General features: G+C 71.4%; 55 protein-coding genes and 3 pseudogenes (2 of these 58 running past the window's edge). 34 read left to right on the top strand and 24 right to left on the bottom strand.

Going from position 1 to position 56,100, the window contains the following annotated elements; genetic code table 11:
- On the top strand, window positions 1-509 hold the 3' portion of the coding sequence (locus FM051_RS34780; protein WP_158850914.1) for a hypothetical protein. 256 nt of this gene lie to the left of the window's left edge; only the last 509 of its 765 coding nucleotides appear in the window; the start codon falls outside the window, past its left edge; it ends in the stop codon at window positions 507-509.
- A 14-nt stretch (window positions 510-523) separates the two neighbouring features.
- The gene (locus tag FM051_RS34775; RefSeq protein ID WP_158850912.1) at window positions 524-1,312 is read left to right on the top strand and encodes a barstar family protein; all 789 of its coding nucleotides are present in this window, start codon (window positions 524-526) and stop codon (window positions 1,310-1,312) included.
- Here the strand turns inward: FM051_RS34775 and FM051_RS34770 are convergent.
- Window positions 1,276-2,628 carry a serine hydrolase domain-containing protein gene (locus tag FM051_RS34770; protein WP_158850910.1) on the bottom strand — a complete coding sequence of 451 codons (1,353 nt, stop codon included), beginning with the start codon at window positions 2,626-2,628 and terminating at the stop codon, window positions 1,276-1,278. The two genes, FM051_RS34775 and FM051_RS34770, sit on opposite strands and share 37 nt — an antisense overlap.
- Before the next feature lie 124 nt (window positions 2,629-2,752).
- On the opposite strand from FM051_RS34770, the gene FM051_RS34765 reads away from it, so the two are divergent.
- The gene (locus FM051_RS34765; RefSeq protein WP_158850908.1) at window positions 2,753-3,475 is read left to right on the top strand and encodes a TetR/AcrR family transcriptional regulator; all 723 of its coding nucleotides are present in this window, start codon (window positions 2,753-2,755) and stop codon (window positions 3,473-3,475) included.
- On the opposite strand, the gene FM051_RS34760 is transcribed toward FM051_RS34765, so the two are convergent.
- Window positions 3,472-4,074: an acetoacetate decarboxylase family protein gene (locus FM051_RS34760; protein WP_158850906.1), complete on the bottom strand. Its 603-nt coding sequence runs from the start codon at window positions 4,072-4,074 to the stop codon at window positions 3,472-3,474. The genes FM051_RS34765 and FM051_RS34760 overlap by 4 nt on opposite strands.
- A 70-nt stretch (window positions 4,075-4,144) precedes the next feature.
- On the opposite strand from FM051_RS34760, the gene FM051_RS50860 reads away from it, so the two are divergent.
- The 11 genes from FM051_RS50860 (at window position 4,145) to FM051_RS34705 (ending at window position 14,875) form a co-directional block, all read left to right on the top strand.
- Window positions 4,145-4,708 carry an acyltransferase family protein gene (locus FM051_RS50860; RefSeq protein WP_202919173.1) on the top strand — a complete coding sequence of 188 codons (564 nt, stop codon included), beginning with the start codon at window positions 4,145-4,147 and terminating at the stop codon, window positions 4,706-4,708.
- 333 nt (window positions 4,709-5,041) lie between these two features.
- The gene (locus FM051_RS34750; RefSeq protein ID WP_158850904.1) at window positions 5,042-6,304 is read left to right on the top strand and encodes an APC family permease; all 1,263 of its coding nucleotides are present in this window, start codon (window positions 5,042-5,044) and stop codon (window positions 6,302-6,304) included.
- Window positions 6,305-6,410: 106 nt separating this feature from the next.
- On the top strand, window positions 6,411-6,590 hold the full coding sequence (locus FM051_RS34745; protein WP_158850902.1) for a lysine biosynthesis protein LysW: 180 nt from the start codon (window positions 6,411-6,413) through the stop codon (window positions 6,588-6,590).
- Complete coding sequence (locus FM051_RS34740; RefSeq protein ID WP_202919172.1) at window positions 6,587-7,459, top strand: RimK family alpha-L-glutamate ligase; 873 nt, start codon at window positions 6,587-6,589, stop codon at window positions 7,457-7,459. The genes FM051_RS34745 and FM051_RS34740 overlap by 4 nt, the downstream gene beginning before the upstream one ends.
- Before the next feature lie 66 nt (window positions 7,460-7,525).
- On the top strand, window positions 7,526-8,134 hold the full coding sequence (locus FM051_RS34735; RefSeq protein WP_158850900.1) for a DegT/DnrJ/EryC1/StrS family aminotransferase: 609 nt from the start codon (window positions 7,526-7,528) through the stop codon (window positions 8,132-8,134).
- Entirely contained in the window at window positions 8,131-9,450 is a 1,320-nt protein-coding gene (locus tag FM051_RS34730; protein WP_158850898.1) for an aminotransferase class I/II-fold pyridoxal phosphate-dependent enzyme, read from the top strand. The genes FM051_RS34735 and FM051_RS34730 overlap by 4 nt, the downstream gene beginning before the upstream one ends.
- A gap of 76 nt (window positions 9,451-9,526) precedes the next feature.
- The gene (argC, locus tag FM051_RS34725; RefSeq protein ID WP_158850896.1) at window positions 9,527-10,528 is read left to right on the top strand and encodes an N-acetyl-gamma-glutamyl-phosphate reductase; all 1,002 of its coding nucleotides are present in this window, start codon (window positions 9,527-9,529) and stop codon (window positions 10,526-10,528) included.
- Window positions 10,525-12,402, top strand: coding sequence for a M20/M25/M40 family metallo-hydrolase (locus tag FM051_RS34720; protein ID WP_158850894.1), 1,878 nt, complete (start codon window positions 10,525-10,527; stop codon window positions 12,400-12,402). Before argC ends, FM051_RS34720 begins: the two co-directional genes overlap by 4 nt.
- Window positions 12,399-13,196, top strand: coding sequence for a 1-deoxy-D-xylulose-5-phosphate synthase N-terminal domain-containing protein (locus FM051_RS34715; protein ID WP_158850892.1), 798 nt, complete (start codon window positions 12,399-12,401; stop codon window positions 13,194-13,196). Before FM051_RS34720 ends, FM051_RS34715 begins: the two co-directional genes overlap by 4 nt.
- Complete coding sequence (locus FM051_RS34710) at window positions 13,175-14,095, top strand: transketolase family protein (RefSeq protein ID WP_202919171.1); 921 nt, start codon at window positions 13,175-13,177, stop codon at window positions 14,093-14,095. The genes FM051_RS34715 and FM051_RS34710 overlap by 22 nt, the downstream gene beginning before the upstream one ends.
- 9 nt (window positions 14,096-14,104) lie before the next feature.
- Window positions 14,105-14,875 (top strand): SDR family NAD(P)-dependent oxidoreductase, encoded by a 771-nt coding sequence (locus FM051_RS34705; protein WP_202919170.1) that lies wholly within the window; start codon window positions 14,105-14,107, stop codon window positions 14,873-14,875.
- Between the two features lie 126 nt (window positions 14,876-15,001).
- Here the strand turns inward: FM051_RS34705 and FM051_RS34700 are convergent, their stop codons facing one another.
- The gene (locus tag FM051_RS34700) at window positions 15,002-18,559 is read right to left on the bottom strand and encodes a DEAD/DEAH box helicase (RefSeq protein ID WP_158850890.1); all 3,558 of its coding nucleotides are present in this window, start codon (window positions 18,557-18,559) and stop codon (window positions 15,002-15,004) included.
- Window positions 18,560-18,667: 108 nt separating this feature from the next.
- Window positions 18,668-19,804 carry an alkaline phosphatase family protein gene (locus FM051_RS34695; RefSeq protein ID WP_158850888.1) on the bottom strand — a complete coding sequence of 379 codons (1,137 nt, stop codon included), beginning with the start codon at window positions 19,802-19,804 and terminating at the stop codon, window positions 18,668-18,670.
- 31 nt (window positions 19,805-19,835) lie between these two features.
- Between FM051_RS34695 and FM051_RS34690 the strand changes: the two are divergent.
- The 3 genes and pseudogenes from FM051_RS34690 to FM051_RS34680 form a co-directional block, all read left to right on the top strand.
- Window positions 19,836-20,060 (top strand): annotated as a pseudogene (locus tag FM051_RS34690) (mycothiol transferase); the annotation flags it as partial.
- A gap of 396 nt (window positions 20,061-20,456) precedes the next feature.
- The gene (locus tag FM051_RS34685) at window positions 20,457-22,790 is read left to right on the top strand and encodes a phosphoketolase family protein (protein WP_158850886.1); all 2,334 of its coding nucleotides are present in this window, start codon (window positions 20,457-20,459) and stop codon (window positions 22,788-22,790) included.
- A gap of 1 nt (window position 22,791) precedes the next feature.
- Window positions 22,792-23,862, top strand: coding sequence for an acetate/propionate family kinase (locus tag FM051_RS34680; RefSeq protein WP_158850884.1), 1,071 nt, complete (start codon window positions 22,792-22,794; stop codon window positions 23,860-23,862).
- Here the strand turns inward: FM051_RS34680 and FM051_RS34675 are convergent.
- The gene (locus FM051_RS34675) at window positions 23,852-24,514 is read right to left on the bottom strand and encodes a hypothetical protein (protein ID WP_158850882.1); all 663 of its coding nucleotides are present in this window, start codon (window positions 24,512-24,514) and stop codon (window positions 23,852-23,854) included. The two genes, FM051_RS34680 and FM051_RS34675, sit on opposite strands and share 11 nt — an antisense overlap.
- 93 nt (window positions 24,515-24,607) lie before the next feature.
- Between FM051_RS34675 and FM051_RS34670 the strand changes: the two genes are divergently transcribed.
- Window positions 24,608-25,375, top strand: coding sequence for a F0F1 ATP synthase subunit A (locus FM051_RS34670; RefSeq protein WP_158850880.1), 768 nt, complete (start codon window positions 24,608-24,610; stop codon window positions 25,373-25,375).
- Between the two features lie 41 nt (window positions 25,376-25,416).
- On the top strand, window positions 25,417-25,578 hold the full coding sequence (locus FM051_RS34665) for a hypothetical protein (RefSeq protein ID WP_158850878.1): 162 nt from the start codon (window positions 25,417-25,419) through the stop codon (window positions 25,576-25,578).
- 346 nt (window positions 25,579-25,924) lie between these two features.
- Here the strand turns inward: FM051_RS34665 and FM051_RS34660 are convergent, their stop codons facing one another.
- From FM051_RS34660 to FM051_RS34650, 3 genes are read right to left on the bottom strand one after another with little or no spacing between them, the layout of a single operon-like run.
- A complete protein-coding gene (locus FM051_RS34660; protein WP_158850876.1) occupies window positions 25,925-26,545 on the bottom strand; it encodes a TetR/AcrR family transcriptional regulator in 621 nt (206 codons plus the stop codon).
- Window positions 26,514-27,215, bottom strand: coding sequence for a saccharopine dehydrogenase NADP-binding domain-containing protein (locus FM051_RS34655; RefSeq protein WP_158850874.1), 702 nt, complete (start codon window positions 27,213-27,215; stop codon window positions 26,514-26,516). Before FM051_RS34655 ends, FM051_RS34660 begins: the two co-directional genes overlap by 32 nt.
- 2 nt (window positions 27,216-27,217) lie before the next feature.
- The gene (locus tag FM051_RS34650) at window positions 27,218-28,027 is read right to left on the bottom strand and encodes a class I SAM-dependent methyltransferase (protein ID WP_158850872.1); all 810 of its coding nucleotides are present in this window, start codon (window positions 28,025-28,027) and stop codon (window positions 27,218-27,220) included.
- Window positions 28,028-28,126: 99 nt separating this feature from the next.
- On the opposite strand from FM051_RS34650, the gene FM051_RS34645 reads away from it, so the two are divergent.
- Together FM051_RS34645 and FM051_RS34640 are read left to right on the top strand one after the other, a co-directional pair.
- Window positions 28,127-28,459, top strand: coding sequence for a YnfA family protein (locus tag FM051_RS34645; RefSeq protein WP_158850870.1), 333 nt, complete (start codon window positions 28,127-28,129; stop codon window positions 28,457-28,459).
- Window positions 28,456-29,370: an aminoglycoside phosphotransferase family protein gene (locus FM051_RS34640; RefSeq protein ID WP_158850868.1), complete on the top strand. Its 915-nt coding sequence runs from the start codon at window positions 28,456-28,458 to the stop codon at window positions 29,368-29,370. Before FM051_RS34645 ends, FM051_RS34640 begins: the two co-directional genes overlap by 4 nt.
- A gap of 113 nt (window positions 29,371-29,483) precedes the next feature.
- Here FM051_RS34640 and FM051_RS34635 read toward each other — a convergent pair whose 3' ends face one another.
- Together FM051_RS34635 and FM051_RS34630 are read right to left on the bottom strand one after the other, a co-directional pair.
- Complete coding sequence (locus FM051_RS34635) at window positions 29,484-30,455, bottom strand: pirin family protein (RefSeq protein ID WP_158850866.1); 972 nt, start codon at window positions 30,453-30,455, stop codon at window positions 29,484-29,486.
- An 88-nt stretch (window positions 30,456-30,543) separates the two neighbouring features.
- Entirely contained in the window at window positions 30,544-31,494 is a 951-nt protein-coding gene (locus FM051_RS34630; protein ID WP_158850864.1) for a LysR family transcriptional regulator, read from the bottom strand.
- Between the two features lie 69 nt (window positions 31,495-31,563).
- On the opposite strand from FM051_RS34630, the gene FM051_RS34625 reads away from it, so the two are divergent.
- The gene (locus FM051_RS34625) at window positions 31,564-32,475 is read left to right on the top strand and encodes an EamA family transporter (protein WP_238412869.1); all 912 of its coding nucleotides are present in this window, start codon (window positions 31,564-31,566) and stop codon (window positions 32,473-32,475) included.
- A 75-nt stretch (window positions 32,476-32,550) separates the two neighbouring features.
- Here FM051_RS34625 and FM051_RS34620 read toward each other — a convergent pair whose 3' ends face one another.
- Both FM051_RS34620 and FM051_RS34615 read right to left on the bottom strand, forming a co-directional pair.
- A complete protein-coding gene (locus FM051_RS34620; protein WP_158851081.1) occupies window positions 32,551-33,390 on the bottom strand; it encodes a peptidoglycan-binding domain-containing protein in 840 nt (279 codons plus the stop codon).
- A gap of 122 nt (window positions 33,391-33,512) precedes the next feature.
- Window positions 33,513-33,740, bottom strand: a complete 228-nt coding sequence (locus FM051_RS34615) for a hypothetical protein (protein WP_158850862.1) — start codon at window positions 33,738-33,740, stop codon at window positions 33,513-33,515.
- 319 nt (window positions 33,741-34,059) lie between these two features.
- On the opposite strand from FM051_RS34615, the gene FM051_RS34610 reads away from it, so the two are divergent.
- Both FM051_RS34610 and FM051_RS34605 read left to right on the top strand, forming a co-directional pair.
- Complete coding sequence (locus tag FM051_RS34610) at window positions 34,060-34,332, top strand: hypothetical protein (protein WP_158850860.1); 273 nt, start codon at window positions 34,060-34,062, stop codon at window positions 34,330-34,332.
- Window positions 34,329-34,532 (top strand): cold-shock protein, encoded by a 204-nt coding sequence (locus FM051_RS34605; protein ID WP_158850858.1) that lies wholly within the window; start codon window positions 34,329-34,331, stop codon window positions 34,530-34,532. The genes FM051_RS34610 and FM051_RS34605 overlap by 4 nt, the downstream gene beginning before the upstream one ends.
- 346 nt (window positions 34,533-34,878) lie before the next feature.
- Here FM051_RS34605 and FM051_RS54130 read toward each other — a convergent pair.
- Window positions 34,879-34,992 (bottom strand): annotated as a pseudogene (locus tag FM051_RS54130) (asparagine synthase-related protein); the annotation flags it as partial.
- 539 nt (window positions 34,993-35,531) lie between these two features.
- On the opposite strand from FM051_RS54130, the gene FM051_RS34595 reads away from it, so the two are divergent.
- Window positions 35,532-35,732 (top strand): antitoxin, encoded by a 201-nt coding sequence (locus tag FM051_RS34595; protein ID WP_158850856.1) that lies wholly within the window; start codon window positions 35,532-35,534, stop codon window positions 35,730-35,732.
- Window positions 35,733-35,802: 70 nt separating this feature from the next.
- Here FM051_RS34595 and FM051_RS34590 read toward each other — a convergent pair whose 3' ends face one another.
- On the bottom strand, window positions 35,803-36,030 hold the full coding sequence (locus FM051_RS34590) for a hypothetical protein (protein WP_158850854.1): 228 nt from the start codon (window positions 36,028-36,030) through the stop codon (window positions 35,803-35,805).
- Between the two features lie 128 nt (window positions 36,031-36,158).
- Window positions 36,159-36,545: an ATP-binding protein gene (locus tag FM051_RS34585; RefSeq protein ID WP_158850852.1), complete on the bottom strand. Its 387-nt coding sequence runs from the start codon at window positions 36,543-36,545 to the stop codon at window positions 36,159-36,161.
- A gap of 214 nt (window positions 36,546-36,759) precedes the next feature.
- Here FM051_RS34585 and FM051_RS34580 point away from each other — a divergent pair, with 214 nt between their 5' ends.
- Together FM051_RS34580 and FM051_RS34575 are read left to right on the top strand one after the other, a co-directional pair.
- A complete protein-coding gene (locus FM051_RS34580) occupies window positions 36,760-37,092 on the top strand; it encodes an STAS domain-containing protein (protein ID WP_158850850.1) in 333 nt (110 codons plus the stop codon).
- Window positions 37,089-37,658, top strand: a complete 570-nt coding sequence (locus tag FM051_RS34575; RefSeq protein ID WP_158850848.1) for an aminoglycoside phosphotransferase family protein — start codon at window positions 37,089-37,091, stop codon at window positions 37,656-37,658. The genes FM051_RS34580 and FM051_RS34575 overlap by 4 nt, the downstream gene beginning before the upstream one ends.
- Window positions 37,659-37,733: 75 nt before the next feature.
- On the opposite strand, the gene FM051_RS34570 is transcribed toward FM051_RS34575, so the two are convergent.
- Window positions 37,734-42,182, bottom strand: coding sequence for a HAMP domain-containing protein (locus FM051_RS34570; RefSeq protein ID WP_158850846.1), 4,449 nt, complete (start codon window positions 42,180-42,182; stop codon window positions 37,734-37,736).
- A gap of 95 nt (window positions 42,183-42,277) precedes the next feature.
- Here FM051_RS34570 and FM051_RS34565 point away from each other — a divergent pair, with 95 nt between their 5' ends.
- Window positions 42,278-43,672 carry a PP2C family protein-serine/threonine phosphatase gene (locus tag FM051_RS34565; RefSeq protein ID WP_158850844.1) on the top strand — a complete coding sequence of 465 codons (1,395 nt, stop codon included), beginning with the start codon at window positions 42,278-42,280 and terminating at the stop codon, window positions 43,670-43,672.
- Between the two features lie 24 nt (window positions 43,673-43,696).
- On the opposite strand, the gene sigJ is transcribed toward FM051_RS34565, so the two are convergent.
- The 5 genes from sigJ to FM051_RS34540 form a co-directional block, all read right to left on the bottom strand.
- Window positions 43,697-44,635 carry an RNA polymerase sigma factor SigJ gene (gene sigJ / locus FM051_RS34560; protein ID WP_158850842.1) on the bottom strand — a complete coding sequence of 313 codons (939 nt, stop codon included), beginning with the start codon at window positions 44,633-44,635 and terminating at the stop codon, window positions 43,697-43,699.
- 10 nt (window positions 44,636-44,645) lie between these two features.
- A complete protein-coding gene (locus tag FM051_RS34555) occupies window positions 44,646-45,836 on the bottom strand; it encodes an NAD(P)/FAD-dependent oxidoreductase (RefSeq protein WP_158850840.1) in 1,191 nt (396 codons plus the stop codon).
- A gap of 230 nt (window positions 45,837-46,066) precedes the next feature.
- The gene (locus tag FM051_RS34550) at window positions 46,067-46,663 is read right to left on the bottom strand and encodes a septum formation family protein (protein WP_476655324.1); all 597 of its coding nucleotides are present in this window, start codon (window positions 46,661-46,663) and stop codon (window positions 46,067-46,069) included.
- 356 nt (window positions 46,664-47,019) lie between these two features.
- Window positions 47,020-47,511, bottom strand: coding sequence for a hypothetical protein (locus tag FM051_RS34545; protein ID WP_158850839.1), 492 nt, complete (start codon window positions 47,509-47,511; stop codon window positions 47,020-47,022).
- Window positions 47,495-47,776 (bottom strand): HC3 family zinc finger protein, encoded by a 282-nt coding sequence (locus FM051_RS34540; protein WP_158851077.1) that lies wholly within the window; start codon window positions 47,774-47,776, stop codon window positions 47,495-47,497. Before FM051_RS34540 ends, FM051_RS34545 begins: the two co-directional genes overlap by 17 nt.
- Before the next feature lie 245 nt (window positions 47,777-48,021).
- Here FM051_RS34540 and FM051_RS34535 point away from each other — a divergent pair, with 245 nt between their 5' ends.
- The 6 genes and pseudogenes from FM051_RS34535 to FM051_RS50855 form a co-directional block, all read left to right on the top strand.
- A complete protein-coding gene (locus tag FM051_RS34535; RefSeq protein WP_158850838.1) occupies window positions 48,022-48,885 on the top strand; it encodes a helix-turn-helix domain-containing protein in 864 nt (287 codons plus the stop codon).
- The gene (locus FM051_RS34530; RefSeq protein WP_158850837.1) at window positions 48,882-49,073 is read left to right on the top strand and encodes a DUF397 domain-containing protein; all 192 of its coding nucleotides are present in this window, start codon (window positions 48,882-48,884) and stop codon (window positions 49,071-49,073) included. The genes FM051_RS34535 and FM051_RS34530 overlap by 4 nt, the downstream gene beginning before the upstream one ends.
- Window positions 49,074-49,284: 211 nt before the next feature.
- The gene (locus FM051_RS34525) at window positions 49,285-49,659 is read left to right on the top strand and encodes a VOC family protein (protein ID WP_158850836.1); all 375 of its coding nucleotides are present in this window, start codon (window positions 49,285-49,287) and stop codon (window positions 49,657-49,659) included.
- Between the two features lie 178 nt (window positions 49,660-49,837).
- The gene (locus tag FM051_RS34520) at window positions 49,838-50,404 is read left to right on the top strand and encodes a DUF4956 domain-containing protein (protein WP_158850835.1); all 567 of its coding nucleotides are present in this window, start codon (window positions 49,838-49,840) and stop codon (window positions 50,402-50,404) included.
- Window positions 50,401-52,017 (top strand): carbohydrate-binding domain-containing protein, encoded by a 1,617-nt coding sequence (locus FM051_RS34515; RefSeq protein WP_158850834.1) that lies wholly within the window; start codon window positions 50,401-50,403, stop codon window positions 52,015-52,017. Before FM051_RS34520 ends, FM051_RS34515 begins: the two co-directional genes overlap by 4 nt.
- A 112-nt stretch (window positions 52,018-52,129) precedes the next feature.
- Window positions 52,130-52,519 (top strand): annotated as a pseudogene (locus FM051_RS50855) (maleylpyruvate isomerase N-terminal domain-containing protein); the annotation flags it as partial.
- Here the strand turns inward: FM051_RS50855 and FM051_RS52265 are convergent.
- The 3 genes from FM051_RS52265 to FM051_RS34495 form a co-directional block, all read right to left on the bottom strand.
- Entirely contained in the window at window positions 52,408-53,874 is a 1,467-nt protein-coding gene (locus FM051_RS52265) for a nickel/cobalt transporter (protein WP_238412866.1), read from the bottom strand. The pseudogene FM051_RS50855 and the gene FM051_RS52265 overlap by 112 nt on opposite strands.
- Entirely contained in the window at window positions 53,871-55,130 is a 1,260-nt protein-coding gene (locus tag FM051_RS34500; RefSeq protein ID WP_158850833.1) for a tetratricopeptide repeat protein, read from the bottom strand. The genes FM051_RS52265 and FM051_RS34500 overlap by 4 nt, the downstream gene beginning before the upstream one ends.
- 73 nt (window positions 55,131-55,203) lie before the next feature.
- On the bottom strand, window positions 55,204-56,100 hold the 3' portion of the coding sequence (locus tag FM051_RS34495; RefSeq protein WP_158850832.1) for a DUF4331 domain-containing protein. Its footprint extends 678 nt past the window's final position; 897 of the gene's 1,575 nt are visible here — the last part of the coding sequence; its start codon lies off the right edge, out of view — the gene reads right to left on this strand; it ends in the stop codon at window positions 55,204-55,206.

Genomic DNA, 56,100 nt, shown 5'->3' with positions numbered 1-56,100 from the left:
AAGGCGAAGGCGGACCGAACTTCGTCGACAACGCGATCCTGGGTCCCTTGGCCAGCAAGCGGACCGCCGCGTTGGACCGCATGGCGATAGCGATCGGCCGCGTCGACGAGAAGCCGGAGGGGTTGGAGCAGTTCGCGAAGTGCGCGCTGGGTGAGGCCGGTGAGGTCGCCGAAGTGACCACGGCCCCGCCCGCGGCCGCGCCTGCCGAAGGTGAGCAGGTGATCGAGTGCCCGTCGCCCCTCGACGCGTTGGCTCAGGTGGAGGTGCCGGCCTCGGCCGAGGCCGAGGTCGAGCGGGAACTCGCGAACCTCGACAAGCAGATCCAGGAGGCGAACGACCGTCTGGTGAGCACGAAGGGTCAGGGTGGGCCGAACTTCGTGGACAACGCGATCCTGGGTCCGTTGGCCGACAAGCGGACGGCCGCGCTGAACCGGATCGAGACCGCGATCGGCCGCGTCGCCGAGAAGCCGGAAGGGTTGGAGCAGTTCGCCGAGTGCGGATTGGAGTAAGCGGATCCACTCGCGTGGAGAGGCCGGTCCGGGCGTGTGCCCGGACCGGCCTCCGGCGTTTGGAGGGCGTCTTCCGGCGTCGGACGGCCTGGCCGCGCCGTCCGGTCACGTTGATCGGCTTCGAGCCGCGTGGCCCCCTGGTCGCCGCGTTCCGGGTCGGGCGGGAGCCCGCGCCGCTCGACGTGGCGCAGCTGCGGCCGGGCGGGGGTTCCGGCAACGGGTGGTGCCTGGACCTCGACATCACCGGGATCCGGCCGTCCGGGCTGGGTGAAGGGCTGTTCGACGTGGATGTCCGCAACGGTGTCCCGCGCCCGTCGTCGCCGGACGTCAAGCCCGTCTGGGATTTGTGGTACGCGGGCGGCCCGGACGTGCCGAACCTCTGGGCGTCCTACTCGACCGGGATCCGCTGGGAGTGGGTGGACGTGGCCATGAGCCACCACGACCCCGCTCCTCCGCCCGCCTCGCCCCCCGGCCACGTGGTGCACCTCGACGGTCGGTACGTCACCGACCTGGCGGGTTTCCACTGCGCGATCGGGGAGGCGGTGAACGGCCCGGCGGCTACTACGGTGGCGAACTCGACGGGATGCCCGGGATGCTCCGCGGGTTCGGTGCGGTCGCGCCGTTCACCCTGGTCTGGCACGACCACGACGTGGCGCGCCGACACCTCCCGCTGGAGGGCGAGCGGGAGGTGTCCGGGCGCGACCGGTTCGTCGAGATCCTCGATGTGCCGCGGGAGAACGGGGTCGAGGTCCGGCTGGAGTGAGGCTCACGCGACCTTCGGTGCGGCCCGCATCCCGATGTAGCAGCACTTCCGGCCGTCCGTGAGGGTGGAGAACACGACCGGCATGTAGGCGTCGCTGAACGACGGTCCGGCGCCCGAGGCGGCGAACACGGTGTCGCTGACCGGCAGCAGGTCCATGTCCATCGACGGGTAGTCCTTCATGCCGTCCACGAACTCGTAGCGCAGGTGCGGCGCGCCGTCGCGGGTGTCGACCGTGATCACCACGCCTTCACGGCGGTAGGTGCCGAGGTGCGGCGTGATGTCGACGACCGCCTCGGTGGGGCCGAAGGGTTCGGGCACGGGGACGCCGGCGGTCGCCGCGAGCAGTTCGCCGAGCAGTGCCGTGGCCAACGGCCGCGCGCCGCCGCCGTTGGTGAGCAGGGCGACGGCGACTCCCGCGCCGGGCACCACGCGGAGGTAGGCGTACTGGCCGGTGGCCGCGCCGTCGTGGCCGAATCCGGGGGTGCCCTCCCAGTCGTAGAGGGTCCAGCCCAGGCCCCAGCCGTCGGCGCTGACCGTCCACTTGTCCGGCACGTCGACCTGCCGCTCCTGCATCGCCGCGACGCCGTCCGGGGTGAGCACGGACGCCCCGCCGTCGAGGTGCGCCTTGGCCAGCCGGACCACGCCGGCGGCACTGGCGCAGACGATCGCGCCGGGACCGAACCCGCGCGGCATCATCTCCCACACCGGGGCGACGTCCGGGGCCCGGCCCGGCGCGCCGAGGTGGCCCATGGCGGAGCGGAAGCGCAGCAGGTCTTCCGGCAGCATCATCGTGTGGTCCAGGCCCAGCGGCGCGAGGACCCGCTCCCGCAACGCCCGGTCCCACGTCATACCGGTCAGCACCTCCACGATGCGGCCGAGCACCACGTAACCCGAGCCGCTGTAGGACACCGTGGTGCCGGGCGGGCAGTCCTGGGCGAGGTCGGCGCAACCCTCGACGTAGCGGGCGATGCAGTCGTCGCCGCGTCCGGTGTCGAGGTGGAAGTCGCCGCTGAGGCCGCTGGTGTGGGACAGCAGTTGGCGCGGGGTGACGGTCCGGCTCGCCTCGTCGTCGGCGACCTCGAAGTCCGGCAGCACGGCGCGGACCGGCGCGTCGAGGTCGAGCAGGCCGGTTTCGACCAGCTGCATCACCAGGGTGGCGGTGTAGATCTTGGCGACCGAGCCGAGCTGGAACACCGAGTCGGTGGTCGTGGTCACGCCGGTGTTCCGGTTCAGCACGCCGGTCGCGAACTCGTGGATCTCGCCGTCCACCAGCACGGCCAGGGTCGCGCCGGGCACGTGGTTCGCGGCGCTCAGCTCGTCCAGCCGGGCCTGCCAGTGATCGCGCTGGAAAGTCATGGGTTCCTCCTCGGCCGAGCGTCTTGCGAACGCTGTTCTCGTCTTGCGCACACTGTACGCAGCGGGACGGTTGTGCGCAAATGCGCACGTCGTGCGCTAGGTTGGGCGGTGAGAGGAGGCCCCCATGCCAGAACCGACCGTCCCGTCCGTGTGGGCCCGTCAACGCCGTGCGCGTGAGCAGCCCGCGTTGAGCCAGGACCGGATCGTGTCCGAGGCCGTGCGGCTGTTGGACGCGGAAGGTGTCGAGGCGCTGAGCATGCGTGCCCTCGGTGCCCGGCTCGGTGCCGGCGCGACGTCGCTGTACCGGCACGTGGCCAACAAGGACGAGCTGATCGAGCTGGTCGTGGACGAGGTCTACGGCGAGATGCTGGTGCGTGACGCCGACGACCCGGTCGGCTGGCGGACGTCGGTCGCCGAGTGCGCGCACAGCCTGCGCGCGATGGTGCTGCGCCACCCGTGGGTCGCCTCGGTGTTCGGGCAGGTCGGGTTGGCGCAGCTGGGGCCGAACCTGATGGCGCGGTCCGAGCGGCTGCTGGCGCTGTTCCGGGCGGCGGGTTTCCCGCCGGGCGAGGCGGACCAGGCGATGAGCACGCTGATCGCGTACGTCGTCGGCATGACCACCAGTGAGGCCGCGTACCTGTCGCTGCTCGCCCGCAGCGGCCAGACCGAGCAGGAGTGGGCGGACAGCGTGCGGTCGACCGCCGAACAGGCCGTCCGCGACCACCCGCGGCTGCGTGACGAGTACGCGGCGCGGCGGGGCGACGACCCGGCGAAGCTGCGCGACGACAACTTCACCTACGGCCTCGACCGGGTGCTGGACGGTCTCGCGGCCAGGGTGTCCGGCTAACGCCGGCGCGGTCCGAACTTCATCGACATGCCCCGGATGTCGACGCTGAGCAGCGGGCGGTGGGGGAGGAGCCAGGACAGCGGCCCGGCCGGGTCGATGTCCCAGCTCGTCCGCAGCGCGGTCACGAATCCCTTGGCGCGCAACGGTGTCCGGGCCAAACCGCTGCTGAACGCCTGCCACGTCGACGTCGCCACCGGCAGCCATACGCCGATCCGCGACTGCCTGCCGCGCACCGAGGCGATCGTGCCGCTCACGTCACGGGCGGACGCGGTGAGACCCCGTTCCCACTCGAACTCCGCCAGCTCCTTGGGGATGCCCCACAGCTCACGCCCACCCGCGCGGGACGCCGGGCTGTCCACCCAGACGCGCGTGATCGACACACCGAACCGCAGCCCCTGTCGCACCAGCACCGCCGCCACCAACTCGTGGTAGGCCATGCCGGGCGGCTGGTAGTGCACGAACGCCGTGCCCACCACGGCCCGCCCGAGCACCGTCACCGGACGCACCGGCAACGGCGGTAGTGCCGTCGCCCTGACCAGCCACACGGACACGCACGCTCGGCCGTTCAGCTCCCACGGTTCGGGCGGATAACTCGCCATCGCGGCCCCTCGCTTCGGCGGTAGGCACAACTGTGCATCATTGTTGGGCCACAACGGCATTGCGCGCTCGATGAGCGAGAGCACGCGGGCGTCGGCGTTCCGCACCGATGTCCAGGCCCTGCTGCCCGCCGCGTTGCTGGTGCTGGGCGTCAGCCTCGTCGCCGCCTACCTCCTGCTGCCCTACCCGCGCTGGGAGGCGACCGCGGCGGAGGCGTTCGCGAGCGCGTCGTACTGGGAGAACCGGCTGCTCGCGGCCAAGTCGGTGGACTACTCGGCGGCCAACGCGGCGGCGAGCCCGGTCCAGCACTACTGGTCGCTGTCGGTGGAAGAGCAGTTCTACCTGTGCTGGCCGTTGCTGCTGGTGGTGCTGTTCAAGATCCGGCGACGGCGGGCACAGGTCGTCGGCATCGCCGTGGTGGGCGCGGCGTCGTTCTGCGACGAGCGGCGGTGTCACGGGGTGGTCGGCAACGTCGCCGTGTACTACGACCCGGACCACCTCAACGCGGCGTTCAGCCGGAGCCTCGCCCCGATGCTCGACCAGGTGCTGAACCCCCCCGGTAGCCCTCTGGCGGACGCACGCGTGACCCGAGTGGGCTACTCGGCGTGGGGCGACTTGCGACTCCGCGTTTCGTGATTCCGAAGGCATCCGCCGCGCGAGCGGAGGTTATCCATTTCCGGGAAAGCGCCGCCCCGGTGGCCGTCGAACCGGGTCGGACGCACCGCGGTCGGCTTCACGAATGTCCAGCACCGCCAGGTCGGGGCAGGTCCGGCGGCGGTCCGGAAAACGTCCACCCGGGCCGTGTCGGGAAATTGGGTCAGCCCCCGACATTCATATCCGGGGAATACATCGGAACGCGACCATCTCTCTGTTCCGACATTCGCCACCTTGCTAACCTCCGGTGAACTCGGACGGCGCCGCGCGCCGCCCGGGGGTGCAACCGGCCCGGGGGAAGGCGAACGCGCAGACATGAGTGCTCACCGCATCGGATTGGCGCAGGGCACGGCCATCTACGTCGGAGCCATCCTCGGCGCGGGCATCCTCGCGCTGCCCGCGCTCGCCGCGGCCGAGGCCGGACCCGCCGCGGTGATCGCCTGGATGAGCCTGGTGCTGTTCTGCATCCCGGTGGCGCTGAGCTTCGCCGCGATGGGCTCGGAGTACCCGGACGGCGGCGGCATCGCCACGTTCGTGGCCAAGGCCTGGGGGCCGCGCGCCTCGGGCGCGGTCGGCTACTGGTTCTACTTCGCGCTGCCCGCCGGCGCGCCCGCGACCGCGTTCGTCGGCGGCCAGTACGTCGCGCACGCCCTGGGCGGCGGCGACCGGCAGGCGCTGGCGGTCGCCGCGGTCCTGCTGGTGGCGGCGTTCGGCATCAACGCCGTCGGCCTCAGGGTCTCCGGACGCGTGCAGCTCGGCCTGGTCAGCCTGCTGGCGGTGCTGCTGCTGGTCGCCGTGATCACCGCGCTGCCGCAGTCCGACACCGACAACCTCACCCCGTTCGCGCCGAACGGCTGGCTGTCCGTCGGGCACGCGGCCAGCCTGCTGTTCTTCACCTTCGCGGGCTGGGAGGCGGTCACCCACCTGTCCGGCGAGTTCCGCGACCCGCGCCGCGACCTGCGCCGCACCGCGATCCTCACGCTGATCGTGGTCGCGGTGCTGTACCTGGGTCTCGCCCTGGCCTGCACCCTGGTCCTCGGCCCCGAACTGGCCGGGTCGAGCGCGCCGCTGACCCTGCTGCTGGAACGCGGTATCGGCCCGGCCGCGGGCCCGGTGACGGCCGGCCTGGCGATCGTGCTGACCTTCGGCACCATGACCGCCTACCTGGCGGGCGCGTCCCGGCTCGGCGCGGCGCTGGCCCGTGACGGCGCGCTGCCCGGGTGGCTGAGCCGCGGCCACGCGGCGGGCGAGGTGCCCCGCCGCAGCCTGGGCCTGCTGTTCGTGCTGAGCCTCGCGCTGTCCGCGGCGGCCCTCGGCTTCGGCCTCGAACTGGGCGACGTGATGCTGGCCGCGTCGACGTGCTTCATCGCGGTGACGGTGGCCGGGCTCGCGGCGGGCCTCCGGTTGCTGCCCCGGCGTTCACCCGTCTGGTGGGGCACGGTCGTCGCACTGGTCGTGATGAGCGTCGTGCTCGTCTTCTCGGGTTACTTCCTGTTGGTGCCCGCGGTGCTCGCGGGAATCGCGGTCACCTACTCCGGGCGGTCGCAGGCGGCCGTTCCGGAAGCTGTCGAGAGTTAATCCATAGCACAACCGAATAGCCCGATCGGAATTGTCGACCGTCACCGGGCGGGTTTTGCCGTGCCGGTACGTGGTCGCCACCGGAGCAACCAAACGGAGCAGAGAAATGATCGCAACCGTCAGCTGCCTCGTCTGCGACACCGCGCTGGAGGTGGCGGAGGCCACCGAAAAGGGCGAGATCGTCGAATGCGGGTCCTGCGGCCAGGAGCACGAGGTCGTCGGGGCGGCCGACGGTCGCTTCACGGTCGAGTTCGCGCCGGAGGTCGAAGAGGACTGGGGCGAGTGACCGGGCGACCGGACGTCCTGCTGTCGGTGACGATGGTGCGGCCCGACGAACGGCTGCTGCTCGACTCGCTGCGCGCGGCGGGCATCAGCGTCGAGACCGCCCTCGTCGCCGACATCGGCAACGTGCTCAACGGGTCGGCGCCGCCGCCCGCCGTCGCGTTGCTGCGCAACCTGTCCCACCGCGAGGCGGCGGGCATCGCGCACCGGCTCGGCCACCTCGGCGTGCCGACCCTGAACACCGGCACGGCGATCGACATCTGCCACGACAAGGGCACGCAGGCGCTGCTGTTCGGGCGGCACGGCGTCCCGCACCCGAAGTCGCTGCACGCGTTCGGCCACGACCAGGTGCGGGACATCGCGTTGTCGCTGGGCTGGCCCGTCGTGGTCAAACCGCTCAGCGGCTCCTGGGGACGCGGTGTGGTCCGGTTGACCGACCTGGCGTGCCTGGAGGCGTGGACGGGTGGCCGGGAGTCCGCCGACGCGGCGGGCAAGCTGTTCCCCGTCCTCGTGCAGGAGTACGTCGAGAAACCCGGCCACGACCTGCGCGTGGTGGTCGTCGGCACCGAGCCGGTGGTGGCCATCGAGCGCCGCTCGGCGGACTGGCGCACCAACACCCACCTCGGCGCGACCGTGCGGCGGACCGAGGTCACACCGGTGATCCGGGACCTGTGCGACCGCGTGGTGGCGCTGCTCGGCCCCGGCTTCTACGGCGTCGACCTGCTGGAGGACGTCCGGACCGGCGAACTCAAGGTGTTGGAGGTCAACGCCAACCCGGAGTTCGCCAAGTCGTCCGCGCAGCACGGCGTGGACATCGCCGCGCACCTCGCCACCTTCCTGGCCGACCGCGTCCGCCACCTCGCCGCCGCCTGAACCACTGGGCTGGGCTCAATCTTTTTGGGCTCATCTCTTCGGGCTACCTCTCTGGGGGAGAGCACGATGGACCACTTCGACACCGCGGTAGTGCTCAGCCGAGTGCTGACCTCCGGTGTGATCATGAGCATCGAGCGCAACGACCGCGAGCTGCCCGCGCTGGAACGCCTGCTGCGCAAGGTCGGCGGACGGCCGCACGTGACGCTGGTCAACAGCGTCACGGCGGGGCTGCACTCGGCGTTGGCGGGGCGGCGGCTCGGCCACGGCGACGACGTCGTGGTGCCCGCCCTGGACGACGCCCACCGCCGGTTCCTGGCCTGGCTCGGCGTCCGGGCACGCGAGGACGGCACGCCCGCGTTCGCCTACCTGTCCGCCGGTCCGGCCGACGTCGGCCGGCTCGGCCCGCTGCTCGCCACCACCGCCGGTGCGCCCGCGGTGGTGCTGAACCTGACCGGGCTCGGTTTCGGCCCGGCCGCGGCGGTGCTGTTCGACGACGAGGACGCGTGGCGGCGCGCGGAGCGGCTGAAGATCTTCGGCACGTTCGACCTGCGCACCATGTGGACCCAGACCGAGGCCGACGACGGTGTCGGCGGCGTGCAGTTCAACTACCGGCTGAGCCCCTTGGTCGCCGCCTGTGTCCGGATGGCCCTCACCACGCAAGGAGCGCGGGCGTGAACACCGACTTCCCGAAAGCGCCGCTGCCGCTGCCGCGCGCCGAGGACGTGACCGACGAGCTGGCCGCGCTGGACGGCCCGTCGATCATCCCCGCCGGCCTGCGCCGCACCGTCTTCCCGGTCATCACCAAGGAAGACGTGTTCAAGATGCTGCTGTCCACCCGCATCGACCCGGCCAAGGTCGTCGCGGACTTCACCGAGGCCTACCGCGAGTACGTGGGCGCGGCGCACGCCATCCCGACCGCCAGCGGCACGTCCAGCCTGCACCTGGCGCTGGTCGGCGCGGGCGTGCGGCCGGGTGACGAGGTGGTCGTGCCCGCGTTCACGTTCATCGCCACCGCGCAGGCGGTCGTCGCGGCGGGCGCCGTCCCGGTGTTCGCCGACATCGAGCCGGACACCTACTGCCTCGACCCGGCCGCCGCCGAACGCGCCGTCACCGACCGGACCAGGGCGATCATGCCGGTGCACGTCCACGGCCTGCCGGCGGACCTGACCGCGTTGCGCGCGGTGGCCGACCGGCACGGCCTGGCGCTGGTAGAGGACGCCTCGCACGCGCACTCGGCCCGGTTCGACGGGCGGGTCGCGGGCTCCATCGGCGACGCCGCCGGGCAGAGCCTGATGGCGGACAAGAACTTCCCGGTCGGCGGCGAGGGCGGTATCGCGTTCTTCGCCTCGGCCGACGCGCACGCCCGCGCGGTCGAGTACGTGGAGCGGCACGGCATCGACTACGGCATGTCGTGGATCGTGGCGTCGTTCGGCGCGAGCCAGCTGGAACGGCTGCCGTACTACGACGAGATCCGCGCCCGCAACGCCGCGCGGCTGGCCGAAGTCCTCGGTGAGACCGGTCTGTTCAGCGCGCCGCACGTGCCCGAGGGGCGCACGCACGCGTACAACATGTACCGGATCGGGTTGCACCCTGACGCGGTCGGCCTCGGTGACCTGCCCGTGCACGCGGTGAAGGAGGTCGTGCACGAACTGCTGGTCGCGGAAGGGGTTCCGGCGCGCGAGTGGCAGAACACGCCGATCCCGTGCCACATCCCGTTCCGGCGGCGCGAGGGGTTCGGCGGCGGCTACCCGTTCAGCCTGAACCCGGCGGCGGCCCGGGACTACGCGCCCGAGGACTTCCCGGTCACCCTGGACATGCTCGGCAGCACCCTGGTGCTGTGCCGGGAGCTGCGGTCGCCCGTCGAGTACGAGCGGCTGGAGCGGTACGGGCACGCGTTCGCCAAGGTGGCGCGCCGGCCGGACGCGATCCGCAAGCTGGTCGGCGGCCGGGAGTTCCCGCTGCCGCACGAGAAGGCGGCCCGCCTTGGCTGAGTCGGTCGAGCAGGCTGAGGGAGGCGGTCCGGCTCAGCCGGCTGGGCAGGCGGAGCGCGCTGGGCGGGCTGAGCGGGTGCGGGTCGCGGTGGTCGGGGCCAGCGGGTACACCGGGGCGGAGCTGGTCCGGCTGCTGCTCGACCACCCGCACGCGGAGTTGGCGTTCCTGTCGTCGGAGCGCAGCGCGGGCAAGCCGGTGGACCGGGTGCTGCCCGCCGTGCGCAACCACCCGGCGGTCGCTGGGGTGAAGCTGCGGCCGTTGGCCGAACTGTCCGATGTGGACATCGCGTTCGGCTGCCTGCCGGGCGGTGAGCTTCCCGGCCGGATGCCGTTGTTGGCCGAACGGGCCAAGCACGTGGTCAACCTGGCCGGTGACTTCCGGCTCACCGATCCGGTCGCGGCGGCCAGGCACTACCCGGAGTCGGCGTCGTGGACCGAGCCGTTCGCCTACCACGTGCCGGAGTTCGCCGCGCCCGGCGAGAGGTTCCTGAACCTGCCCGGGTGCATGGCCGTCACGTCGATCTACGCGCTGTACCCGCTGCTGGCCGAGGGGTTGATCGAGCCGGACCCGGTGGTGGACGCCAAGACCGGGTCCAGCGGCGGCGGCCGGACGTCGTCGGAGCACCCGGCCGACCGGTTCGGCAACTTCCGGGCGCACAAGCCGCACGGCCACCGGCACGGGCCCGAGGTGGCCGAGGCGCTGCGCTCGCTGACCGGGGTGGACGTGGACCTCCAGTTCTCCACGCACAGCCTGGACGTGGCGCGCGGCATCCTGGTGACGGCGTACTCACGGCTGCGGCCGGGTGTGTCGGAGGTCGACGTCAAGCGCGCGTACGTCAAGGCGTACCGGCGGACGCCGTTCGTCCGGGTCCGCAACCACGGCCTGCCGGCGTTGAAGACGGTGGTCGGGTCGAACGTCGCCGAGGTCGCGCCGCAGGTGCAGGGCGACCGGTGCGTCACCATCGCCACCCTGGACAACCTGATCAAGGGCGCGGCCGGGCAGGCGGTGCAGACGATGAACCAGGTGTTCGGCCTGCCCGAGCACACCGGTCTGCCGTTCACGGCGGTGGCGCCATGACGCCGCGCGTGGCCCTGCACGTGGTGAAGCTCGGCAGCGCGACCCTGGCGCACCCCTCGGTGTTCGCCGAGGTCGCCGAACTGGCCGGGCGGGCACGGGTGCTGGTCGTCGCCGGTGGCGCGGCGGGCATCGCGGCGCACTACCGGGCGATCGGGCGCGAGGTGCCGATGTTGCGGCTGCGCAACGGCGACGAGGTCCGGCACTGCACGCCCGAGGAGATGGCGCACCTCGTGGACGCGTACGAGCGGGTCACGCTGCCCGGTGCGCGGTCCGGGCTGTCGGCGCACGGGCTCGCGGTGTTCACCGCCACCGGGGCGTCCGGGCTGGTCACCGCCACCCCGGCCGGTCCGCTGCGGGCGTCGGTCGAGGGGAAGCAGCGGATCGTCCGCGACCACCGCATCGGCACGGTGACGTCGGTGGACGTCGCACGGCTCGGTGCGCTGCTCGACGCCTACGACGTCGTGGTGCTGTCACCGCCGGTGGCGGCGTCCGACGGCGGCACGCCGCTGAACGTGGACGCCGACGTGCTGGCCGCCGAGCTGTCCAACGTCCTGCACGCCGACCACCTGCGGCTGGTCACCGGCACGCCGGGGCTGCTCGCCGACAAGGACGACCCGGCCACGACGATCACCGACGTGCACCCCGGCGAGGGCGGCGGGCACGCGGGCGGCCGGATGCGGCAGAAGGTCCGGGCCGCCGAACTGGCGCTCCTCGGCAGCGCGGACGTCGCCATCACCGGACCGCACACCCTGCACAACCCGGCCGGCACCAGCCGGTTCTGGCCGGAACGCCCGCCTCGGGCGGAGCTGACCCTGTTGAACCGGGTGGTGGCCATCCCGTCGGTGTCCCACGACGAGGGCGAGCTGGCCCGGTACCTGGTCGGGTGGTGCGCCGAGCGCGGGATCGACGCGTTCGTGGACGAGGTCGGCAACTTCGTCGCGACCAGGGGCGAGGCCGTCGGCGGAGGCGTGCCGCGCCGGTTGCTGATGCTCGGCCACCTGGACACCGTGCCGTTCCACTGGCCGGTGCGCTGGGACGGCGACGCGTTGTTCGGGCGCGGGAGCGTGGACGCCAAGGGGTGCCTGGCCAACTTCGTCGAGGTGCTGGCCGCCTGCGACGTGCCGCCGGGGTACCAGTTGCGGGTGGTCGGGGCGGTGGAGGAGGAGGTGTCGTCCTCGCGCGGCGCGTTCCACGTCCGCGACCACTACCCGGCCGACGCGGTGGTCGTCGGCGAGCCGAGCGGTGTGGACGCGTTGACCTTGGGCTACTTCGGGTTGTTCAAGCTGGGGCTGTCCGTGCGCACGCCCACCGGGCACTCGGCGGGCAAGGACGCGGTGTCCGCGCCGGACGCCGTGGTCGGACTGGCCCAGGACATCCGGGACGACGTGCTCAAGCTCGTGCCCGAGGCGTTGAGCGCGCTGATCTCGTTGTCCAGCGCGCAGCGGCACGACCACCACACGGCGGAAGCGGTGCTGAACTTCCGCGTCCCGCCCGGCGCGGACCTGGACGCGATCACCGCCGCGGCCCTGGGGCACGCTTCGGTGCACGCCTCTTTCGGGCATGCGTCGGTGGAGGTGCTGCGGCGCACGCCGGGGCACGCGGGCAAGCGGTCGACCGTGCTGGCCAAGGCGTTCGGCCGGGCGTTCGGGCAGCAGGGGCTGCGGCCGAGGTACCTGGTGAAGAAGGGCACGTCCGACATGAACACGCTCGCCACGACGTGGCGGGACGTGCCGATGGTCGCCTACGGGCCGGGCGACTCGGCGTTCGACCACACCGACGACGAGCGGATCACCGGGGCCGACTACCTGGCCGCGCGGGCCGTGTTGGCCGATGCCGTCGGGCACTGGATCACGTTGACGGGGGCGGCAGGATGACCGGGACGTTGGCAGGCACCTCGGTGGAGGTGCTGCGGGAACGGGCGGTGCTGGCGCGCCGGCTGGTCGTGGACATGGCGGCCCAGCCGACCGGGTGCCACCTGGGCGGGAGCCTGTCCGTGCTGGACATCCTCGTCGCCGCGTTCGACCGGGCCTCGGCGGACGACGGCACGGAGGTCGTGCTGAGCAAGGGGCACGCGGCGGCGGCGTTGTACGCGGCGCTGCACGTGTCCGGGAGGTTGGCGGAGAACCCCGCGCCGCTGTACGGGCTGGCGGGCCACCACTACACCGGCCACCCGAGCCCGGCGGTGCCCGGTGTGCGGTTCCCGACCGGCAGCCTCGGGCACGGCGTGCCGTACGCGGCGGGGTGGGCGTTCGCGCAGCGGCTGTCCGGCGGGTCCGGGCTCGGCATCGCGGTCACCGGTGACGGCGAGCTGCAGGAAGGGCTGGTGTGGGAGGCGTGCCAGGTCGCCGCCGCGCGGCGGTTGGGCAACCTGGTGGTCGTCGTGGACCGCAACGGCGGGCAGAACGACGGCCTGGTGGCGGACATCTCGCCGTTGCCGGACCTGGGCGCCCGCTTCGCCGCGTTCGGGTTCGCGGTGTCCGAAGTGGACGGCCACGACATCGGGGCGTTGCGCGCGGTGCTGGGCGGTGAGGTCGGCGACCGGCCGCGTGCGGTGATCGCGCACACCGTGAAGGGCAAGGGCGTGCCGCCGGTGGAGGGCAAGCCGGGCGCGCACTACGTGACCATCGACGCGGCGAGGGCGGCCAAGTGGAAGCGGATGATCAGGTGACCGCCGTGCTGTCCGGGCGGGACGCGTACCGCGACGAGCTGACCGAACTGGCCCGGCACGACCCGCGGGTGTTGTGCTTCGAGGCGGATCTCGGTGGGCGCAAGCACCCGTTCGCGGAAGCGCACCCGGACCGGTTCTTCAACCTCGGCATCGCCGAGGCCACGATGATCGACATGGCGTCGGGACTGGCGTCGGCGGGGTACCGGCCGTTCGTCAGCACGTTCGCGCCGTTCGCCACCTTGCGCGCGGCGGAGAGCATGAAGCTGGGCATGGGGTACATGGGCGCCGGTGTGGTCGTGGTCGCGCCTTATGCCGGTGTGTCGGGGGCGTGGTTCGGCACCACGCACCACTGCCTGGAGGACTTGGCGGTGGTGCAGAGCTTCCCCGGGATCACCATCGCCGCGCCCTACGGTGAGGCGGAGACGCGTGCGGTGATCCGTGCGGCTGCCGCCGGTTCGGGGCCGTTCTACGTGCGGACCGGGCGGAACGCGGCGGCGGTGAGCCTGCCTTGGGACGGTGACGTGCCGCCTCTGGTGAACTGGGTTCAGCCCGGGTCGTCCGACGTGTGCCTGGTGTCGGTGGGTGAGGTCGGCACTTCGCTGGCGTTGGAGGCGAGTGCGGAGCGGCCGGAGTCGGGGCACGCGCACCTGTGTTTTCTGGATCACGCGTCGTTGTCGGAGGCGGCCGAGGAGCTGCGGTCGTCCCGGTACACGCGGTTCGTCGTGGTGGAGGAGCACCGGCCCACCGGCGGGGTGGCGAGCACGTTGGCGCTGCTGATGCCTTCGGCTTCGGTGGTCGGCGTGAACGCGGGGATGGCGTGGCCGTCCGAAGGCGGCGATCATGGCGAGGTGCTGGGGCGGTTGGGCTTGGACCTGGCACATCTGCTGGCCGTTGTCTGAGGGGTATGTGTGGATCTGGGACTGAGCGGTCGCGTGGCGTTGGTCGCCGCGGCGACGAGTGGCCTGGGGTTGGGTATCGCCCGCGAGCTGGCGGCCGAGGGGGCGATCGTGTCCGTGGCCGGTCGGTCGCCGGATCGGCTGGCGGCGGCCGTGGAGGAGCTGAAGGCGGTGTCGCCGACCGGGACGGTCGGCGGGGTGTCGCTGGACGTGCGCGACGAGGAGGCCGTGCGGGCGTGGGCGGATGACGTGGCCGCCGAGCACGGGCGGCTGGACGTGGTGGTGACCAACGCCGGCGGGCCGGGGTCGGGTGTGGCGTCGTCGCACGGCGTGGCCGACTACCGGGCGGCGTTGGAGTTGAGCCTGTTGTCGGCGGTGTCGCTGGTGTCCGCCGGGTTGCCGCACCTGCGGCGCAACGGGTACGGGCGGGTGTTGTTCGTGACGTCGCAGTCGGTGAAGCAGCCGATCGAGGGCCTGGCGCTGTCGAACACCGTGCGGCCCGGGTTGTTGGGGTACGCGAAGTCGTTGGTGCAGGAGGTCTCGGCGGAGGGCATCACGGTGAACGTGCTCGCGCCGGGGATGACGCGGACACCGGAGCTGGAGGCGTGGGCATCGACCCTGCCCGACGGTCTGGCCGGGCTGGCGTCGGACATCCCCGTGGGTCGGGTGGGTGAGACGGCGGAGTTGGGCGCGCTGGCGGCGTTCCTGGCCAGTCCCCGGGCCGCGTTCATCACCGGCGCGGTGATCCCGATCGACGGCGGCGCGAGCCGGGGCCTGCTCTGACTCACCGTCCGCGCACGACGTACCGGTGAGTCTTCCTGTCTCGGAACCCACCTCCCGCGTACCTTCCGCTGCCGGTCGTGCGGCACGCACCTCGCCTGCGCGGACTTCGCCTGAGGCACCCGAGGCTCAGCGGCGGGCGCCCAGGCTTCGGCGTGGGCGTGCGGGTGGTGGTGGGGTTTCGGTTTCGGTGGTCAGGCCGGTGTAGGTGGCCAGCCAGCCCGTGGCCCGGTAGTCGCCGCGTCGGGTGAACACGGCTACTCCCGTTTCGGTCTCTGTCGGCTCGTCGTTCTCCGGGTACGTGATGGTCGACGCTGACGTCGCGGGCGTGGTCCAGGTACGGCCTCGCCAGGCGATGGCGGTCGCGCCCGTGCCGTTGGTGACGGTGGCGTTGTCGTCGTGCGCGGTGAGGGTGTAGTTGGTGGTGCGTTCGCGCAGCAGGGCGGTGTAGCCGGCGTGGTCGAGGACGCAGCCCGCCGGTGAACGGCCCGGCTGCCAGTCCGGTGCGCGGACGCCGCGTGCGACCGCCGTGCGCCACAGGTCCGGCACGACGTCCCGCAGGTGGGCGCGGGTGGCCATCTCCTCGCACATCCACAGGAGCCTGCCCGCGCCACGGACCGGTGCCAGGTGCCGCCAGCGGACGCGGTGGTCGAGGTCGGCGGCCACCACGGCGATCCACGGGTGCACGGTGCCGAGCACGCCCTGCGCGGCCAGCCACGCCAGGAACCGCGGCGCCTGCTCGTACACCGGGTGCAGGGTGGCCATCGGGATGCCGCCTGCCACTCGTCGTCCCGACCTGCCCGGTTTCGTGGTCTCGAACAGGTGCGGTGAGCGGGCCGCCAGCAGCAGTGCCGCCCAGGCCAGGTCGCCGGGCGCGGTGGTCGTCTGCGAACCCAGGCCCTTGACCGACGTGGTGTTGGTGATCTGCGACGTCTTGCCGCCCGCCTTGATCACCGTGGCCACCGCCGGCCGCACCGGTTCCGGCACCGGGATGCCGGCCAGGTCCCGCACCGCGACCGACAGCACCAGGCTGAGCGCGTTCTCCGCCTCGTCCGGGTCGTGCGGCACGGGCAGCAGGCCGAGGGTGCGGCGCAGCCGGTGACCGGTGTGGGTGGACACCATCATCCGCGCGGTCAGCCGGCCGAGTTCGGTGATCGTCAACCGGCCGTCGGTCGAGGTCAGGTGACCTTCGTCCACCAGGAACGACACGGCCTCCTGCACCGGTTCGAGGTCGTCGTCGCCCTGGGCGTGCGCCAGCGTCTCGACCCACCACGCCTGCGCGTCGTCCACCGTGCCGATGCGGCCCTGGAGCACTTCGGCGAGCACGTGGTCGGGCAGCGAGTCGCGGATGCGCGAGTAGACGGAGTAGCCGGCCACCAGCCGGGTCTGCCAGTCGGCGCGCTGCGTCTCGTCGACGACCAGGTACGACCAGCCCTCGGTCTCACCTGCGCCGATGCGCCCGGCCCGGCCGAACATCTGGAGCACGGTGGAGGTGTCGATCGGTTCGCCGCCGATCGAGACGTCGCGCACGATCACCGCCCGTGCGGGGAGGTTCACGCCGGCGGCCACGGTGGACGTCGCCACCAGGACGTCTGCCTCACGTGCCCGGAACGCCCGTTCGGCGGCGTGTTTGTGCTCGTAGTCTGCATAATGCATACGAACACCGACCTCCGCGCAGACCTTGGTCAGGCCGTCGATGTCGTCGGCGGCGACGGTGTGCACGGGGGCGCCTCGGTCGGCGGCGATCGCCATCGCGGTGGAGCGGACGTTGCGCTTGGAGCCGCAGAACACCAGCACGCTGCCGCCCTCGGCGGTGTGGCGCTGGGTGAGGTCGAGGACGGCCTGTTCGCGCAGGCGGTTGTTCGCGGCGAACCCGGAGGCGGCCGGGACCGTCGGCAACTGCCACGTGACGCGGGACGGTCGCCAGGTGGTGGCCACGAGGTCGGCTTCCAGCCATTCGGCGACTTCGGCGGCGTTGGAGACGGTCGCGGACAGGCCCACGATCCGGACCGGTGAGTCGGTGCCGCGCACGCGCGCCAGCAGGGCTTCGAGCAGCGCGCCGCGACCGGGACTGCCGAGCAGGTGGATTTCGTCCACAACCAGACAACCGACCTCCCCGAGGGCGGCCTGGAGCGAGCTGGCGCGGCAGATCGCCTCGAACTTCTCCGTGGTGGCGACCCACAGGTCGGCCGCTTTGACCGCTTCGACGTCGACGGCGTACTCGCCGGACAGGCGTTCGACCCGCAGGCCCTGGCTGCGCCAGGTTTCCAGTTCGCGGTCGAGCTCGTCGGTGAGGGAGCGTTGCGGGACGAGCCAGGCGGCCTTGCGGCCCTCGTCCAGGATGGCTTTGAGCACGGCGAGCATGCCCATCGCGGTCTTGCCCGCGCCGGTCGGTGCGGTGATCAACAGGTGGGAGTCGCCGTCCACCAGGTGGGGTGCGGCCTGCGCCTGTGCGGGGTTGAGCACGGGAAACGGCAGGAACCGCGCCCAGTCGGACGGCACGTGCCGCTCCACCGGAACCGGGTCGGGGACGTCGCCGGGGACGACCGGTTCGTGCAGGTCCCACAGCATTTCGAAGGCGAGGCGGGCCGCCCGGGCGCCCTCGCCGACCACCGCCTCGCACCGTTCCGGCACCACGCCGCCGACATCGGACAACCAGGCCGACGCGGAGGTCGCGGACACCTCCTCCTGCTCCAACCAGTGCCGCACGGCCCGGAACGGCACCCCGGCCTCGCCGAGACGCGCCCGCAACCGGTCGAACTCGGGGCGGTCGGGCAACACGACCCGCGCGTCCACCCCCGGCGGGATGTCGGGCACGTCGAGCGCGGGGTCGACCGTCTTGCACCACCACACGGGCCGCGATTCGAGCGCCGCCAACGCCGGTGGCAACACCGGTGCGCCCGCCGTCCGGGTCGTGGGCGCGACCTCCGAGCCGCTGAGGATCGACCGGATCCGTGCCGCCATCGCCACGGTGGAAACCCGCCGAGCCGTCCGGGTCGGGCCGGCTGCCGCAGTGCTCGTCGCGGTGCTCGTCGCAGTGCTCGCTGCGGGGATCGCCGGCTCGACCTCGGCGTCGGGTGGACCTGACGGCGCCTCGGCCCGCCGCCTTGACCCCTGCTCCGGATTCGGGCTGGTCCGCGGCGGTGACTTCCGCTGCGGCACCGGTCGTTGCCCCGAATCCCCATCTGGTCGCGGCGTCAGATCCGGTCCCGGCGCGGGAACGGTGACGTCGGCACTCTCGGGAGCCGCGGAGCTGGGCTTACGTCCGCGTGGCGGGGTCTGGCGGGGGCTCTGGGGCGGTTTCGCGGTCGGCCGGCGGACGGTGCGGGAGCTGCGGGCCAGGGCTTCCAGCTGGGCGTCTTCCGCCAGGCGGCGCGACACGGCGTCCGGGCGCAGCTCGCCCAGCACGGAACGTTGCGCGAGCTTCAACTCCCGCAGCGTGAACGACGCGGGGCACGCGGGGCACACGACAGCGGCCTGCAACTGCTGACGGCCCCGGTCCGGGTGGGCGCGGTACAGGCCGTGGATCTCGCCTTCGCACTTCGGGCACCGGCGCTCGATGGGCACCGGGGACAGCTGCCAGCCCGGCTCGGCGTACCGCGCGATCGCGGGCTCCGGGCGGACACCCCACCTGGCCTCCACGACCCCGGCGACCGACGTGTCCACCACGGGCGACCCGTCCTCCACTCATCGCCTCCGTCCCGGCCGCGGGCAGTCGACCCCGGCGGCCGACACGTGATGCTATGCCGAGCGGTGCCCACGAGGCCTGGACGGCAGGCCGGCGGGCGGGGCGCGTCAGGCCGGGTTGGTGACCACCAGCACCGGGATGTGCTGCTCCTCCTCCGTCAGCGAGCCGTGGTGGCCGACGAACGTGGTCAGACCCGGCTCGACCACCGAACGGACCACCGCCAGCGAACCCCTCGCCGCCACGACCAGGTCACCGATCCGCGGCAGCACGTGGTCCGCTACCCGAGGGCCGAACCAGCCCGCGGCGACCGCCTCCGACCGTGACGCGATCCACGCCCGGTCACCCAAGCGCTCGGTCCACCGGGACCGCACCCCGTCCACGGCGGACGTGTAGACGTGCCGGACCCGCGCCTCACCACCCAGCACCCGCACACCGTCCTGCAACACGGCATCCGCGTCGAAGTCCACCCGGTCGTCCGCCGGCACCATCCCGTGATCAGCCGTCACCACCAACGCACCCCCGGGCGGCAGACCGTCCGCGACCGCCGCCGCCAACCGGTCGACGAACCGCAACTGCCACCGCCACGGCGCACTCCCCGGCCCGTACACGTGCCCGAGCGCGTCCAGGTCCGCGTGGTACGCGTAGCAGAGCACCCGGTCCTCCGACCGCAACGCCTCCGACACCCGCGTCACCAGATCACCGAACCCGAGCACACCCTGGAACCGCCCACCCCGCAGCACCGCCCGCGACAGCCCGCTGCCCTGCTGGTCCCGGGGCAGCACGAGCCGCACCGCCACCCCGGCGTCAGCCGCCACCTCGAACGCCGTCCGCCGAGGCTGCACGTCCTCCGGCACGAGCACCGTGCGCAGGTCGACGTGCTCCGGCACCCCGTACCGGGTCCACCGCAACGCGTTCAGCACCTCGTCCCCGTCCGCGAACGAGTACCCGACCAACCCGTGCTCACCGGTCGGCACCCCGGTACCCAACGCCGCCAGGCTGCTCGCCGTGGTCGACGGGAACCCGGCCGTGATCGGCGAACCGGCCAACGAAGCCAGGAACGGCGCGTCGGCCTCGTGCTCGCGCAACAACCGCCACCCGAGACCGTCCACGAGCAGCACGCACACCCGCGACGGGCCGGAGATGCCCAGCACGTCGACCATCCCGGGCACCCCCAGCCCGGCGAGCAACGACGGCACGACGTCGGCGAGCGAACCGCCCCCGTACCGGGGCACCAGCGGGTCCATGGCAGACGACCCTAGTCCGCGGGTGATGATGTCCGGCGTGACCACCGAGGCGTTCGAGGCCTGGCAGACCGAGGTCGAGCACTCCCGGCGCATCGAGCGCGAGGCCGAATCCCTCGACGTCACCGGCTACCAGGCCCGCCGGGGCGAGGAGGTGTCGCTGCGCCTGGTCATGCTCCACCTCGTCCACGAGTACGCCCGGCACAACGGGCACGCCGACTTCCTGCGCGAAGGCATCGACGGCACGGTCGGCGCCTGAAGGCTCCATCTCCGTAGAAGCGGTGCGCGGGCAGCCCGGCGCGAGGGTGCATCGGCGGTGCAGGCCGGGCACCGTCAACGGCGGCATGCACCTCCACCACGCCCCGAAGACGCGATCCGAGTGCCTGGTGCCCCGCCAACTCCCGGGCGACGCCTCCCAGTTCACCGGCCGCGAGCACGAACCGGCGTGGCTCGACACCCGAGCGGGCCGCATCGACATGTGCGGGCGGCAGCCGATCGTGCCAGGTGGCGTCCATGTGGGTCCAAGACTCCAGGCCGGCGCGGTCACCGGGCAGTGCGGTCACCAGGCAGTGCGCGGGGGCGTGCCGTGTCGCAGGAGCTCGATGTCCGACGGCTCGAGTTTCGGGTGTCGGTGATCAGAGCTAGCGTCAGGTGCATGCCGTCGACCGACCACCCCGCGGACGACCTGGACCTGCTGGACGCCTACTGGCGTGCGGCCAACTACCTCTCCGTCGGGCAGATCTACCTGCTCGACAACCCGCTCCTGCGCGAACCCCTGCGTCCCGAGCACGTCAAACCCCGCCTCCTCGGGCACTGGGGCACGACCCCCGGCCTCAACCTGTTCTACGCGCACATGAACCGCGCGATCCGGCAACGCGACCTGAACGCCCTGTACGTCACCGGGCCCGGCCACGGTGGGCCAGGCCTGGTCGCGAACGCCTACCTGGAGGGCACCTACAGCGAGGTCTACTCGGGCATCGGTGAAGACCTGGACGGGCTGCGCGCGCTGTTCCGCCAGTTCTCCTTCCCCGGCGGCATCCCGAGCCACGTCGCGCCGGAGACGCCCGGCTCGATCCACGAAGGCGGCGAACTGGGCTACGCCCTCCTGCACGCGTACGGCGCGGTGTTCGACAATCCCGACCTGTTGGCGCTGTGCGTGGTCGGTGACGGTGAGGCGGAGACCGGGCCGCTGGCCGCGAGCTGGCACTCGAACAAGTTCCTCGACCCGGCCCGTGACGGCGTCGTGCTGCCCGTCCTCCACCTCAACGGCTACAAGATCGCCAACCCCACCGTGCTGGCGCGCATCCCGGACGACGAGCTGGCGTCGTTGCTGCGCGGCTACGGCCACACACCGCACTTCGTCGTCGGCGACGAGCCCAAGGCCGTCCACGAACAGCTCGCGTCCACATTGGACACAGTGTTGGACGACATCGCCGAGATGAAATCCGCGAGACAACGCCCGCCGTGGCCCATGATCGTGCTGCGCACCCCGAAAGGCTGGACCGGACCACGAGAGGTGGACGGTCACCCGGTCGAGGGAACGTTCCACGCCCACCAGGTACCGCTCGCCGCCACCCGCACCGACGCCGGGCACCGCGCCCAACTGGAAGAGTGGCTGCACAGCTACCGCCCGGAGGAGCTGTTCGACGACAACGGCCGGCTGATCCCCGAACTGCGGGCCCTCGCGCCGACGGGGGACCGGCGGATGAGCGCCAACCCGCACACCAACGGCGGCCGGCTGCTGCGCGACCTCAGGATGCCCGACTTCCGCGACCACGCGGTGACCGTGGAGCGACCCGCCGTCGACAGCGACGAGGCGACGAAGGCGCTCGGCGCGTTCCTCCGCGACGTGGTGCGCCTCAACCCGGACAACTTCCTGGTCATGGGCCCGGACGAGGTCGCGTCCAACCGGCTCTCCGCGCTGTTCGAGGTGACGGGCCGAAAGTGGCGTGCGGCGACCGTGCCCGGCGACGAGCGCCTCGCGCCGGACGGCCGGGTGCTGGAGGTGCTGTCCGAGCACCTGTGCCAGGGCTGGCTGGAGGGCTACCTGCTCACCGGCAGGCACGGCCTGTTCACCAGCTACGAGGCGTTCATCCACATCGTCGACTCGATGCTCAACCAGCACGCCAAGTGGCTCAAGACGACCCGCGTCATCCCGTGGCGCGCGCCGCTCGCGTCGCTGAACTACCTGCTGTCGTCACACGTCTGGCGGCAGGACCACAACGGGTTCAGCCACCAGGACCCCGGCTTCCTCGACCACGTGATCAACAAGAAGGCCGAGATCGTCCGCGTCTACCTGCCGCCGGACACCAACACGCTGCTGTCGGTGGCCGACCACTGCCTGCGCAGCCGGCACTACGTGAACGTGATCGTGGCCGGCAAGCAGCCCGCGCTGACCTACCTCGACATGCCCGACGCGATCGCCCACTGCGCGCGCGGCCTGGGCATCTGGGACTGGGCGGGCACCACCGAGGGCGAGCCGGACGTGGTGCTGGCCTGCGCGGGCGACATCCCGACGTTGGAGGCGCTGGCCGCCGCGAAGCTGCTGCGCGAGCACCTGCCGGAGCTGAAGGTGCGCGTGGTCAACGTCGTGGACCTCATGCGCCTGCAACCGGACACCGAACACCCGCACGGCCTGCCCGACCGCGATTTCGACGCCCTGTTCACCACCGACAAGCCGGTGATCTTCGCCTTCCACGGCTACCCGTGGCTCATCCACCGCCTCACCTACCGCCGCAGGAACCACGTCAACCTGCACGTGCGCGGCTACAAGGAGGAAGGCACCACGACCACCCCGTTCGACATGGTGATGCTCAACGACCTGGACCGGTTCCACCTGGTCATGGACGTGATCGACCGTGTGCCCGCGCTGGGCGGCGCGGCGGCGTCGTTGCGCCAGCGCATGTCGGACGCCCGGCTGTCGGCGCTCCAGCACACGCGCGAACACGGCGAGGACGACCCGGCGATCGCCGACTGGACGTGGAGTTGACGTGCGGGTCCTGATCGTCAACGCGGGCTCGTCCAGCCTGAAGCTGCGGCTGCTGGCGGCCGACGACGAGGTGGAGCGCACCGCCGACGTCGAACCGGACGCCGCGCAACTCGGCGACGTGCTCGAGGACTGGCCGAAGCCGGACGCCGTCGGTCACCGCGTGGTCCACGGCGGCACCCGGTTCACCGACCCGGTCGTCGTCGACGACCTCGTCCGCCGGGCGCTGTTCGACCTGACCGCCCTCGCGCCCCTGCACCAGCCGAAATCGTTGGCCGGGCTGGACGCGGTGGGCGACCTGCTCCCGGACGTCCCGGCGGTCGCGTGCTTCGACACCGCGTTCCACACCACCATCCCCGCCGCGGCGACCACTTACGCCGTGCCGAAGGAGTGGCGCGACCGGTACGCCATCCGGCGCTACGGCTTCCACGGCCTCTCCCACGCCTACAGCGCGCGGCGCGTGGCCGAACTGCTGTCGCCCGGCCTGCGGCTCGTCACCTGCCACCTGGGCGCGGGCGCGTCCCTGACCGCGATCGCCGACGGCCGCAGCATCGACACCACCATGGGCTTCACCCCGCTGGAAGGCCTGGTCATGGCCACCAGGTCGGGCACGGTCGACCCCGGTCTGGTGCTGTGGCTGGAGGAGCACGAGAACCTGCCACCGCACGAGGTCGCCACCGTGCTGGAGAAGCGCTCCGGCCTCACCGCCCTGGCCGGCACCGGCGACATGCGCGAGATCGACGCCAAGGCGGCCGAAGGCGACCCCGACGCGGTGCTGGCACTGGACGTTTACACCCACCGGCTGGTGGCGGGCATCGCCGCCATGACCGCAGCTCTCGGCGGCCTCGACGTCCTCGCGTTCACCGGCGGCGTGGGCGAGAAGTCCGCCACCGTCCGCCGACGTGCCGCCGAACGCCTGGGTTTCCTCGGCGTCACCGTCGACGCGGACCGCAACGAGCACGTCGACGGCGACACCGACATCACCGGCCCGGACGCCGCCGCCCGGACCCTCGTCGTCACCGCACGCGAAGACCTGGAGATCGCGCACGGCACCCGCCGGGCGCTCAGCCGGTGATCGGCTTCCCGTTGCCGAGGAACGGGTTGCGCCGGAACGCGAACCACGCGTACCAGAGCATCGCCAAGAACACGGCCGCCCCGCCGAACACCAACACCTGCAACGGGGCCGGCGGGCGCGACACCTGGCTCAACACCACCGACAACACCGTGGTACCGAGCCCCGTGCCGCACAGCAGCCCGGTGGCCAGGTGGTAGGCCGGGCGGGAGTGCACATTCGTGCGCCACCGATTCCGCCCGCGCACCCAGCTCTCCCAGTGCAGCACGTCGGACGCGGGCAACGTCGAGCCGGACGGCACGTCCTGGTCGGGCTTGAGGAGCGCGTTCACCTTCTGCTCCAGCTCCCACAGGAACCACCGCGCCCGCCCTAACCGCTGCACCTCGCCGAACCAGACGAACCACAGGAAGACCAGCAACACCGGCGCCAGGCTCAGGATGCCGGTCCGCACGGGCACGTTCGACCACGACGCCAGCAGACCCGAGTAGATCACCGCGATCGCGGCCAACCCGTACGTCATCACGGTCTGCTGCGTCGACACCGCCGCCACCAGCTCGGTGCGGATGGTGTTGTACTCCGCGAGCATGAACGCGAGCCGTGCCTGCGCCCGGTCCACGAACGGCTCCGGCTCCGGGCGTGACTTCCAGAACCCCACGACGACTCCCCTCCCGCGCACCTGTGGAAACACAGTGTTCACGACCGCGGCGCTCCGCTAGGGTCGAACGCAAGACCTTGGACGGGGGCGCCCATGGCCGACAACACCTTCACGCCGCCGGGTCCGGCGGACTTCTTCCCGCCGGCGATCTTCGGCTGGGTGACCAAACCAATGGTCCTCGTCGTGCTGTCGGTGGTGATCATCTCCGCGTTCTTCCTGATCACGAGTCGCAACCTCAAGCTGGTGCCGGGCAGGCTGCAGTTCGCCGCCGAGTCGATCTACGACTTCGGCCGCAACTCGATCGCCCGTGAGCAGATCGGCGCCAACGACTTCCGGCCGTACGTGCCGCTGATCGTGTCCCTGTTCACGTTCGTGCTGGTGAACAACATCTTCGGGATCGTGCCGCTGGTGCAGTTCCCGACCATGGCGCACATCGGCTTCCCCGCCGCGGTCGCGCTGCTGATCGTGTTCCCGCTCTACCACTTCGTCGGCATCCGGCGGCACGGCCTCGTCGGCTACCTGCGCAACCAGTTCGTCATCCCGGACGTGCCGAAACCGGTGCTGTGGCTGCTGCTGATCCCCACCGAGGTGATCCTCAAGTTCTTCTTCGACCCGGTGAACCTGGCGATCCGGGTGTTCGCCGCGATGTTCGCGGGCCACCTGCTGGTCATGGTGTTCGTGCTCGGGGGCGAGTTCCTGCTCCTCGAAGCCGATCCGCTGCTGAAACCGCTGGCCGCGGTCAGCTTCGCGCTGGCGATCGGGATCACCATGCTGGAAGCGCTGATCCAGGTGCTGCAGGCGTACATCTTCGCCACCCTGAGCGCCCACTTCATCGGCCGCGCCTTGGCCGCCCACCACTGAACCGGTGCCATGATGGTGGCCTCCGAGCAGGGGAGGCCGCCATGTCCGATCATCGCGCCGACATCGAGGCGAAGGTCCCCGACGTGACCGCGATCCCGCTGGGCGACCTCGCCGCGATCCCGGCGGAGCAACTGGCGGACGCTCTGCGGCTCGTGGTCAGCCGGACCCTGACGGGGTCGGAGGTGCAGAGCCAGGTCGAATAGGGCCGGTCAGATTCCGCCGGGTGTGGTCGGCGAGGGCTTCAGCGCTCACTGGCGGTAGCGCCTCGAAGATCCGCAGCGCCTCAACCCAGCACGACGCCGCGTCGTCCCGGCCCAGGTCGCGGTAGGTGGTGCCCAGCTCATCCAGCACGCGGCCCACGCTGTGGGCCGCTCCGAAGCCGCGGAACGTCCGCGAGACCCTGTTCGCACGCCACAGCCGCGCCCGGTCCTGGAGTTCCGGCGGGATGTGCTCGCTCGCCACACCCAGCGCGCGGAGCAGCCCGGCCGGCGGCGGCAGCCCGTCGACCGCGATCGGCCGGGCCTCCGGCGAGGCCGCACAACCGGGTGCCTAGCGCGGTGTGATGCCGTTCAGCACGGTTTTCACCAGCGACTCGACGTATCCCGGCGGCACTTCCACGGGCGTGGTCGTGCCGCGGTAGAGGCGGGGGAGGACCAGTTCGTGGCACGCGCCGATGACCAGGGTGGCGACCGCGTCGAGATCGGTGTCCGCCGCGACCCGGCCCCGGTCCTGCTCGGTGCGCAGGTACTCGGCCAGCGCCGCGTGCAGGCCGCGTCCGTCCGCCATCGGGTTCGGCAACGCCTCGAACCGGGCGAACACCTCCGGTTGCCCCACCAGACCGGCGAACGCGGGCAGGAACGCCGCGTGCACGGCCAGGGCGTGCGTGACGAAGGCGTGCAGGTTCTCGGCTAGCGAGCCGTCGGTGGCCGGCTTCCCGATGCGCCGCTCCACCGCGCGGACGTGCTCGTGCAGGGCGAGCGCGAGCAGTTCTTCCTTGTCCGCGAAGTGGTTGTAGAGCACGCCGACCGCCACGTCGGCCGCGCGGGCGATGTCGCGGACGGTGAGCCCGGCGGTGCCGCGTTCGGCGATGAGGCGGGTGGCCGCGGCGATCAGGTGGTCGCGCAGGCTCACGTCGCCGTCACGCAGTGCTGCTGCTCGTCGCGGTGCCATCGTGCTGCATCGTAGGCGGTAGGTGGAGGTGGAAGCCGTGCCCGGCAGCCTCGGTCAGGAACTCGACCGGGTCGACGACCTGGTCCACGTGCCACACGCCGTTCGGCAGCGCGGGTAGTCGGTTCACCAACAGCGCCGCCACGACACTCGTGGCCCGGCTCTGCCGGCGTCCGCTGAACGCGCACGTCACCCCGCCCGCCGACACGGTCACCGCGAACCCGTCGCTGCCCAGCAGCACGCCGATCTCGACGTCACGTGCGCCGGTCAGCTCTACGGCGTGCCGGGCCAGCAGGTTCGTGACGCCGGGCGCCAAGCCGACGCTGAGCAGCGCGGTCGCGTCACCGTCCAGTGCCTGGATGGCGGAGACGGTTCGGCGGGACGCCGTCACGTCGACGTAGTGCACGCCGCGTTCCAGGCAGGCACGCGCGATCCGGGCGTTGTCGACTTCGGCGCACATCAGCACCGCGTAGGTGCCGTCCAGGGCGCGTTGCACGTCGGCGTCGTCGCGCAGGTCCACGCGCAACGTCGTGGTGCCCGGGACCGCCTTGGCCGGGTTGCGACCCGCGACCACGACCTCGTGCGACGGCGACAGCGACAGCGACGGCGACAGCACGGCCGCCGCCTCGCGACCCACCGCGCCGTAGCCGCCGAAGATGACGATGCGCGCCACCGTCAGGCCGTCGCCGTCACGAGCCGGGCGGTACCGCGCAGCCGCACCGCGTCGGCATCGGCGTAGGGCGTGAGCGCCTCCGCCACGGCTCCCCGGAGTTCGTCCACAGTAGACGGCGGGACGTCGCGCAGGGCGAACTTCACCGGGCCCCAGCCCATGATGAAGTCCGTCGCGTCCGCGACGTCACGGCCCCACACCTGGTCCGCCTCCACCGCCTCGGCCTCGACGTCGGTGAAGCCCGCGCCGATGAGCACGCGGTCGATCACGGCCGGGTCGGACAGCGACAACGGCCCGGAGTCGCTGGACGCCGGCCAGTCGCCCAGCGCCGCGAGCACGTTGGCGAGGTGGCCGAAGTCGCGCATCGACAGGAACGCCAGCCGTCCACCGGGGCGCAGCGCGCTGCGGATGTTGGAGAACGCCGCGACCGGGTCGGCGAAGAACATGATCCCGAACCGGCTCAGCGCGACGTCGAAGGTGTGCGGCGGGAACGGGAAGACCTGCGCGTCGCCCTGCTCGAACACGACGTTGCCGAGGCCTTCCTCCACCGCGGACGCCCGTGCGCGGGCGAGCATCGGGCCGGACAGGTCGACGCCGGTCGCATGTGCGGCGCGGCGGGCCGCCAGCCGGGTGACCTGCCCGTTGCCGCAGCCGACGTCGAGCACCCGGTGGTGCGGCCCGATACCGGCGGCGGTGCGCAGCATGTCGTTGAAACCGCTGTTCACGGCGTCGTAGCGGGCCTGGTTGTCGGCCCAGTGGCTGCCTTCGTACCCGTTCCACGCCTCGGCCTGGTGGGTGTTGAGGATGTTCGGCACGGCGCGATCCCCTCGTTGTGAACGTGTGTTCATGAACAAGCGTTCGCAACGAGGGTGGGTCTTGTCAAGTGATTCCGTGAGCGGGCTATCGTCGCGATCATGACCGTGGTCCGCTCGCTGGTGTTGTTCGTGCTGGCCGCGCTCACCGAGATCGGTGGCGCGTGGCTCGTCTGGCAGGGCGTGCGCGAGCACCGGGGTCTGCTCTGGATCGGCGCGGGTGTGCTGTCGCTCGGCTTGTACGGGTTCGTGGCGACGTTGCAGCCCGACGCCCACTTCGGCCGCATCCTCGCCGCGTACGGCGGGGTGTTCGTGGCCGGATCGCTCGCCTGGGGCGTGATCGTGGACAAGTTCCGGCCCGACCGGTGGGACTACGTCGGCGCGGCGATCTGCCTCGTCGGCGTGGCCGTGATCATGTACGCGCCGCGCCCGTGAGGATCGAGGTCCCGGAGGCGCTGACCGCCTCGTACCACCGCACCGAGTCCGGCCGGGCGTGGCTCGCCGCGCTGCCCGCCCAGGCCGCCGACTTCCTCGAACGCTGGGCGTTGCGGCCGGACGGCCCCACCGCGCACGGCATGGCGTCGCTCGTGCTGCCGGTGGTGCGCGCGGACGGCACGCCCGCCGTGCTCAAGCTGCAACCCGTCACCGAGGACAACGCCGCCGCACCCGTCGGCCTGCGCACGTGGGATGGCAACGGCGCGGTCCGCCTGCTCGACCACGAGGCGGGCGTCATGCTGCTGGAACGGCTGGACGCGAGCCGTCCGCTGTCCACCGTCGCCGACGACACCGCCGCCATGCGCGTCCTCGCCGACCTGCTCGCCCGCCTGGTCGCCGTGCCCGCGCCGCCGGGCGTGCGCCGGCTGACCGACATCGCCGCGGCCATGCTCGACCAGGTGCCGAGCGCCGTCCCGGCGTTGCGCGACCCGGCCGACCAACGCCTGCTGCGCACGTGCGCGTCCGCCGTGGCAGAGCTCGTGGACGACGCGGGCGACCGCCTGCTGCACTGGGACCTGCACTACGACAACATCCTCGCCGGCGACCGGGAACCGTGGCTGGCCATCGACCCCGAACCGCTGGCCGGCGACCCGGGTTTCGACCTCCTGCCCGCCCTCGACAACCGCTGGGACGACGTGGTGGCCACCGGTGACGTCCCCCGCGCCGTCCTGCGCCGCTTCGACCTGCTCACCGACGTGCTGGACCTCGACCGCGACCGCGCCACGGCCTGGACGCTCGGTCGCGTGCTCCAGAACGCGCTGTGGGACATCGAAGACGGCGAAACCGCGCTGAACGCGGTCCAGGTCGCCATCGCCACGGTCCTGCTGCACCGACCGGAACCCGAGGTGTGAGGCACTCGGCCCGACTCGGGGGTGTGACGGCGTGACCTGGCGGGTGTGAGGCACGGTGTGCCTGATCGGACCCGCCTGGTCGGACTCGCCTGATCGGACTCGCCTGATCGGACTCAACGGGCGGGTGGGTTGCCGCGCGGACGGAGGCGGCCCATCGGCAGCGGGGGAGCGGGCAGGCGGTCGCCGGGGTAACCCTCGACCCGGCCGAACCGCTCCGACTCCGCCTGCCACTGGTCGCGGAACGTGACGATCTCGTCGTGGCTGCGGCCGACGAAGTTCCACCACATCACGAGGTCCTCGCCTAGCGGTTCGCCGCCGAGCAGGACCACCCGCGCCGGGACGTCGGCGACGTTGGCCAGGTGCAGCTCGGCCGCACCCACACCGACGTAACCCAACGTGCCGCGCGCGAGCGCTGTGCCCGCGAGTTCCACCGCGCCGACGTCCACCAGCACGCCGTGCTCGAACGCCGGGTCGACGTCGAGCACCAGCCGCGCGCCGGGTTCGAGCACGAGTTCCGCGCCCAGCAACGGCGTGAACGTGCGCACCGGCGACGTCTCGCCCGCGACCGAGCCGAGGAACACCCGCACCGTCGCCCCGTCCAACGCCACCACACCGGGCGCGTAGTGCTGGAAGTCGCGCGGCGCGTCCCGGTGGGCGTCGGGCAGCGCGATCCACAGCTGCACGCCGTGCAGCACGGTCGTCTCCGGGGTCGACACCTCCGAGTGGCAGATGCCGTGCCCGGCGGTCATCAGGTTCAGCTCGCCCGGCCGCACCAGCGCGTGCACGCCCAGGCTGTCCCGGTGCTCGATCTCGCCGCTGAACAGCCAGCTCGCGGTCTGCAGCCCGGTGTGCGGGTGCGGCGCGACGTCCATCCCGCCGCTGAGCGAGACGTCGTCCGGGCCGTAGTGGTCGGCGAAGCACCACGCGCCGATCAGGGACCGCGTCCGCTGCGGCAACGTGCGCCGCACCGACATCGCCCGCGGCCCGCCCAGCGGGACGTCGCGCGGGTCCAGCACCTCGACCGCCGCGACACCGGACGTGCTCTCGCAGATCACCTCGGAGGGGTGGGTCTCCACGTTGCTCATCGCGACCCCGTTCGGACGGCCATCAGGCCATCGTAGGGGTCCGTGCGGGACCACCCCCAGGTTCCGAGCCGTTCCCGGTGGCGGTTCGTCACTTCGGTCGATCGGATGGTTCGGATGGTGGGGAAGGACCAGCGCCGCGGCGGGTCGGGGCGTGGTCGCGGTACAACTCGGTGATCAGGCCGACGACGTCCGGGGTGGCCGGGTGCGGGTCGTCGCGCCACCAGATCAGCCAGACCGGGATCGACGGGGCGTCGCGCACGCGGCGGAAGACGATGCCGGGGCGTCGGTACTGGGCGAGTGTGCTCTCGGCGGTGACCCCGACGCAGCGACCGGTGGCGATCACGGCGAGCCAGTCGTCGACGTCGTGGATTTCCTCCACTCGAGGCCGGCTGTCGGATGGCCACAGTTCGGGCGTGGTCGTCCCGGTGCGGGGGTCGACGGCGAGGACGCGACCGCTGAGGTCGGCGAGACGCAGCTGGCGGCGCCGGGCCATGGGGTCGTCGGCGGCCAGCGCGCAGTAGCGCGACTCCAGGCCGACGACGGCCCGGTCGAACCGCTTCAGGTCGAACCGGCCAGGAGCGGTGTCGGACCACGCGGTGTCGGACGGCGTCCGCACGACGGCCATGTCGCAGGCGCCTTCGGCGAGGCCTCCCGTCGGGGAGTTGGTGCGCACCAGGTGCAGCGAGACGTCGGGGCGCCGTTCGGCCCAGCGGCGCTGGAACTCGAGGGTGTGCTCGCCCATCGCCGCCCACGCGTGGCCGATGCGGAGCCGGCCGTGGCCCGTCTTCGCCTCGCGCGCCAGGTCCTCGACCTCCGCGACCACACGCCGCGCGCGGGCCAGCACGCGCACTCCGGCGGGGGTGAGCACGACCTCCCGGCTGGTCCGGCGCAGCAACCGGACCCCGAGCACGTCCTCCAGGGTGGCGAGTGTGCGCGAGACCGCGGGCTGGGAGATGCCGAGCTCCAGGGCGGCGTCGGTGAAGCCGCCCGACTCGACGATCGCGATCAGGCAGCGGAGGTGCCGCAGCTCCACATCCATGCGTCCAGCGTATAGCTGCAGCACAAGATGCATTTTGCGAATGGCTGACGGCGGCGGATCGTTCGGGGCGTGGACACCAAGACTCGAAGCCGGGCCGCCGCCCCGGCCGCAGGCGATCGCACGGCCGGTGTCGCGCTGATGCTCGGCGGCGCGCTGGCGAACCAGACCGGCGCCGCCGTCGGCGCCCTGGCCTTCCCGGTGATCGGGCCGGTCGGTGTGGTGGCGATCCGGCAGTGGGTGGCCGGGGTGGTCCTGCTGGTCGCCGGACGGCCCCGGCTGCGGTCGTTCACCCGGCGGCAGTGGTGGCCCGTGCTGGCGCTCGCCGCGGTGTTCGCGACGATGAACCTGTCGCTCTACACCGCGATCGACCGCCTCGGCCTGGGGCCGGCGGTGACGCTGGAGTTCCTCGGCCCGCTGGCCGTGGCGCTGGCCGGCTCCCGCCGCCCGACCACCCTGGCCTGCGCGGTGCTCGCCGCCGCCGGGGTGGTGGTCCTGACCCGTCCCCAGCCGACCACGGACTACGTCGGGATCGGCGTGGGACTGCTCGCCGCCGCGTGCTGGGCGGGTTACATCCTGCTCAACCGGACCGTCGGAGCGCGGACCTCGGGCATCGAGGGCGTGGCGGCCGCCGGTGCGCTGTCCGCGCTGGTGTACGTGCCGATCGGGATCGCCGCACTCGTCGCGCACCCGCCGACCCCGGCGGCGGTCGCGTGCGCGGCAGCCGCTGGACTGCTGTCCTCGGCCGTTCCGTTCCTCGCCGACCTGCTCGCGCTCCGCCGCGTTCCCGCCCACTTCTTCGGCGTCTTCATGAGCGTCAACCCGGTGGTCGCCGCGGCCATCGGCTCGGTGTTCCTCGGCGAGACCCCGGGCGCGGTCGACTGGCTCGCCATCGCCCTCATCGTCATCGCCAACGCCGTCAGCGTCCTCGTCAACCAGAGCACCGCACCCGCGGCGACGCCTTCACCTGCGACGGCATCCTGATCCTCGCCACGACGGCGGGGCCAGGACCGGAGCGCGTCCGGTGGGCCACCCGTGACCCACCGGACGGACAAGCTCCTAGAGCCGCTGGTACTCCTCCCACGTCCGCTTCGGGCTGACCGCGGGCCCGTCGTCGGGTGCGCGGTTGGCCAGCCCGTTGTAGCCGAGGTAGTAGTCGCCCGCCTGGTTCCGGGCGCCGCTGGACAGGTCCGGGTCGGCGAGCGCGATGGCGTGGATGTGGTAGCCCCAGTCGCCCTGCGCCGGCGTGCGGACCCAGGCCGCGAAACCGACCTGCCGCATCACCCTCGCCACGTTGGTGCGCGTGGCCGCCGTCATGCCGGACACGGAGATGTCCAACGCGCCGCCGCCGTCGTGGGTGCCCGCCGATCCGGCCACGCCACCGGGGTTGTAGGAGCCCTGGGTCACGCCCAACGACACGCCCAGCAGCCGCTCGGCCTCGACCAGCATGGCCTTGGTCCGGGTGTTCATCAGCTTGCCGTGGTAGGTGACCTTGCTCCCCGCCGAGACCGGACGGGTGACCGTGTAGGTCGTCTCGCCCAGCTGTCGCAGCGAGGTGGGTCCGGGCATTCCGGAGGCGTCGAGCCCGGTGTAGCCGAGGGACCGCTGGTACGCCGCGTAGGCGCTGATGGTGCTGGTGCCGAAGTGCCCGTCCGCGAGGGACGAGGTCAACAGGCCCTTCGCGACGAGCGCCCGTTCGACCAGCAGGACGCTGGGGCCGCTGCCCGGCGTGATCGCCGAGTCGGCCCGGCGGGGATCGATCTGCGCGGCCTTCAGCACGGTTTCCATGTCGACCGTCGGCAGGGCCACGACCTGCGGCGCCGCCTGGGACACGGCGCCGGCGGGGACCGCCAGGCCGATCCACCCGATCACGACAGCGGCCACTGCGGCGCCTCTGATGCTGATCACATCCACCTCCGGTCGACGCTGGACTGAAATCGAAATCAGTCAAGCGCGAACGGTCGGTTCTTGGCAATAGTTGACTGCGGACGCTTGCAGTTGGTTAGAGATTGACCGTCGCCTCAGCGGTTCGACGACGGGAACCGCTTGCCGGCGCTGCCCAGGGCGATCAGATCGGTGTACTGGTCCTGCCACGACCGCTCGGTGGCCAGCAGGTCGGCCAGCCGCTGCACCCACGCCGCGTCGATGGGCGGGCTCGCCCCGGCCAGGTGCTGAGCGGTCTCCTCGCGTGCTTTGAGCCACCCGGCGAGCGTGGGTGCGAGTACCGGGCCATCCGCGTTTTCAGACATAGCGGAACCGTACTTCGTGTGAGGACGTGCTGGTGGAGTACAGTGCTACGGGTTGGGGCACGAGCTGTCGGCATTCGGTCGGCGCGGTCCCCGATCCAGTCCGGCCGTACTTCGGGGCCGGGGACGGGAGCACCGGCTTGTCGCCGGACCATCCGTTCACCACATCTTCTACCCCCATGGCCCGCGGGTACGCCGGACCGAACGACCACGACTCCGGCGCGCGGGACGATGTCCGCCGTCGGCGTGGTACGGCCCTGCCGGCAGGGGAGACGGGGTCTTCATGACGCAGACCAGACCTGGCCGATCACAGGGTGCCGCGGTGGGTTTCGCCGACGCGCGCGCCGCGGCCGACAGGGCCGAGACCGTCCAGCGCAGCCAGGCCGCCCGCACCGTCGCGGACAACTCGGTCGACGCGAACGACTGCCGCGAGTTGCTGCTCATGCTCGGCCTGCCCGACCCGCCGTCCGATGACGCGCCGGTCCGCACGCAGAACGAGCGGGCGCAGGACCAGCGCGCACCCGAGCACCGCGTGCCCGATTACTCGTACCAGGACGCGCCGGGCGCGTCCTACCAGGCAGGAGCACGCGAATGACCCAGGGGACCATCAAGTGGTTCAGCGGCGCCAAGGGCTTCGGCTTCATCACCCCCGAGGGTGGCGGCGCCGATCTCTTCGTGCACCACACGCAGATCCAGGACTACGGCCACAACGGCCTGGCCGACAACCAGGCGGTCCGGTTCGAGATCGGTGAGAGCGCCAAGGGCCCGCAGGCCACTTCGGTCCAGCTGGTCTGACGGTTTGACCGGCCACGGCGCCCGACGGTGACCTCACCGTCGCGCGCACCGGGTCTTCGCAGTGCCGCGGTTCGACCTCCGACTTGCCCGTGACGACGCCGTCCGGGCAGTCGGCGCGGTCCTGCGCGTCGGGCAGCGGCTCGGCCCGTTCCACCACATCGGCGTCCGCCATGCCCCGGAACTTCGCCGGCACCTCGTCGGCGTCCACGCCGATCCGGTCGCACAGCGCCTCGTCCACCAGCGCCACCCCGTCCCGGCACGGCACGTCGACCACGAGCCGGTGGGCGAAGTGCGCGGTGCGGCCGTTGAAGAACGGCTTCTTCTCCCGTCGCACCACCGAGTCCGGCAGCACGTCGTCCACCGCCTCGCGGGCCATCCGCTTGTCCCACAGCAGCTCCTCCCGCATCGACACCGGCACGCTGGTGGACAGGTCGACCAGCCGCCGGTCCAGGAACGGCACCCGCGCCTCGACGCCGCTGCCGGCCGCGTTGCGGTCCTCGTGCCGGCAGTTGTACTGCTGATCGCCGCCGGCAGGTTCAAGCCGTAGCCGTGCGACGCGAGCGCCAGTGCCACCGGGTTCACGTACCTGGTCTCCAACTCGACGGTGAACCGGAGGTACCGGTGCAAGTGTCGCAATTGGACGGTCGTGAAGTCGGGCGGGGACAGTCCTCGGACGAGCGGGTGGGCCGCCACGGCCATCAACTCGCTCGGGAGTACGGGCCGCCGACGGCGCCGGGAGCCTGGCGGGCGCGGCACCGGCGCCCGTGACGGCGCGGTGGTCCGGTTCGCCTCGTGGAGCGCGTTCCCGCTCGGTTCGCTCCCGTCGTGCTCCTGACGAGCCGCGTGCGGCGGTTGCACGACCTGGTGGAGGACGACGACACCGAGCGACCTAACTCGACCGGGTGAGTTGTCCCTCAGCGCGCATCGACCCCACCGGACGCCGGGTACCCCCTTCTGTGGAGTGTCCACGAGGGACACCCGGAGGAGGTTCGAGCGCAGATGGGCATTGGCGACAAGTTCGACGAACTGAAGAACAAGGCCAAGGACGCCCTCGGCCAGCACGGCGACAAGGCGGACGAAGGCATCGACCAGGCCGGCAAGCTCGCCGACGAACGGACCGGCGGCAAGCACTCCGAGCACATCCAGAAGGGGACGGACAAGGCCAAGGAGGGTCTGGACCGATTCCGCGAGCAGCAGTAAGCCCTCAGACCAAGGGCCGCCCTCCGGTCGAGGGCGGCCTTTCCGCGTCCTGCTCAACGGCCGCGGTGTCCTACGCGAGGCGCGACGCGAGCAGCTGCTTGCCCTGTTCGGCGCCCTTGCGGCTCTCGCCCTGGGCGCGGCGGAAGAAGTCCGCCAACTCGCTGTCGCCCGCGCGCTCGGCGTCGGCGATGTAGTTCTCCAGCCGCAGCGCGTTGCTCAGGCACGCTTCGACGAACCAGATGATGTTGTAGTCCTTGTCCTGGGTACCGGTCACCTGACCGGTTTCGGTCGTGGACACGTGACCTCCTCACTAGTAGACGCCCAGGGGATACCCGTTTTCCACGTCCTGAACGCGATCCACCCGGACGTCCCCCGCTCGGGCGCACGCATGCCTTGAGAGGCAGGACGTTCAAACCCCGGTGCCGGCTAGCCGTCGAGCTCGGCCCACACGACCTTGCCGTCGGACCTCGGCTCGGAGCCCCACGTCCGGCTCAGCGCCGCCACGATGATCAGCCCGCGCCCGCGCGCGGAGTCGACCTGCACCGGTCTGGGCTGGGGGAGCGCGGACGAGCGGTCGGACACCTCGATCCGCATGCCGGACGCCGTCGGCGTCACGGTCAGCCCCACCGGGCCGGTCGCGTGGTCCACCGCGTTGGACACCAGTTCGGTCACCACCAGGGCAGCGTCGTCGGCGACGTCGGCCGACAGCCCCCAGGCTGACGCCGCGTCACCCACCACCCGCCTGGCACGCGCCGATGAGCCCGCTGAGGCGGGCAGCGTCACGGCCACCGGCGCCGCTGGCTCGTTGCGCACATCCGCTCCCCGTTGATCGGCCGTTACCGCATCGTCGCACATCCTCCGCTCCGGGCACCGAGTGCCCGCGCCCACCGGCACTCTGGCCGCGACCGGCGGCGTGGCGGTGACCAGCGGGTCTGTCCGCGACCAGCGGCTGTGGTGCGACCGGCGGCGGCGTGGCGTGCGAGCGGTGGCCGCATGAGACGTGTCCGGTGGCCTAGGCTCGGGCACCATGGAGTTGCAGGTGCGCAGTGAGGTGCGGGGCGGCTGGACGGTCGTCGCGGTGTCGGGCGAACTGGACGCGGACACCGTTCCCGTGCTGTCCGACCGCCTCGAGGAGAGCACGGGCGACCTGGTGGTGGTGGATTTGAGCGGCGTGCCGTTCATGGACACCACGGGTCTGTCGTTGATGCTCGACTGGCACCGCCGGCTGGACGGTGCGGGCGGCGAGTTCCGGATGGCGTCCCTGCAACCGTCGGTGCACAAGCTGTTCCGGCTGACGGAGCTGACCGAGGTCATGCACATCCACGACACCGTCGAGTCGGCCATCGCGCCCGCGGCGTGATCCCCGAGAGCTTCCGGAACTCGCCCATCCCACGTGACCAGGCGTGGTTGGCGGCACTGCCTGCGGCGATCGAGGACCGGCTGGCGACCTGGGACCTCCGCCCGGACGGCCCGGCAGCGCACGGTTCCCACGCGCTGGCGATCCCGGTGACGCGGGACGGCACGCCCCTGGTGCTGCGGATGAACGCGCCGACCGAGGACGTGACCGCGCACGTAGAGGCGCTGACCTTCTGGCGGGGCCGGGGGACCGTGCTGCTGGTCGACGCCGATCCAGCCGCCGGCGCGATGCTCCTCGAACGCCTCGACATGCACCGCACCGCGCTCGACCTGCCGTCCGACGAGGCGATGGCGGTGCTCGGCGTGATCGCCCGGCGACTGGCCGTGCCCGCACCACCGACCGCCCGGTCCACCGCCGACCTGACCCGCGACCACGCCAGGAACTGGGTCGTCTTCCGCGCCGTCGACTACGGACCCGCCGCCAGCCGGGGTGGCCACCAGTCCCACAGGACCACGACGGACCGGCGGGGGCCGACGAGGCTCGATTTGACATGGGTTCGGGTGCCATAGGCTGGTCGGAGCCTGCCTCCGGTGCCCGTAAGGGCCCCATGTCAAATCGAGCCGGACAAGACCCAGCCGCCCAGATCACTCCTGCTCGTGCTCAACCCCCAGGTAGAACGCGATCAACCGAAGCAGGTGCTCGGTGTCCACCGGCTTGGTCACGTAATCCGTAGCCCCGGAGGCCAGCGACTTCTCCCGGTCCCCCTTCATGGCCTTGGCCGTCACCGCGATCACCGGCAGATCGGCGTACCGCGACATCGCCCGGATCGCCGCCATCGTCGCGTTGCCGTCCAACTCCGGCATCATGATGTCCATCAACACCAGCGTCACGTCGTCGTACTGCTCCAACGCCCGCACACCGGTGATCCCGTTGTCCGCGTAGATCACCTGCAACCCGTGCAACTCCAACACCGACGTCAACGCGAACACGTTCCGCAAGTCGTCATCGACGATCAGCACCTTCTCGCCGTGGAACCGCATGGGCGCGGGCGGCAGCTCGGACGGCGCGACCAACGACTGCGGCGCCGAGTCGGCGGGCGTCAGCAACTCCGGCAACGCCTCCGGCTCCACCACGACCGGCGGCACCAAACCCTGCTCGCTCAACGGCAGGTACAGCGTGAACGTCGACCCGACCCCCGGCTCGGACCGGACGTCCAGCCGCCCGTCCAGCAACGTCGCCAACTCCCGGCTGATCGACAGACCCAACCCGGTACCGCCGTACTTGCGCGACGTCGTGCCGTCCGCCTGCTGGAACGCCTCGAAGATCACCGACAGCTTGTCCGACGGGATGCCGATACCGGTGTCCTGCACGTCGAACGCCACCGAGCCCTCGACCACCCGGATCCGCAGCTTGATCTCGCCGTCGTGGGTGAACTTCACCGCGTTCGACAGCAGGTTCCGCAGGATCTGCTGCAACCGGTGCTCGTCGGTGTGCAGCGTGGACGGGACGTCGGGCTCCACGACGACCTCGAACGCCAACCCCTTCTCCGCCGCCAACGGCATGGTCATCGCCTCGACGTACCCGACCACGTCGGACACCCGCACCGGGTCCGTCTGCACCTGCATGTGCCCGGCCTCGACCTTGGTCAGGTCCAGGATGTCGTCGATCAGCTGCAGCAGATCGGTTCCCGACGAGTGGATGGTCTTCGCGAACTCCACCTGCTTCGGGTTCAGGTTGCCGTCCAGGTTGTCCGCCAACAACTTCGCCAGGATCAGCAGGCTGTTCAACGGCGTGCGCAACTCGTGCGACATGTTCGCCATGAACTCCGACTTGTACTTCGACGCCGACGACAGCTGCCGGGCCCGCGCCTCCAGCTCGACCGAACCGGCCCGCAGCTCCTCGGTCAGCCGCTGCGACTCCACCAGCAGGCTGTCCGTCCGCGCGTTGGCGAGCATCGTGTTCAGGTTGACGCCGATGTTCTCCTTGAGCTGGTCCAACAGGTCCAGGTGCACCTCGGTGAACTCCCCGAACGACCCCAGCTCGATCACGCCCAGCGTCTCGCCCTGGAACACGATCGGCAGGATCACCAAATTCGCGGGCGGCGCGGAGCCGAGCCCGGAACCGATCTCGATGTACCCCGGCGGCACGTCGGTGACCAGCACCGTCTTCTTCTCCACCGCGACCTGCCCGACCAGCGACTCACCGCGCATGAACCGCCTGGGCCGCCCGCCGCGCGGCACGTACCCGTACGACGCGGTCAAGTCCAAGGCGTTGGACTCGGGATCCACCAGGAAGAACGCCCCGTGCTGCGCCGACACCAGCGGCGTCAGCTCGCTGATCACCAGCGACGCCATGGCGTTGAGGTCCCGGTGGCCCTGCATCTGACCGGACAGCCTGGCCAGGTTCGTCTTCAGCCAGTCCTGCTCCTGGTTGGCGCGGGTGGACGCCCTCAGGTTGCCGATCATCCGGTTGATGTTGTCCTTGAGCTCGGCGACCTCGCCGGACGCCTCCACGGTGATCTGCCGGGTCAGGTCGCCCGCCGTCACGGCGGTGGCCACCACGGCGATCGCGCGCACCTGCCGGGTCAGGTTCCCGGCCAGCTCGTTCACGTTCTCGGTCAGCCGCTTCCAGGTGCCCGAGACACCCTCCACCTCGGCCTGACCGCCCAGCTTGCCCTCGGTGCCGACCTCGCGCGCGACACGCGTGACCTCGTCGGCGAACGACGACAGCTGGTCGACCATCGTGTTGATCGTGGTCTTCAGCTCCAGGATCTCGCCGCGCGCGTCGACGTCGATCTTCTTCGACAGGTCGCCGAGCGCCACCGCCGTCGTCACCTGGGCGATGTTGCGGACCTGCGAGGTCAGGTTGTTCGCCATGAAGTTGACGTTCTCGGTGAGGTCCTTCCACGTGCCCGCCACGTTCGGCACGCGCGCCTGACCACCGAGGATGCCCTCGGTGCCGACCTCGCGGGACACGCGGGTGACCTCGTCGGCGAACGCGCGCAGCGTGTCCACCATGCCGTTGATGGTGTCCGCGAGCGCCGCGACCTCGCCCTTGGCGTCGACCAGGATCTTCTTGGACAGGTCACCGCCCGCGACCGCCGTGGCCACCGCCGCGATCGACCGCACCTGCGTGGACAGGTTGTCGGCCATGACGTTGACGTTGTCCGTCAGGTCCTTCCACGTGCCCGCGACACCCGGCACGCGCGCTTGACCACCCAGCCGCCCGTCAGTACCCACCTCACGCGCGACACGCGTGACCTCGTCGGCGAACGACGACAGCTGGTCGACCATCGTGTTGATGGTCGACTTCAGCTCCAGGATCTCACCACGCGCATCGACTGTGATCTTCTGCGACAGGTCGCCGCCCGCGACCGCCGTAGTGACCTGCGCGATCGACCGCACCTGCGCGGTGAGGTTGTTCGCCATGAAGTTGACCGAGTCAGTCAGATCTCGCCACGTTCCCGCGACGCCCGGCACTTGGGCCTGGCCACCCAGCCGTCCGTCAGTACCCACCTCGCGCGCGACGCGTGTGACCTCGTCGGCGAACGACGACAGCTGGTCGACCATCGTGTTGATGGTGTCCTTCAACTCCAGGATCTCGCCCCGCGCGTTGACCGTGATCTTCTGCGACAGGTCGCCCCGCGCGACCGCCGTCGCGACCTGCGCGATGTTGCGGACCTGCGAGGTCAGGTTGCCCGCCATGAAGTTCACGGAATCAGTCAGGTCGCGCCACGTTCCCGCGACGCCCGGCACCTGGGCCTGACCACCCAGCCGCCCGTCACTGCCGACTTCTCGCGCGACGCGCGTGACCTCGGCCGCGAACGACGACAACTGGTCGACCATCGTGTTGATCGTGGTCTTGAGCTGCAAGATCTCGCCGCGCGCGTCCACGTCGATCTTCTGCGACAGGTCGCCCTGCGCGACCGCCGTGGTGACCTGCGCGATGTTGCGGACCTGCGACGTGAGGTTGCCCGCCATGAAGTTGACCGACAGGGTCAGATCTCGCCACGTTCCCGCGACGCCCGGCACTTGGGCCTGGCCGCCCAGCCGTCCGTCAGTACCCACCTCGCGTGCGACGCGCGTGACCTCGTCGGCGAACGACGACAGCTGGTCGACCATCGTGTTGATGGTCGACTTCAGCTCCAAGATCTCACCACGCGCATCCACGGTGATCTTCTGCGACAGGTCGCCCTGCGCGACCGCCGTCGCCACCTGCGCGATGTTGCGGACCTGCGACGTCAGGTTGTTCGCCATGAAGTTCACGTTGTCCGTGAGGTCACGCCACGTTCCCGCGACGCCGGGCACCTGCGCCTGGCCACCCAGCCGTCCGTCAGTACCCACCTCGCGTGCGACGCGCGTGACCTCGTCGGCGAACGACGACAGCTGGTCGACCATCGTGTTGACGGTGTCCTTCAGCTCCAGCATCTCGCCCGCCACCGTGACGGTGATCTTCTGCGACAGGTCGCCCTGCGCCACGGCCGTCGCCACCTGCGCGATGTCGCGGACCTGCTTGGTCAGGTTGTCGGACATGAAGTTCACCGAATCGGTGAGGTCCTTCCAGGTGCCCGCCACACCCGGCACGACCGCCACGCCGCCCAGCCGACCGTCCGTGCCGATCTCCCGCGCCACCCGGGTGACCTCGCCCGCGAACGTCCGCAGCGTCGCCGTCATCGAGTTGAAGCTCTCCACCAGCGCGGCGACCTCACCGCGGGCGTCCACCACGATCTCCTGCGACAGGTCGCCCTCCGCGACCGCGGCGAGCACGCGGCTCAGCTCGGCGGTCGGCCGGGTCAGGTCGTCGATCAGGCCGTTCACCGAGTTCGCGGCCAGCTGCCAGCCGCCGGTGCCGGTGCTGGGCGGCAGGCGTTCGCCCAGCCTGCCCTCCTGACCGACCGACTGGTGCACCCGCGCCAGCTCGCCCACCAGCCACTGGTTGCGCTCCGCGATCTCGTTGAACACCTCGGCCAGCTCGGCCGTCACACCGTCGCGCGGCACGACCAGGCGACGGCGGAAGTTGCCGTCCCTCATCTCCCGCATCGCGGTCAGCAGTCGGGCCAGGGTCACGTCCGTGTCGTCCTGGGCGGTCGTCACACGAGCCTCCGATGTCAGCGCAACTGTGCCAAGCCTGCCACTGTTGGAGGCAACTTGTCCGATAGGTTGGGTCGACCCGACACACAGGAGCCGTGATGGCCCAGGGCTACCGGCAAGGCGCCGACACGGGCCTCGACCTCGACGCGTGGCGTCGCGTGGTCGACGGCTTCCACGAAGCCGTGGTCGTGCTGGACCCGGATGGCGTCGTCCGGCTGGTCAACCCCCTCGCGACCGTGCTGTTCCCCGAGGCGCGGCCGGGTTCGCCGCTGCCCGAGGTCGACCAGGGACGGCGGCAGGACCTGGGTGGTGGCTGGGTCGCCTGGTACCGGGGTGTCGAGGACTACCTGGAGGAGGCCGCGCGGCGGTTGGCGCCGCTCACCGACCGTGCGGACGCGTTGCGCTCCGTGGTCGAGCTGGCGCCCGCCGAGCACACCGTCGTGGTGCTGCCGGGCTTGCGCGGGCGGCTGGAGTGGTGGCGTCGCACGCCCGCCGGTGACGTGGCCGTCGCCCGCACCACCAGGCAGGTCGCGGACACCGCCGACGGTTTCACCGCCGTCCTGGACCGGCTGGTCGAGCACGCCGAACTCACCGATCTGGGCGAGGGTCCTTGGGGCACGTCGGGGGTGGGCGTGGCCGTGCCGCTGACCGAGGGCGGCGCGCTGGTGTGCTTCGGCGGGGCCTGGAACGTCGACCTGCTGAAACGTTTCGCCGCACGGGCGGCGGCGGCCGTGGAGGCGAGCACGCGGTTCACCGAGCAGGAGCGGACCGTGGAGGCGCTGCGGACGAACCTGCTGCCCGCCACGTTGCCGGACGTGCCGGGCGCCCGGCTGGCGCGCGTGTACGAGCCCGCGCACCGGCGGGTGCTGCTCGGCGGCGACTTCTACGACGTCCACCCGCGTGAGGACGGCAGCGCGGCGTTCGTGCTCGGCGACGTGGCGGGCAACGGGCTGGAGGCGGCCGTGCACAGCGGCCGGGTGCGGCAGAGCCTGCACACGCTGCTGGTGGTCGAGCAGCGGCCGGCGCAGCTGTTGCAGCTGCTCAACACCGCTCTGCGGGCCGCGGGCAGCCGCCTGTTCACCACCCTCGTGGTCGGCACGATGATGCCCGTGCAGGCCGGCGGGCTGCGCCTGACCCTGGCCGCCGGCGGCCACCCCGCGCCCCTCGTGCTGCGCGGCGACGGACGGGTGGACGAGGTGGCGGTGCACGGCGGGATCGTCGGCGTGCTGCCGGAGGTGCGGTTCCACCAGACGACGGTGACCCTCGCGCCGGGGGAGACGTTGCTGCTGTACAGCGACGGGTTGACCGAGGCCCGCAAGCACGGTGACCGGCACGAGCTGTTCGGGGACGTGCGGCTCAAGGCGGCGTTGGGCGACTGCGCCGGGCTGCCCGCCGAGGCGGTGGCCGAACACCTGCGGCACGTCGTGTTCGACTGGCTCGGCGCGGCCGAACACGACGACCTGACCCTCCTGGTCCTCCAGGCCGCTCCCTAGGCTCGCCGCACCCCGGGTCTCCGGTCACCACGATTCGATGAGGGGGTCATCGTGCTCGCGCCGCCGCCATTCCCGGGTGAGGCGGCCGAGTCGGGCCGGGGAGGCCATGCCGCGCACGGCCGCGATCTTGTCGTCGCGGACCTCCAGGATCGCCACGCCCACCACCCGGTCGTCGAGCACGGCGATCACGGCGGGGGAGCCGTTGATCACGCCGGCGTGGATCGCCGGGGAGCCGCCGACCAGTTTCCGCTTCGCCGGAGTCGGCTTGAAGCCGGCTCGCGCGGCGGCGGCGATCCGCTCGGGGACCGAGTACCGCAGCAGCTTCTCAGCCAACCCGCCGGCGCCGTCGGAGATCGCGGTCGCGTCGTCGGTCAGCAACGCCACCAGCTGTTCGGTGCGGCCCGAGGAAGCGGCGTGGAGGAACGCCTCGACGATTCGGCGCGCGGCGGCGCGGTCGACTTCAGTGACGTTGCGCTCGGCGGCGACATGGCGCCGGGCCCGATGGGCGTGCTGCTGGCTCGCGGACTCGGTGATGTCGAGGATCTCGGCGATCTCGGCGTGGCTGTAGGAGAAGGCCTCGCGCAGGACGTAGACGGCCCGCTCGACCGGCGGGAGGCGTTCCATGAGCGTCAGCACTGCCAGGCTCACCGATTCGCGCTGCTCGAAGGTCTCTGCCGGGCCCAGCATCGGGTCGCCGTCGAGGAGCGGTTCGGGCAGCCAGGCGCCGACCGCGCGTTCGCGCCGCGCCTTCGCCGAGCGGAGCCGGTCGAGGGACAGGTTGGTGACCACCTTGGTCAGCCACGCCTCGGGTACCTCGATGTGCTCCCGATCGGCGGCCTGCCAGCGCAGGAACGCGTCCTGCACCGCGTCCTCGGCGTCGGCGGCCGAGCCGAGCAGACGGTATGCGAGCGAGGCCAGCCGGTCCCGGCTGGCCTCGAAACGCTCCACGGTGGCGGTGTCCATGAGCGCCACGCTAGGCGGCGACCGCCTCGGTGGAGCGGTGGGATGCGGTTGCCAAGCGGTGCTTGCGGGCGGGCATTCCGAAGGTCGGGTGGCCCATGCTCCACGCGGAGGTCCGGAGGATGGCCGCCTTGAAGCGCGCGGCCGGACGGCCGCGCAGGGCCCAGGACTTCGATCGCGCGTCGCCGTCGACCATCTGGAAGATCGCGTCCTTCCGGCCGAGGCTGATGTGGTTGCCGACGTATGCCAGCGAGGTCTTCGAGATCTTGCGACCGGTCAGGTCCCCGATGATCGCGGCCACCGCCTGCATGCCGGTGAACCCCGCAGAAGCGCAGGACATCGGTAGCGGCCGGCCGTTCTCGCCGACGGCGTGGACGCTGTCGCCGGCGGCGTAGACCTCCGGGTGCGAGACCGACCGCATCATGCGGTCGACCCTGATCCGGCCGTCGTCTTCGACATCGAGACCGCTGGCCGCGGCGATGGGGTGGACGGCGAAGCCGGCCGCCCACACGGTCGCGTCGGAAGCGAAGCCGGTGCCGTCGGCGGCGGTAGCCCCCGTCGCCTCGACGCGGTCGATGGTGGTGTGCTCGTGGACCGTGATGCCGAACCGGTCGAAGGCTCGCAGCAGGTGGCGGCGGGCCTTCGGGCCCAGCCAACCACCCAGCTCGCCGCTGGTGGCGAGGGTGACCTTGAGCCCGGGGCGGGATTCGGCGATCTCGGTGGCGACCTCGATCGCGGTCAGGTTGCCGCCGACGACCAGCACCGTCCCGTTCCCGCCCAGCTCGTCCAGGCGCCGGCGCAGGCGCAGCGCCGCCTGCCGTCCGGCGACGTGGAAGGCGTGCTCGTCCACGCCCGGAACGCCGTGGTCGGCGGCGGTGCTGCCGAGCGCGTAGAGGAGGGTGTCGTATTCGAGCCGGTCGGTGCCCTCGCCGTCGGTCACGGTGACGGTCCGGTGCTCGGCGTCGACAGCGGTGACGTGCGCCAGTCGCAGGCGGATGCCGGTGCCCGCGAACATCTCCGCCAATCCGTAGCGGCGCAGATCCCGGCCGGCGGCGAGCTGGTGCAGGCGCAGCCGCTCGACGAAGTCGGGTTCGGCGTTGACGACGGTGATCTCGAAGTCGTCGGGGTGGAGGCGGCGGGCGAGGCAGCCGGCGGCGTAGCCTCCGGCGTATCCGGCTCCGAGAACGATGATGCGGTGCTGCATGTTCTTGCTCCTGTCTCGTTCGCTCGCCCTCTGAACGGGACAGCGCCCCGATCCCTGACAGGGTTCGACTGTGGCGTGGATCACTCATGGCTCTGGCGGACCGCTCCACCGCCGAGGCGAGTCGGACGCGCGGGCCAGCCCTTCGCGCACCGCCTCCGTGACCTCGTGCAGGAACTCGATCGCCCCCGAGTCGCTGGGATCGTCCAGAGCTCCTCACGGCTTTCCACGGGTCACCTCTCCACGCCGAGGGGGCCGGTCACCGGTTCGGTGGTGATGGCGAAGCAGACCGCGGTCGTGGCGCCGGACGACCAGTACTCGACGGCGGGCATCACCGATCTCGCCGTGACGCCGGGGCGTGGCCCGCCCAGGTACGTCTCGACCGCCCGCACGCACCGGTCCAGCGACAGTTCCATCATGGTCCCGTAGCTGGGCGCGGGATCGGTGTGGGAGCCGAGCTCGACCACGCCGGGCACGGCCTCGCTGCGGTGCGGCTGGTCGCACGGGACGACGCGGGTCGGCTCGTCCAGCGGTTCACCGGCATAGCACTTCCGCAACGCGCCGAGACCCGACGACAGCGCGCCCGCGAGCGATCCGGTCCGCTTGGCCGCGTTGTTGTCCGGCCCTCGTTCCAGGATCGCGCAGGCGAACCACCGTTCACCGGCGCTCCACTGCCCCTCCGTCGGCCACAGCACGCGGTGTTCGAGCCGGGTGGCCTCGACATCGGGACCGCCCAGGTAAGTGGTCATCTCGGCGCGGCAGGTCGGTGAGATCGAGGTGGCGGACGGTGGGAAGTCGTCCGGGAATCCCGCCGGCGGCCGGTCGGACATGATCACTTCGGCCTGGTGCCCGGTGTCGCAGCCGACCGGCTGGAAGGCGTTGTCGACGATGGCGAGACAGTCGCCCGCCCGATAGGTTCCGCCTGCTTCGGTGGTGGCGGGGCGGAACTGGTGGTGGTGGTCGTCGTCGAAACCGAGGACGGATCAGTCGGTGCTTCGGGTGCGGGCCCGGCGCCGCACGCGCCCAGCAGCACTAGAGCGGGCAGGGCGGCGGCACCGCGACGCAGGATGGAGTCGACCACCCCGCCAACCTAGAACTCCGCCGCCGCGACCGGCGCCGGATGGCAGCTTCGTGCCGTGCACGGGCGTGCGTCTGTCCACAACGGACCGTGCCGGTCGATCACTCCTCACGCGGCGGTGGTGATCTCGGGCAGCAGTTCGAAGAGCGCGTAGGCGGATGTGAGGTGGAGTGGTTCCTCGGTGAACTGCGCGCCGTGGAGGTAGGCGTAGAAGACGACCGACGGGCCGTCCGGCATGGTGAAGCGGGTCAGCGGGTTCTCGGCGCCGGGGTAGACGCTGTGCGGGATGAAGCGGACGCTGACGTCGGTGCGGCCGACGGCGGTGCCCTCCAGCACGTAGGCGGTGCAGCGGTCGGGGTCGAGCCGTCCGAGTGCCGGGTGGATGCCCAGCGGCGCGAAGATGTCGATCCGTTCGGCGGTGCGGCACAGCACGTCGATCACGTTGATCGCTTCGGTGCCCCAGGAACACCACATGGTCGGTTCGGGCGCCGGCGAGTCGGTGGTGCCCGCTTCGTGGCCGAGCAGGCGGCCGCGCAGCGTGGGCACGCCTTCCGCCAGGCCGTCACGTCGTTGTGGGCGTTGGTCATCGTGCGTGGTCATGTCCACTCTTTCGTGCGTTCGTCGGTAGGTGGTCCCCGGCTTCGCGCGGCCATGGGAACACCGGGATGTCCTCGTGCTCGCGCCACGCCACGTCGCAATCGCGGCACGTGGGCCAGCAGCCGTCGGGACTCCTGGGCGGTGGGGCGTGCGGCACGGTCACCGCCACCCCGCACAAGGTCTGCCCCTCGTCGCGGGCAGCCAGCGTGGCGGGGATCGCGTGACGACGCCCTTGGTACGGCAGCCACCGGAACGGCCGGGCGCCCATCACGGCCGTCCGGGAGTGGAGAGGGGGCTGGGGCACAAGGTCGATCACCTCCGCAATCGGGCTGATGAGGCCGCGCTGAGGAAACGCGCCGGTCTGGAGGACGAACCAGGACGCGTCCGCGGCCCCATCAGCACCGTGAACATAGCGGGTTCATTTCTCTGGAAGGAATGACCTGATGGGGTGAACCTCGAACGCGGATCTACCGATAGGCTCGCCAGCGTCTCGAACCGAGGAAGGAACGCGCCGTGCCCAGTACGCAGACCCGTCGCAAACGCCGGCTTGGTGAGTACCTGACCGGGCTGCGCAAGGCGTCGTCCCACGATCCTGCATCAGTGGCCAGGATCCTGCGGAAGTCGCCCGCGACGGTCAGCAAGATCGAGAACGGTCACGTCCGGCCCGACTTCCCGACCTTGTCGGTGCTCCTCGCGCTCTACAACGCCGATGACGAGCAGCGGCACGCGGCGGAATCCTTGTGGGAGGACGCCGTCGAGGAGGCGAACCGGGTCGAGCACACGGTGGACATGAGCCCGAAGTACCGGGCATTTCTGCGCTCGGAAGCCGATGCCGTGTCAGCCCGGACTCTCCAGCAGACCGTCATCCCCGGCCTGCTTCAGACCGCGCGGTACGCCACCGCCATCCATGTTGCCGAGCAACGGTTCCAGACGGGCAAGCGCTCCTTGGAGAAGTCGGTGGCTTCCCGCTTGGCCCGGCAGCGGAGGCTTGACGACGCGCGCGACCCGCTGTCCCTTCACGCGATCATCGACGAAGCGGTCCTCCGTCGTGTCGTCGGCGGACCGGAGGTCATGGCCGAGCAGTTGCGTCATCTGCTGGACCGGGCGGCCGCGCCGAACATCACGGTCCAGGTGCTGCCCTACCAGGCCGGCGCGCACGCCGTCATGACCAGTGCCATCACCATTCTCGGCTTTGGCGACCCGAGCGATCCCGATTCCGTCTACCTGGAGTACCACGGTGGCGGTCGGTGGATCGAGGATGAAGCAGCCGTCGCGGCCTACGCGGCGGAGTTCGAAGCCCTGGCCGCCTTGGCGTTGCCGACTGAGGAATCGGTGGCGCTGGTACGAAAGGCGGCAGTGGAGATGGAGGAATCATGATCACGTCCAGCGAGTTCAGGAAGTCGAGCTACAGCGGCGCTCAGAACGAATGTGTCGAGGTGGCCGTCGAGAGTGGACGCTTCGCGATCCGTGACAGCAAGAACCCGGACGGCCCCGTGCTGATTTGGCCGCGAGGCACGCTGGTCCGGTTCGTTGCCGCTGTCGCGGAGAACCGCCTGGCGCACTGATCGTCGAGTGGCGGACAGGGGACGCCCCCGTTGCGCGCACGGGGGCGTCCCTGAGCAATCACGCGGCCGACTGCGGAAGGGTTGCATTCCGGAACGTGGTGGGGTCGGTGGCCGTTCTCGGCGGGCGCGCGGACGGCGGGCGCACGGACGGCGGGCGGCGGATGTGCGGCGTACCTTTGAATCCCGCCGCAAGCCCCGGGAGGGATATCCGATGGTGCAGCACACACGCGTGTTCAGCAGCTTCGCCGTCAACGACGCCGCGAAGGCCAAGGACTTCTACGAAGGCGTGCTCGGCCTACGTGTGACCGAGGACGAAAACGGCCTGCTGAGCCTGAACGTCTCCGACGACACGTGGATCATGGTCTACCCCAAGGAGGACCACGTGCCCGCCACGTTCACGGTCCTCAACCTCGAGGTCGAGGACATCGACCGGGCCGTCGACGACCTCACCGGGCGAGGTGTGCGTTTCGAGCGGTACGAAGGGATGGAGACCGATGAGAAGGGCATCTACCGCGAGTGGGGACCGGCCATCGCGTGGTTCACCGACCCCTCCGGCAACGTCATGGCGGTAGTTCAGCGATCGTGACGCGATTCCTTCACTCGATCGGGTGGTGTCGTGCCGTGGTCGATCGGTGCTGCCCGGTGAAGGTGTAGCTCTTTCCGGTCGCCACGGTCATTCCCGGACCACAGGAGGCTCACAGGGCGCGCACAGGTTCGGCCGGCTGGATGAACAGGACACCAACTCCTGATGAAGGACGCCCCCTGTGAACCAGTTGACGACCATAGCGGCCGACATCGTCGCCATCGCGATCCTGACCTTCGGTCTGTACTTCCCCCGCCACCACCGGCGTGATCTCGTCGTGGCGTTCCTCGGCGTGAACGTCGGCGTGCTGGCGGTGGCGATGGCGCTGGGTTCCTCGACCGTGACGGCCGGGCTGGGGTTGGGGCTGTTCGGTGTGCTGTCGATCATCAGGCTGAGGTCCGACGAGATCGCCCAGCACGAGGTCGCCTACTACTTCGCCGCGTTGGCGCTCGGCCTGCTGGCCGGGCTCGGCGCCGAACTGGGGCCGCTGACGCTCGCGTTGATGGGGCTGGTGGTCGTGGCGCTGTTCGTCGGCGACCACCCGAAGCTGTTCGGCTCCTACCGGCAGCAGACCGTGCACCTGGACACCGCGCACACCGACGAGGAGGCGTTGCGCGCGCACCTGCAGCAACTGATGGGCGGGCGCGTGGTGAACGTGGTGGTCAAGGAAGTGGACCTGGTGGACGACACCACGTTGGTCGAGGTCCGCTACGTCGCGCCACGCGTCCGTGAACGGGTGGCGGCGTGATCGCGCTGGACGACCTGCCGCCGATCGCGCTGGACGACCTGGTGGCCAGGGCCGAGCTGCTGACCAGGGTGGACCGCAAGTACCTACTGCCCGCCGCCGACCTGTTGAGCGGCGAGTCGGTGACGATCACCGAGGCCGGCACCTACCGGCTCACCGGCACGCTCACCGACGGCCAGGTCGTCGTCACCGCCCCCGACGCCACGGTGACGCTCGTCCTGGACGGCGTGGACATCAGCAGCTCCTCCGGCGCGGCGATCGCGGCGACCGAAGTAGGCGAACTGGTCGTGGTGCTCGCGGACGGCAGCACGAACACGTTGAGCGACACGGATTCCTACGCCGAGGACGCCGACGTCAACGCGGCGCTGTTCAGCGCGGGCGACCTCACCGTCGCCGGTGGGGGAGCGCTCACCGCGAAGGGCAACGGCAACGACGCCGTCGCGAGCAAGGACGGTCTCGTCGTGCAGTCCGGCACGATCACCGTCGACGCGGCGGACGACGGGCTGCGCGGCAAGGACTACGTGGTCGTGTCCGGCGGCGCGCTCACCGTCACGGCGGGTGGTGACGGCATCAAGGCGGACAACACCGAGGACGCCGACGCGGGCTACGTCTCGATCACCGACGGCACGGTCGACATCACCTCGAAGGGCGACGGCGTGGACGCGGCGACGGACCTCGTCGTCACCGGCGGCACGCCCAAGGCGACCACGGGCGGCGGTCACGACACGTCGCCGTCCGAGGACGTGTCCAGCAAGGGCCTGAAGTCCGGTGTGATCACCGTGCTGGCCGGTGGTCAGTCCACTGTGGACTCGTCGGACGACGCCCTGCACAGCGACGGCACAATCCACGTCGACGGCGCCACCGTCACCGCCGCGAGCGGTGACGACGGCGTGCACGCGGAGAGTTCGTTCGCGATCGACAGCGGGGCTGTGGACATCACCGCGTCGGTGGAGGGGCTGGAGGCCGCGCACATCGCGGTCAACGGCGGTGACGTGACCGTGGTTTCGAGCGACGACGGCGTCAACGCGGCCGGTGGCACCGGTGATCAGGCGGCGCAGGGCGGGCCGGGCGGCGGCGGTGGTGAGCAGGTCGGTGACTTCTCCGCGGTCGTGAGCGGCGGCTCGCTGGTGATCGACGCCGGTGGCGACGGCTTCGACTCCAACGGCACCGCCTCGATCACCGGCGGCACCGTCGTGGTGAACGGGCCGACCATGAACGGCAACGGCGCGCTGGACGTCAACGGCGACTTCACCATCAGCGGCGGCGTGCTGGTCGCGGCGGGCAGCGCGGGTATGGCGGTGGCCCCGAACGCCGAGTCCCCGCAGGGCTGGATCTCGGCCGGTGTGTCGGTCCAGGCGGGCACGACGGTGCACGTCGTGAGTTCGGACGGCACTCTGGTGGCAACCTTCGTGGCGTCGAAGAACATCGGCAACCTGGTCTACTCCTCGTCCGCCATCACCGCGGGCCGGCAGTACGAGATCCGCACCGGCGGCACGGCGTCCGGTGCGCAGACCGGTGGCCTGGCGGAGTCCGGCGACCTCGGCTCGGCCACGACCGTGGCGACCGTGACGGCGGGCGAGGCCGCAACCGGCGGCCAGATGCCCGGCCGTCGCTGACCTGGCCACGTGCTCGACCCGAGTGGACCACTCCAACACACCGGAGTGGTCCACTCGGACACGGCAGACCGGACTCGCCCGCGAGTGCGCGGTGTCGGCGGTGGGCGGCTGGATGGTTCAGCGGTGGTGCGCTGAACCCACCGCGGGCGACCGCGCGTGGCTACGATCGGGTGGTGTGAAGCCACCCCTCGACGCCGTGGCCGAGGCGCACCGGCGTCTGCTCCAGGTGATCGCCGACCTGACCGACGCCCAGGTCGCGGAACCGTCGCTGCTGCCCGGGTGGACGCGGGGTCACGTGCTCGCCCACCTCGCGGACGCCGCACGGGCTCGCAGTCGCGTCGTCGAGCACGCGTTGCGCGGTGAGCAGGTCGTCATGTGGGAGCCGGGTGATCAGAGCCCCAACGCGGCACGCACGGCCAGGCCGATGCCGACCAGCAGGACCAGGGCCGCGGTGATGGTGGGCAGGGCGGTGAAGCGGTCCCGGAAGCGTTCGACGGCGGCCAGGCGGTCTCGCAGGCGGACCAGGATCAGGCCCACAGTGGTGAGGGTGGCGGCCATGCCCAGGCCGTAGCCGAGGACGAGCAGCACCCCGAACCAGGTTCGGCCCAGCGCCACCGCGCCCAGCAGGACGACCAGCGCCGATGGGCTGGGCACCAGGCCGCCGGCCACGCCCATGCCGATCAGGTTGGTTCGACCCAGGCCGTGCCCATGCCCATGCCCGTGGCCGTGCCCATGCCCATGCCCGTGGCCGTGCCCATGTCCGTGCCCGTGGCCGTGCCCATGTCCGTGCCCATGACCGTGCCCATGACCGTGCCCATGACCGTGACCGTGTGCGGTGTCGTCGGCTGGGGGAGGGGCGTGACCGTGGCTGACCAGGACCGGGCGGCGCTGGCGTAGTGAGCTGCGCAGGAGGGTGACGCCGATCGCGGTCACCAGCAGGCCGCTGACCACGCCCAGCCAGCGCAGCACCGAATCACCCGCCACCGCACTGGTCGCACTGATCAGCAGCCCCAGGACCAGCACACCGGCCGTGTGGGTCAGGGTGACGGTCGCGCCCACCACCAGGGCGTCACGAGGGGTTCCCGCCCGACCCGCCAGGTAGGCGGCGATGACGGTCTTGCCGTGACCCGGCAGCGCCGCGTGCGAAGCACCCAGCACCAGCGACAACAGCACCGCCAGCACACCCACCAGAGGCGTCAGGTCCTGGGCGCCGGCGAACGACGTGAAAGTCGCCGTGGCCGCGGTCAGCAGGGACGAACCGCCCACGGTGCCACCGGCCACCGGCGCCGACGAACCGGGACCGACCTTCAGCACCACCGAGCGCACGTCCAACGGGTCCGACAGCAGGTCGTCCGGGTACGCGCGCAGCTCACCCGTCACGCTCACGCCGGGCACGGGCGGGTCCAGCAACGCCACCCCGTCGCCCACCGCCGTCATCTCGCGCCACCCGATCCGGTCGTCCCGATAACCGGCGCGAACAGCCACCGTCGAACCGGACGCCGGAGCCTCGACCACGCACGTCAGCCTGGTGGTGGCCAGCCCCGCGTCACCGGGAGGGAACTCGACCGCGCTCGACCGCACCTCGACCGGCACGGCCCGCCCGTCCACCTCGACCGATGTCGCCTGCGACAAGGCCGCGCACTCGCGTGACGCGTAATCGCCCACTTCAGCAGGTCGTTCCTGCAGAGTGGGGATCTCCGCCGTGTCGACCACCGCCCGCACGGTCACCCGGTCCGGGTGAACCGTGATCCCGTGGTAGTGGTTGACCGTGAAATTGCCCAACGGGTGCGCCGCGGCCTGAGCCGGGAACACCAGCGACACCAGCAAGCCCAACAAAAGCAGGCCGAGGAGCTTCACCGGAGACCGTCCAACGTCTCACGGGCGCGCGGCGCGTCCACGAACGAGAAGTGCGGGTTGATGCGCAACGCCTCGTCCAGCACCCCGGCCGCCTCTTCACGTCCCAACGCGGCCAGGATCATCCCCCGGTGGTACAGGAACACGGCGTTGTGCCACCCGGCCGAAACCGCACGATCGGCGAACGTCAACGCCTCCTCGTGCCGACCGTTCAGGTGCAGCGCCCACGCCATCGCGTCCGCCACCAGCACGTGCTGCCGCCGTCCCCACTCGGCCTCCGCCAGCCGCAGCGCCGACGCCGCGTCACCCCGGTCGGCCGCCACCACGGACGCCGCCAGGTCGTCCGGCACCAACGCGAACTGCCGCTCCAACACCTCGAACTGCGGCGAAGCGTCACGCCCCGCCGCACGCAGCATGTTCGCGTACTCGTGCACGAGCTGCGGCAACGGCGTGCGCTGCACCAGCTCCGAGTACATCCGCAACGCCTCGTCCAGCGACCCCTGGGCGAACGACACCTTGGCCTTGCCCTGCAACAGCATCACGTCCCGCGGATCGACCACCAAGCCCTGCGAGTACTGCGACAGCGCCTCGTCCAGGTTCCCGTTGTCGAACGCCAGCTCACCCAGGTGGTACCGGCAGAACACGATGTCGGGAGCAGCCGCCGCCGCACCCAGCCCTCGTTCCAACGCCTCCCGCGCGCCCGCCACGTCCCCGCGCTGCTCCAGGTCGTAAGCCGCCCGCGTGAACGACGAGACGCCGGGCTCCAGGTCCAACATCCGCTGCACCGCCGCCGTGGCCTCGGGAGCCATCCCGAGCTGCGTCAACGCGTCCGCCATCACCCCGTACACGGCCGCCGTGTCCGGCAGCAACGCCTGCGCCTGCGACCCGTAGTCGCGGGCGGCGGCGAAATCGTGCCGGGCGTTGGCCAACGCACCCAGCCCGACCAGCGCGAACCCGTTCCCGGAAGGCTGGTGCTGCAACGACGTGTCCAGCGCACCCTTCGCCTTCTCGTAGTACGACGGGTCACCGGTGATCCGCGCCTGCTCGACGTAAGCCGAACCCAGCGCGGCCCAGGCCCCGGCGTCCGACGGCGTCCGGCGCAGCTTGTCCTGCAACGCCGACACGGTCCGGTGCGAGGCGACTTCCACCACCGCGCCTGCCGGTTGCGCCGGCGCGTCCGAAGTGGACAGAGAAGATACGGCCGTGACGAGCAGGGCGATCCCGCCCACGACGGCGGTGACGGCGACGAGCCGGAGCATGGCGGCCTCCAACGATCCTCGAACGAAAAGAAGCCCCCTTGGAGGGGTGGGGAACCCTCCAAGGGGGACCGGACTACTCGGTCGGGGAGTCCTGCTGGGCACGGTGGCGCAGGACCCATGCCCCGGCGCCGATCAGCAGGATGGCGAGTAGTCCGCTCAACAGGGGCGCGGTCGGCAGACCACCGCCACCCGCTGTCGGCTTGATCGCGACTTCCGCCCCACCGGTGTTGACCGCGGTGTTGTTGGGCAGTGCCACGTACGGGAACTTCTTCTCGAACGCGTTCTCGTTCGCGTCGACCTTGTCACCGGCGGCCAGCGCCTCGACCACGCCGTTCACCGCGGCGCCCTCCAGCGCCTGCAGCCCGATGTCCAGCACGTCGTCGGACAGCCTGCGGCCGTTCGGGAAGCCCTGGTTGTCCTTGGCCAGCACACCGAGCCGGTTCGGGTCGGCCGCCGGCGCCACGGACATGTTCAGCCGCAGCTGCTCCGAGGGCACGAACCTCCGCTTGTCCACGTCGGCGTTGTTGACCTGCGAGTTCAGGTCGGCCTTGATGGGGCCGCCGAGCTTGGTGGTGATACCGGTCAGGAAGATCTCCACCAGGTCGTCCCGCCTGCCCTTCGGCGCGGGGATCTTGTAGATGGCTTCGACCAGCTGCGGCAGCTCCGGGTTGGTCACCCGGTCGACCAGCTCCTTGACCTTGCCGTCCTGGTCCGGCGTCAACGAGTTGAACGTGTCCTTCAGGCCCGCGGGCACGACGACCTCGTTGACCAGCGGGTTGCCCAGCCTGGACACCTGCACCCACTCGCCGTGGGCCCGGTAGCGGCCGGGGCTGAGCTCCATCGACCGGCGTTCGGTGTCGCCCCACACGCCGATGACCGGGTTGCGCTTGGCGTCGCCCTTCAACGCCACCCACGCCTTCGGCACCTGCAACGCGATGGTGTTGGAGTTGAACCCCTTCAGCGTGTCCTG

The sequence above is a fragment of the Saccharothrix deserti genome (genome assembly GCF_009769385.1).
Lineage (GTDB): Bacteria > Actinomycetota > Actinomycetes > Mycobacteriales > Pseudonocardiaceae > Actinosynnema > Actinosynnema deserti.
This window is presented reverse-complemented; position numbering and strand designations above follow the sequence as displayed.

Bases quoted from the DNA above. Each gene is read 5' to 3' on its own strand.
- FM051_RS34770 (WP_158850910.1), bottom strand. From the start codon at position 2,628: ATGACTTTCCAGCGCGATCACTGGCAGGCCCGGCTGGACGAGCTGAGC.
- FM051_RS34765 (WP_158850908.1), top strand. From the start codon at position 2,753: ATGCCAGAACCGACCGTCCCGTCCGTGTGGGCCCGTCAACGCCGTGCG.
- FM051_RS34760 (WP_158850906.1), bottom strand. From the start codon at position 4,074: ATGGCGAGTTATCCGCCCGAACCGTGGGAGCTGAACGGCCGAGCGTGC.
- FM051_RS50860 (WP_202919173.1), top strand. From the start codon at position 4,145: ATGAGCGAGAGCACGCGGGCGTCGGCGTTCCGCACCGATGTCCAGGCC.
- FM051_RS34750 (WP_158850904.1), top strand. From the start codon at position 5,042: ATGAGTGCTCACCGCATCGGATTGGCGCAGGGCACGGCCATCTACGTC.
- FM051_RS34745 (WP_158850902.1), top strand. From the start codon at position 6,411: ATGATCGCAACCGTCAGCTGCCTCGTCTGCGACACCGCGCTGGAGGTG.
- FM051_RS34735 (WP_158850900.1), top strand. From the start codon at position 7,526: ATGGACCACTTCGACACCGCGGTAGTGCTCAGCCGAGTGCTGACCTCC.
- FM051_RS34720 (WP_158850894.1), top strand. From the start codon at position 10,525: ATGACGCCGCGCGTGGCCCTGCACGTGGTGAAGCTCGGCAGCGCGACC.
- FM051_RS34715 (WP_158850892.1), top strand. From the start codon at position 12,399: ATGACCGGGACGTTGGCAGGCACCTCGGTGGAGGTGCTGCGGGAACGG.
- FM051_RS34695 (WP_158850888.1), bottom strand. From the start codon at position 19,804: ATGGACCCGCTGGTGCCCCGGTACGGGGGCGGTTCGCTCGCCGACGTC.
- FM051_RS34685 (WP_158850886.1), top strand. From the start codon at position 20,457: ATGCCGTCGACCGACCACCCCGCGGACGACCTGGACCTGCTGGACGCC.
- FM051_RS34670 (WP_158850880.1), top strand. From the start codon at position 24,608: ATGGCCGACAACACCTTCACGCCGCCGGGTCCGGCGGACTTCTTCCCG.
- FM051_RS34665 (WP_158850878.1), top strand. From the start codon at position 25,417: ATGTCCGATCATCGCGCCGACATCGAGGCGAAGGTCCCCGACGTGACC.
- FM051_RS34660 (WP_158850876.1), bottom strand. From the start codon at position 26,545: ATGGCACCGCGACGAGCAGCAGCACTGCGTGACGGCGACGTGAGCCTG.
- FM051_RS34645 (WP_158850870.1), top strand. From the start codon at position 28,127: ATGACCGTGGTCCGCTCGCTGGTGTTGTTCGTGCTGGCCGCGCTCACC.
- FM051_RS34635 (WP_158850866.1), bottom strand. From the start codon at position 30,455: ATGAGCAACGTGGAGACCCACCCCTCCGAGGTGATCTGCGAGAGCACG.
- FM051_RS34630 (WP_158850864.1), bottom strand. From the start codon at position 31,494: ATGGATGTGGAGCTGCGGCACCTCCGCTGCCTGATCGCGATCGTCGAG.
- FM051_RS34615 (WP_158850862.1), bottom strand. From the start codon at position 33,740: ATGTCTGAAAACGCGGATGGCCCGGTACTCGCACCCACGCTCGCCGGG.
- FM051_RS34605 (WP_158850858.1), top strand. From the start codon at position 34,329: ATGACCCAGGGGACCATCAAGTGGTTCAGCGGCGCCAAGGGCTTCGGC.
- FM051_RS34595 (WP_158850856.1), top strand. From the start codon at position 35,532: ATGGGCATTGGCGACAAGTTCGACGAACTGAAGAACAAGGCCAAGGAC.
- FM051_RS34580 (WP_158850850.1), top strand. From the start codon at position 36,760: ATGGAGTTGCAGGTGCGCAGTGAGGTGCGGGGCGGCTGGACGGTCGTC.
- FM051_RS34565 (WP_158850844.1), top strand. From the start codon at position 42,278: ATGGCCCAGGGCTACCGGCAAGGCGCCGACACGGGCCTCGACCTCGAC.
- sigJ (WP_158850842.1), bottom strand. From the start codon at position 44,635: ATGGACACCGCCACCGTGGAGCGTTTCGAGGCCAGCCGGGACCGGCTG.
- FM051_RS34555 (WP_158850840.1), bottom strand. From the start codon at position 45,836: ATGCAGCACCGCATCATCGTTCTCGGAGCCGGATACGCCGGAGGCTAC.
- FM051_RS34550 (WP_476655324.1), bottom strand. From the start codon at position 46,663: ATGTCCGACCGGCCGCCGGCGGGATTCCCGGACGACTTCCCACCGTCC.
- FM051_RS34545 (WP_158850839.1), bottom strand. From the start codon at position 47,511: ATGACCACGCACGATGACCAACGCCCACAACGACGTGACGGCCTGGCG.
- FM051_RS34540 (WP_158851077.1), bottom strand. From the start codon at position 47,776: ATGGGCGCCCGGCCGTTCCGGTGGCTGCCGTACCAAGGGCGTCGTCAC.
- FM051_RS34530 (WP_158850837.1), top strand. From the start codon at position 48,882: ATGATCACGTCCAGCGAGTTCAGGAAGTCGAGCTACAGCGGCGCTCAG.
- FM051_RS34525 (WP_158850836.1), top strand. From the start codon at position 49,285: ATGGTGCAGCACACACGCGTGTTCAGCAGCTTCGCCGTCAACGACGCC.
- FM051_RS34500 (WP_158850833.1), bottom strand. From the start codon at position 55,130: ATGCTCCGGCTCGTCGCCGTCACCGCCGTCGTGGGCGGGATCGCCCTG.